Here is a 57,671-nt window from a genome sequence, read left to right as displayed (position 1 = left end):
TTTTACATTTATCAGCTACATATCTTATATCATTTTCGTCTTTTAATATAATTTTAGATTTCTTATTCTTCTTTTTATCTAAACTATCATTACTTCCTATTTTCATCAAAAGCCTTAACATTTCTCTAATAATCTTATTTATATCTGTGGATTCTATATAAAGGACTTGTTCTAAATATTTGCTTATTTCACCTTCTTCAAAGCCTAAATCTAAAAGCCTTATTGTAATCTCTTTTTTAACATCAAAAATTTGAGAATTTACTTTTTCTTCTCTTGCTTTTTTAAAATGGTCAATTTTACTATTCAGTAAAATCTGATTTTGCTCATTATTTATAAAGTTAGAAACATCTAATACAATTATATCGTTGTAAAGAGGTAGGCTTTTTGTATTTCCAGTCTTTATTGCTTGAAGCATAGGTCTTACTAACTTTAAATTTTCCTCTGCTACTTTTCTTATTAATAATGGTGTAATTGTTTCTTTTTTTGAAGAAATTGCTCTTATCTGTGACATAAAAAATAATTTAATGCAAACATCAATTATTCCTTGTGATTCATCATAAATTACATCTAATAATTCTTGAGTTAATGGCTGTGGCTTTTTAACCCACTGGTACTCCCATAACCCTTCAATCAATAACGTCCACTGTTCATCTTTTTTCAACCTATCCCATACCATATTTCCACCTTGGCCACTTCCTCTACGAGCTTGTCTAAATTCATTTTGTAATATTGGCATAGCTTTAGGAGTTCCAACTGTAATTATTGGAAGTGATAATGTATTACTCATTGTCACAAAGTAGTTTAACATTTTTTCACATCCTCCACTTTTGGCTAAACTCAAATGTTGAATTTCATCTATCACCAATAAACCTAATCCCACGATTCTTGATATTTGATTTATTATTGGAAGCATTGCATTTGCAGAAAGCCTTGCCATACTATATTTGTCAAAATAGTTAGTTGATAAAATCCTATCTACTGCTGAAAAGTATTCGAGACAAAGTGCTTTTATCGAACCATCAAATGGACAATCCAGTTTTAAATATGTTAATTGAGTCATAGAAAATGGTTTTTTTTTATATTTTGAATGTACGATGACTTGAGGCATTGTGTTTAGTATTTTTGATAATACTGTTGTTTTACCCATACCACTAACCCCTATAAGTGAAAAACCATTAGATGTTGTCATAAAGTTTTTTGTATTATCTACTGTAATTTGTTTATTTATTATATCTTTGTAACCATTATTTAATTTCCTTACATAAGCTGAATTAACTGGATTTCTTCCTATATACCCCAATCTAATACTTCGTGAAATTCTACTTTCCAATTCTAAATGTATTGGCAATGGTTGGAAATATTGAAAAACTCTTTGTATTAAATGCAGTCTAATATGAGCTTCATATTCTCTTTCCTTTATGTCAAATTTTGGATAATACGAAAGTTTGTTTATGACATCTGATTTGTTCAATATTTCTGGAAGGGCTTCTATAAATGGATTTCCTTGATATTCTGCAATTAATTGTTTAGAGTAATTAGCTTCCATCCCCAAATTATTGTTCATTAGATTCCCCTCCTTTTTGCTTTCTCTTGAGCAATAACATATCATCTTCACTTTCTTCCGATTCTAATACTGGATATTGCAAAACTATTCCTGAACTTGCCATTTCATCTTTTCCAAGAACAAAAGCTTCTTTCTTCCTATTTATAAGTTTCTCAGCTTGTCGATTAGCCCTTATTCCCTTAATACTTGAATTAACTAACTTAATATGCTTTGATTCTTCATTTGCTTCCATAACAATTTCCTCTATCTGATTTATTAAATTTATTCTTTTTTCAACTTCATCTATTTCAATATTTTTTACCTTTAACATTTCTTTTTGTTTAAGATACTCAATTTCTTCAAGAGTCTTATCTAAATATCTATACTCTTTATTTAATAAAAAACATTTCTCATATTTTGTTCCACTTTTATCTATCCAATAAATATTGTTTAGATTACGTGGTTCATATGCAATATCTATTTTAAAATTACCTTTTGACCGTGCAGTTTCAAATAACTTATCACTTATAGCTGTTACTGAACTATAATAAATACCTTTAAATCGAATTCCACTTTCTGTAATAGTTGCTTGGTCTCTGGGCATTAGACTTAACTTTATCAGCTCTTCTGGTGCGGTTCTTAATATTCCACTCTTATTCTTTATCCCCCAATTCCATAATTTTATTGGAATTGCCTCTATTTCATCTTCTATCATCCCTTTTTCTCTTTTGTATCCCTTTAATATGTGATGATTATTGTGAAATAGAATTGATAATATTAAAATCTTAGTAAATTGTTTAATATTCAATTTAGAATCCAACCTATAATCCTTTGCACCACGCTCTCTAAAATCTGGATTAATTGCTCCTGGAATTAAAGCCTTGGTTTTTATATTTAAAAGCCTAAATTGTTGTTCTACAATAGGTTTCCATTCTGGTCGAAATGGTGGAGTATTGGACACCTTAATTCCAAGGTTATTTACTAAATTGTCAGCGTTAAATCCCTCTAATTCTCCCCTATCTCCCAATATGGAATATGGTATGTGGTGTACTGGCCATTCTTCCTCACTAATTTCAATATCATACTCCTTGCAAAATTTAACTTTATCGGACATTGCATTAGCTAAAGCACTCATTGCTCCAACCCATGAAGGACCTTCTAAAGTAACAGCTACTCCAGAAACCAAACGAGTATAACAATCAACCACTATATAGATAACTGGTCTTCCAATAATCCATTCCCTTTGAAATTGAGATACTAAATATACATCTCCCACAGTTGCGTCTATTTGGTACTCCATCCCAGGTGCAGTAACTAAATCATTAACTGAATTTAGAATAGCTCTATGTTTTTGATAGAATATCCTTGCTCCACTTCTACTTGTAAATTCTTTTTTTATATCTCTTTCCTTATTAACCCAATACCTAAATTGTACTAAGGAAGGAATCTGATGTTTATCCTTTAGTATCAACTCTGCTTTTCCTTCAACATTTATAACTTTTTTGCTAAAATATTCTTTTAGCATTAAATGATATGCTGTTACCAATGAATTTTTTTTCTGATTATAATAGAATTTATTTATTGAAGTTTTAAAAATCTTTTTTATATCTTCATCAATATTAATACCACTATTAATATCATTTAATTTAGGACGACCTCTTTTAATTTGCCCAACTCCCTTCTCCTTATCTCTACCACCGCAACGATATGTGTCAGGTAAAAGCGAGTTACGGTTCATACCTCTCTTCCAATACCTCTTAATATAATCCTCAATAGTTCTCCTACTAAACCCATACTTTTTTATAATATAAGAAATATACTTATTCCTCTCTTTAGTTATAAAAATGTTTGGTTCACCTATATTTTTATAAAATTCCAAAACAACTTCATATGCTTTATTCCTCTTAGCAATATCTTTTTCACTTAATCCATTGTCGTCAACTAATCTATAATATATTTCATCTGAAACAGTCTCAATTTTATTTTCACGTAATAATGCAGTTAAGTCAGATACATTGGCACTGTATGGCCATGAAGTATCATAAATATTAATTAAAAAAACAAAATCAAGTTCTTCTGAAATCCATAAGACCCTTTCTATTGAATTTTCATCCTCTTTTTTCTTTAATAAACTATTTAACATTAAGCTATAGGACATTCTTAGTCACCTCCTGATATCTCACATGAAAATTATCTGAGGATAGCCCAATATCGATTGGTTTATATAAATCAGCAAGAATCTCTTCATTAATAATCATTTTCTTGAATACAACTAATGAGGTACCAATAGGAAGTAAAAGTTCATTATCGGTATTACTTAGTAATTCTTTTACAGAATACTTTTTTTTGGCAATCTTGCTGAGTATAACTTCTTTAACATACCGCTCTTTTTCATATTCAATATCAACATCTCCCATATATAGCCACTTTATATTATTAACCTTTGCCATTGGTATATCTTTATTAGTAATAATAGTCCAATTAATTTCTTTCGTTTGCCAGTATCTCCTTTCTACTTCAAGCTTCTCTAATAGCAAATCCCTATATAATTCTGTTTCATTTCTAACAGAAAGAGCTAAATATTTCTCCTCTGATATACCTTTTAATCTAACAACAAATGTTGTTGTAAATATATACTGTTCACCAGTTTTTTTATCTTTAAATTTATCTAACCTAATATTACTTAAATCTGATACTACCTCCTCTAAATCCAATAAAGGATAGTGTTCTTTTATATCTGTTACTTTATCTTCAAAATCAAGAAGATAAAATAAATTTGTTTCTAAATCACTTATTAAGTGATGAATTCTATTAGTAGTTTTGCCTTTAATTCTTGATACCCTGCCCTTTGTTGAAAAATCTTGTATTTTTATGCCTGGGGTATAGTTTTCATCTTTTACTTTATAGTAATCACCTACATTAAACATCTTAAATTGCTCCCTTCTCTAAATAACAAAAGGTATTGACTTTTGGCAACCATAATTGTTTTTTTTATGGTTACTTAAATCAATACCTTTTTAAAATATTATTTTGTTTTTCGAATTAAATTATCAACCTTATTCTACTCATCAACAAGCTGAAAGTTATTGTTCTTAGAGTTATTTACTTACGTGATAATATTCAGCTCTTTTCTCTAATGTTCTCATTACCCAATCTTCTAAAGCAGTTGAATAACTAATAAATTTAATATTTTGGGGTAATCTTGAAGGATGTCTTGGATAACCTAATATACTTAAATCATTGCAACATAGTACCTCAATGTTAATCTTCGCTAATATCGAAAGAACATCATTTTCTCGTTGTCTGTACCATTTTTGTTTACCGTCACCCCAAGCTATTATTACTTCATTTACATTTTCACAGCTCTGTCTAATTAAATCATCATTGTTGTATAAATCATTGTTACTAATTCCTGCTACAACCTCATAACCATACTCTTTCATATAATCCTTTAACTTTTTTGAATCCTTTTCAAATACCGAGAATAAGTTTAATATTGTTATATACTTAACTTTTTTCTTTTGAATATGAATTTCTTTTATTATTCTGTTTACAGTATCATCTGATAACTCTTTATTTGCCTTACTTGGGTTCATCATTATTATAACTATCTTTTCATAATTTTTTAAATTATTAGTTCTATTCAACTCGATTTCAAGAGAATATCTTTTCAGTGGCTCTATACTATTATCTTCTTTTATATCTAAAACTGTTTTAAAAAAATTATTATCATACGGTACATACTTATCCATATTATCCCCCCTTCTAAAATTTCCTGTTAATTTACCTCTTTAATATTTATCATAAATTCAAATTCATATATACATCATCTAAATCATCCTGAGTAATTCCTAAATATTTTCTGGTATTTGAAATACTACTATGATTTAAAGCTTCCATTATAAGTGCCAATGATACTCCTGATTTGTATGCCCAATATCCCCAAGTTTTTCTCATAGAATGAGTTGAAATTGCTTCTTTTATGCCAACATAATCTCCTGCATGACTTAAAATGAACGCGGCCTGTTGCCTGGTAATGGGTTTGTTTTTTCCTTTTCTTGATTGAAACACATAATCATCTTGCTCAAGGTTATATTCTTTCATAAACTGAAGAATTGCCTTATTTAAATTTTTAGTTATAGGAAATCTTTTAGCTTTACCAGTCTTTTTTTCATTTAGCATTATAAATTCCTGTGGCTTTTTTCTATCCCAAATATCTTTTACTCTTAATGCTAAAATATCAGATATTCTCAATGCACTGGATATTCCAACCATAAACATTAGATAATCTCTAACATCTTTTCCTTTTAAGAAGCTCTTCATAGCTTCTAACTGTTTCCTTTCCCTTATAGGGTTTACTGTATTTATAGATACTCCCCCAAATCTTACTTAATTTTATTTTTTTATACAATATGTCATATTCAAAGTTTAACTTTTTTATTAAATCTCTATAAACCTTTAAAATAGCCATTTTGAATCTTACAAAATGCTTTTGTGTAAAATTCAAAAATTTTAATAAATAATGCAGATACCACTTGAAGTAGTCTGCATTTATCTCAGTTATATATGTAAATTATACCATTTTAAATTTATTACATTCAATGTAAAATCCTAAATACATTGTTGAAGTTAGGCAACACAAGGACCTAAATAATCATACTTAACTTAATCGCTTATAATTTAACTCGGTAAACCATAAATTATTGCTATGAAGAACGATACTTTATTCAAATATTACTGTATTCTACCATTAATTTTTACCTTGTATATAGTATCAACTTACTCTTCATTCAATTCTTGCACCTTTCAAAAATATTTAAATTTTCTCCCTCAGTTCTCTTATAGAAGACATTTAGAAACTACTTCTATAGTTATAATTTTTATAACATCTCCAACGCTCATTACTTAATTATCTAAAATAGTATAATGTTTACTATATAACATTAATAAAAAAACTGTACTGTAGCCCAATCAAAGTTAGCTAATAGTACAGCCTATATCTGGATTTAATTTAATTCTACATTGGGACAACATTTCTGCAACTCCTTCCCTTTTAAATCTTTGCTTAATTGTTTCTTACATTTTCCCATATATGTTAAGTTACGCTCAATGATTATGTTTATGAAAACAAAAGAGCTAACATCGCCACCCCAATGTCAATGATTCGCTACGCCAAACGCTAAATTTGTACTGATAAAAACTCTCCAAAGTTCTTTGCCAAAACCTCGGTATTTGAAATTGCCAGTCACACAATTTAAATATATTGCAAAAAGAGACTAAAACAATCAAAAATTGTGCATTAATCTTTTAGCTTTATCGTCATTCTAATCTTAATTTACTAATAAATTTTAATGCAAATGGATATATACTCTTTACATGCTCTTTAAATTTCTCCTCATCTCTATTATTCTTGGCATAATTACAAGTGACGCAAGTGACCTGAATATTACTTGTATAATAATCAACATTAGAATTAATTCTATCTAAAGAGTTAATCTTTATACTCTTCTTAGTACTCCCATCAATAATTTCTCTACTATACTCTCTACCACAATACTTGCATGGCTTTACTATTAGAATTTTATATTTTTCAAAGGAAACTTTAAAAGACCTTCCCATTTTTTTTGTGTCTTGCTTCAGTTTATTATAAGCGTTTTTATACAACATATTCTCTCTATCTTTTTTACGTATCTTTCCCTTTGTGTTTGGTCTGACAGTTGTTTGTAATGGACTAAATCTTTCATTAATATCAATTTTTTTATGTAAAATCATGTAATTATATGTCCTGTATATCCAGTTTGCAAAATAGCTAATATTGCTTTCATGTTTGCTGTAATTACACCACTTACAACAACTTACAACATTTTTAGTTATATAACCCAAGTTATTATCCATACGGTCAATCCCGTTTATTAAGATTTCTGTATTGGAATATTTATCTTTTCTAATTTTGCTTCCTTTTTCCTCACAGTAGTAGCACTCTTTATCTACAATATTAGAAAATTCTTCAAAACTAATAATATTATCTTCTTGTGAATTTAGTTTTTTGCTACGCCTTATAATAGATTGATAATATTCTTCTTTCTTTAGTACCTCTACACGGTCCATTTGTAATTCAGGACCTTCTGGTTTATGTGTATCCCCGCCACAATGCTTATTTACCTTAATTGAATCAGACCTCATTACTTTTTTATTGCCACAATCACACTCAACTTCATAATAAAACCTTCCCTTATCTTTTTTAACAAATTTTACAACTGAAAGCATATTAAACTTCTTGCCAGATAAATTCTCAGAAGGTTTATCCTGTGGTTTTCTCGCCATATTAATACCTCATTTAAATTTTACATAAGTTTACAAATTCTATTATGATATTAGTATGTTTGATAATTTATAAGTTATACCCTCTTTAACTTACTATTAAATGTAGTAATAAATTTCTAATAGAGTCAATGCCAAAAATATTGACTGTAGATAATAAAATAAATTACTCCTATATCCATGTCCCTACTTTTCTCACTTTGTCGCACTTTATTAAACACTTTTAGTGCTACAGAGTAGTTATAAGTCGCCCCCTTAGTGCTTATTATATAAAAACATTAAATTTAAGAAAATTTGGAGGAAATAAAATGAAAGATATTTTAATAGCTGTAGATACTGGAAAACATAGTACTAAAGCACTTATAAACTTAGGACAAAGAATAGAAAAAGTGGTATTTAGAACTAAGGTTCAAGAAGTACATAACCTTGGGGTAGATATTACTCCTAACTCATATTTGGTTGATTTTAATGGTAAATCATACTTAATAGGAAATATGGTCAGTGAGAGCCAAAGTGATTATAGTATAAGTAAAAGTTCAATAACACATCAGCTTTCTATATATGTGGCAATAGCTAAACTTATAGATAAGGCTGACGTAATGAAATTTGGATTACCAAATGTTCATTTAGCAATAAACCTTCCTATAAATATATATAAAAATAATACATTAAAAATTCAGTATCAAAATATGATACAAAAAGATAAAGAAGTAATTACATTAAAAATAAATGGAATCATCTATTGTTTTAGGATTACCAATATAGTGTTAATGCCTGAAGCTGTAGGAAGCACCTACTACAGACCAACAGAATTTAGAGATACTAAAGCTACCGTTATAGACATTGGTTCATTAAACACTACATTCTGTACCTATAAAAATCTAATCCCAGAATTAGAAAGCATGGTAGTAGCAAACTCTGGAATAAGTATTCTAAGAGCAAAGTTAGCAGAAACATTAAAATCTAAGTACGGAATTCACATTGACGATAATGACACAGAAGAAATCTTAAAGGATGGTTGTTTATATATAAATGGGAATCGAGTACATGAGAGTATAGAAATTATTAATGAGTTAATAAATAATCATGTATTGGAGATATTCAATTTTGCCAAGAGCAGAAATATTACATTTAATAACTCTAAGCTGGTTTTTGTTGGTGGAGGTTCAATCCTTCTACAAGATTATATCCTAACACATTATCCTTCAGCAATAATAGAAGAAAACAGTCAGCTGTCAAACGCATTGAGCTACCTCAAAGTACTGGAAATTAAACATAATGGCAAAAAATAAAATTTCAATAAGCTTTTCAGAAAAAAAACTACATATATATAATTACCTTAAAACCAAGGATAACATTAGCAGTTATATATGTGGATTAGTAGAAAATGATGTAAGCAATGGATACGATAGCCTGAATTTAGATAATAGGATTAGACATATGATTAATGAAATATTGAAGGATAAACAAATTATTGATTCTTCAGTATCCTCCAATGGTATTAGAACTAAGGATAGCGAAATTACAGACGAAGACATAGATACTATATTAAACCTATTTTAGATAGAAAAATAAGTAAAGAGGGAATTACCAACCAGTATTCCCTCTTAAAACTTTTTAATCTTATAATTTGCTTTGAGAAGTATATATACATATAAGTATCCTAAATCCTACCTTTATCCCTTTATTACTATACAAGACTGACTTAACAAATTAATATCATGTGATATACCTGCTCTTAATATTGCGGCCGCTACTAAGTTATATGGATTGTCTACCTTAATAGCATTTGCCTTTACTAAATCAGTATATTTTTCGATAAATGCTCTAATAGCCACTTCTGCGTCTCCATGGTGGGTCGTAGATTTAGAATTTTTAGATACAAAAGCCTCCCAGATGAATAGGTTTAAGGGCTTATTAGTGAATTCATTCCACTCGAACGTTACCTTAATATCTATCCTCGTCAATTCCTTAATTCTACTCAGTATCCATGCACATTCAGATAGTCCAGTAGCTAAAGCACCACAACCTGCCCCTGCACTCCAAGGTCTATCTCCTTCACCCTCTCTTGCACTGGTTAGATTTAATGGGTTATCGGATATAGGAACAAATAGAGGACATTCAAAACCTAAAGCAACTTTATCTCCATTTGATAAATCCTCTGCAATACCAACAACAAAATCTTCAATACTGATACCAACTCTAAATCTTTCATTTGTTCCTAATACGGCTCTGCACCATCCAAATCTTTTATTTTTAATTGAGCCAATGTCTGCACACCATACAATAATGTTTTTCAATTAACAACATCCTTTTATAGTTAATATGTGTATATGGTAAATATTAAGCAACTTTTGTAAATTCAATATGTTTCCCCATCCTTAGCTCTGTTATCTTCCATCCACTTTCTATCCATGCCCTTGTTACTGTATGAGTTTTACTTTCTCTCCAATAAGCATTATATTCATAAGCTGATTTCGGAAGTTTAAATCCAATTATATTTTCAATATCATCATAAGTTAAAACTACCTTATTATCTTCTATTGTCTGAAAATACTTCATTAATGCTTCATATTTATAATCCCCTAACATAGTACACCATCTCCCTGTTCAATGTTTACAAATCCATTCTAACACCATAATTTTTTAGCCATTCTTTTCTAATCTCATAGTCTGGTAACACCGAAGCTAATAAATCCCAGAAGTTTTTAGAATGGTCTTTATGATACATATGGCACATTTCATGTACAATAATGTAATCTAAGGCATTTGATTTAGCCATTATACATCTCCAATTAAACAAAAGTTCATTCTTTGATGTACAACTTCCCCATCTCTTCTTCTGCTCTTTAATCTTAATACCTTTTGGAGCTACATTGAAAAATCTTTGGTAATAACTAACTCTCTGCTCTATTATTTCCTTAGCCTTGTCTCTGTACCATTCTTCCATAGACCTCTTTATTATTTCTTCATCCTTATCTTTTGATTTTACTACAAACTTCCCTCTATAAAGCTTGACTTCTGACTTCCTAATACTTGAATCTACTTCTATCTGTAAAGAATAGGTTCTTCCTAAATACATAAAGGACTCTCCATTAACAAATTCTCTGTTAATCTGCTTACAGTTCATATGCTTAAAGGAATAGAGTTTTTGAATAATCCAACTTCCTTTGCTTTGTACTTTCTCAAGTATCAGCTCCTTATTAGTACCCACTGGTGCAGTAACAGTTACAACATCTGGAGGTTCTACTGCAATCTCCATAGTTTTTCTATTCTTAAAAACTACACTAAAAGCTATATTTGTTGTTCCATACTTAAACTCCATTTTCATATTATAAACCTCAATTCTGTTGCATTGACTTTGTATAAAACTACACCTATTCCTTATAAGTTTTAATTTTTCTCTAATACTGCAAAATGCTTTTTAGCTAAATTTAATAGAGGATTAACCATACTTTTTCTTATATTTAGCTTTATCTGCTTAAAATAATTTTTATTTAACATCATAAATATGGCTCTTTCAATGTCACCTGTTTTACTTTGATTATTAATCCAATCAACTGCATAATCATCTTCAACTGCTTTACGCACGTCCAAAGCGATACTCTTAGATAACTCTACAACGTCATTACTTATATAACTTTCACTTTCTTCCTTAATTCTATCATCTTCTACCGCTTCATCTACTATATACTTTTTAACAACTTCGAAGAAAGCAAATTCCTTTTCATCTAATCCCAGGATTTCCGATTCTGTTTTTGTACCTTGTTCTACTTCCCTTTCAATAAACTCTTCAAGCTTCTTTTTTCTTTCAATCCAATTATTCTTAGTTTCATCAAGTAGTTTTTGAAGTTTTTCTAATAAACTTGTAAAAAATACTGGATTGTCATCCATTTTCACACTTATTGCATGTTTTACTGCATGTTCCATAGCAGAAGCCTGAGCTTCATCTGACTTCAATGTACTAATTTTACCTTTGAAATCATCCTCAAACAGTGTAATAGGCTCTATCCATTGAATAACTCCAAGAGACTTTAGATGTTCTTCAATTATTTCCCTAACCTTTTCACCACAATCACTTATATCTAACTCTTCCTCTGGGCTATACTTTGCCTTAGCTCCTGCTCTAATATACCCAAGCCACTTTAAATCATTCAAAATATCTGTACCCACATGCGAAGGAAGTAAAGCTTCCACCGCACCTAAAAAACGCTTATATCCAATCTCAAATTCGGCTCTTTTATCCTGTGGTTCTAAAATCTTAATTAATTCATCAAGGTTATTTTTATCCTTACCTTTGAACATGCTTATTACAGCTTCCCTATATGAAAGCATTTCTTTATATAAATCATTAATAGGTTGCATAGGTTGCCCTAAGTCTTCTTTATCAAATATAGCCAGTGCTTCTTCTAAATAATCAGACACACCATAGTAATCTACAACATAGCCACATTGTTTTACAATATTATCTTTCTTAACTTTGTAACTATCTCCCTTACGATTAACCTCCATTGTGCAAGTTCTATTAACTCTTGCTATTGCCTGTAATAAATTGTGCTCTTTTAAAGGTCTATCAAGGTACATTACTTGTTCAATAGGTGCGTCAAAGCCAGTTAAAAGCATATCCTTTACAATAATAAAGCATAACTTATCCTTGTTAATAGGTTGCTTGAATCTATTAATTATACCTTCTTGCTCTGCCTTAGTGGTAAAATGTTCCTTCAAATACGTTGGGTCATTCAAGTCACCAGAGAATATTACCTTCGCCTCTAATTCTTCTCCAATAACTTCTTTCATATTTCCCCTTAGAGCATTATAGTATTTTACACAAGCCTCCCTGCTTACACATACTATTTGTGCCTTAAATCCGTTTGGAAGTATATTGTCTCTATAGTGTTTAAGCATATCAATAGTAATGTCATTAATCCTATTTTCAGCTTCTACAATAGCCTTTTTATTTGCATACTTCTGCTTTATAGCTTCCTTCTCTTCATCACTTCTATCAGCAAAAGCTTCATCAAATAATTCGTCTAAACTTTCAGCTTTTATATGAAGCTGAGGCATTCTTCCTTCATAAACTATTTTTACAGTTGCACCGTCATCAACTGCTTCCTTTATGCCATATTTATCTATGTAGCCTCCAAAAGTCCTTTGCGTTGACTTGTCATCTTTATCTATTGGAGTACCTGTAAATCCTATAAAGGTTGCATTTGGCAGAGCTGTCCTCATATTTAAAGCAGTATCCTTATATTGACTTCTATGAGCTTCATCTGAAAGTACAATAACGTTAGACTTTGTGGTTAAGACTTCATACGGAAGAATGAATTTCTTCTTTACCTTCTTCCCATTCTCTATAACTTCTCTTTCCTCAGTCTCACTTTCAAACTTTTGAATAGTTGTCATTATAATCTTAGGCTGGGCCGCAGATAAGAGTTCTTTCATCTTTGAGATTTTATCTGCTCTTTCTGGTGTTGTAATCTTAGATAAGGTCCTTAAAAATGTGCCATAAATCTGTTTATCCAAATCAATCCTATCAGTTACAACAACAATTGTAGCCTCTGATAGTCCAGAAGTTCTTTTTATCTTCCTTGCTAACATTACCATAGTTAAGGATTTGCCTGACCCCTGTGTATGCCAAACAACTCCTCCTCTTGATAAGGTATCTTTACCTTCTTTTAGTCTTTTTATGGCTTTATTAACAGCTCTAAACTGCTGGTATCTGCATATCTTCTTTATAGTAATGCCATTATCCACTTCAAATAATAGGAAGTTTCTCATAACATCAACAAGATTTTTCTTTTCTAAAAGTCCTTGGATAAAAATATTCTGTCCAAAGTCCTCTACTTCTTGAACCTTGTCCCTTTTTATTGGATAAGGGTCCTTCCATTCCAAGTAATGATTGTACTTTGAACTGATAGTTCCTACATAAGCATGATATTTATTTAGGATACCAGTTAAGAAGTTTGTATAAAAAAGCCTTGGGTTTCCTTCTATAAGGTTTCCGTCCCTCTCATTCATATATCTTCTGAGTTGTTCAAAGGCTTCCTTTTTACCTGTATTTTCATTCTTGGATTTCTCTAAGAATGGTGACTTACATTCTAAAACAACAACAGGAATACCATTTACAAACAAAACTATATCTGGATAAATAGATTTACCTAACTGAGTCTTTACTTCAAATTGTCTTGTAACTAAGAAGTCATTATTTTCTACATTATTCCAATCCATAAAATGTACCGTCTGTGGCTTCTTTTGCCCATTACCATATATGTCTTGGTCAACAGTATATTTCAAATCTACAATATCCTCGTATAACTTTTCATTAATCTCCAGGAGGCTTGTCCCTAAATTCTCAGGTCTGCTTAAATGTCTGATAGTCCTATTAATATTCCCTTCATCCATCCATGGATTTAGTCTTTTCAAAGCTTTTTCGAGCCTTCTAACTAAAATAACTTCAGTAAGGGAATCTCTTGCTCCCTGTTCTGGAGTTAAATCTTTACCATGAACAAATTCATAATCTAATATATCTTTTATATAATCTATAGCTGGAAGCTCTACAAGAGTTGCTTCATTCCCAAGGTAAGACACTTTATCACCCCTAAATCAATAATTAATTTCTCTCCAATGTTATTTCATTATCTTTTATGACCATCTTGTAATCATTTAACATTGCTACTATGCCAACAATGCCAACAGTTATAATTAGTGTTATTGCAACTGCAACCGAAATTCCTGCTATTGTACTCATAAAACCTGCGGCCGCAGTTGTAGACATATTTTCATCAATATTTATCTTCTTATCTGATTTCTTTAGTAATGATAATGGTTTAATTTTTTTAGCAAGTTTGCCTTTTACTAAAATTGTATTCTCTTTATTTTTCAATGCTGTCTTTAATTCTTCTTTAGTTGTTACTGTAACTACCAATTAATTCTCTCCTATTTCTATAATTTATTATTTTATTAATAATCACTGTAATTACACTCAAATTCAGTCCTTAATTCTGCTTCATAATCCAGCATACTATCCACATCTGGTGTCATACTTCTTAAATCTAATAGTAATGTACAGTAGAATTTTAATGAACGTAAAAGTCTATCCCATTCTCCAATATCTCTTTTTTTAAACGAATGAACACAATTCCTGTACTCTCTAATTACTTCAAGTTCTTCTGTATATTCGTTCTTCCACCATACATTAGACTTATAAAACCTTATTAAATTTTGTAGATTTAGCTGTTGCAAATCAGTAGTTTCTTGTCTTGTTTTGAGATATTCTTTTATATTCTTTTTAAGTGATTTCTTCTTATCCTTAGCTAAGTCCTTTTCGTCTATGCTATCCAACGTTTTATATATCTCGCCTTTTACATTTTCATAATTAAATTCTTCCCACTTACCCCATCCTGAATCCTTATAATTTAATAAATGAATAGCAAGAAATATTTGTAATGCACTTTCTACAGACGAACCCAATGTTATCCACGACTGCATTTGTCTTGCTAATTCTTCTATTTCATTAGAAATCCCAAGCAACTCACTAAATTCATAGTCATAATCTTTTAACGGAAAACCAATTGCTGTTGTAATTGCAGAAAATCTCTCTAAACTATCTTCTGAAAGTAACTCTTGTATTTCATCATTACAAGAACAATATGCACATTTTAAAGCTTCGTTAACGTAGTTGCAAGCTTCTTTTTTTAAAATTTCTAATACCTCTTTCATATCAGCTTCTTGTATCTGCAACGGAATTCTCAATTTAATCACCCTCTTATACAAAATTACACTAAATCTGATTAATTACACCTTAGCCCTAATCTTCCCTGTCAAAAGCTTCTGCATAAGTCCTTTTTTAAGTTCTTGAAGTTTCTCTTTTTTTAATTCATATTTGTCTACATGTTCATATGCTGAAGATAGAATGGAGGCTATCTGGTGTTGCTCCTTTAAAGGTGGTAATGGTATTTTAAATTTTGTTAAGGTCTCCTTTGTTATCGTCTTTATTACTCCGCCGTCGGCTTTATTTTTTTCTAAATCAAACAAAGCATTTATAGCATACATAAAGTATAATTTATTAATAGGCATTAAATATTCAGTAAATAATAGCAGAGTTCTATCTATATAAGCATCGTATTGCGTAATCGCAGTTCTTCCAAGTGTTCCTTGAAGTGTTATAATTACTGTCCCTTTTTCAGCAAAAACACTTGCTTCTGTAGCCACTTTTGATATTTTTCTTTTTGTGATTTCTTTCAACCTAAAATTTGAATCCACATCAAAAACTTGAACAAAAGGCATTCCATTTAACTCATCATACCATTCTGGTAAATGATAGGGTTGTGGGAAGCTTCCACGTCTATATCTTGTTATCTCTCCTAAGCTCTTAAATTCCCATTCCTCTGGTATACTTCCTATCTCTGTCTCCTTAAACCTACTATGTCCAATTCCTTTTGTAAGAAGCTTCTTCATAAGTCCTTTTTTAAGCTCCTTTGTCTTTTCTATAAGAATATCAGTATTTTCAATTTGGTCATCTACTACTGAAAGAATATCAGCTATTTTTCGTTGTTCTTTAATAGGTGGCAGTATTATACTCAATGATTTAAAAAATGGCACTCCTATGGTCTTTATTGTGCTACCTGCGCCAATTCTTTCAAATAATGGCTTCCTATTATAAAAATCATAATATAAATAAAAATTGTACAAATTTTCACCACATACATAATTAATAAAATGTTGGCTTGTTGCCATTTTTTTAGCAGTAATTCCAACCTTACCTACTGTAGCGTCTCTTGATAAAACTACCGTACCTTTAGGTAACATAACTGCTGATGAATTGCTTATTCCTTCCTCAGTAGTATAATCTGTTGTTTCACTTATATAACGTTTATCCAACCTTTTAGTATCTTTAAGTGAAATCCATGGAATATTTCCACTCCAATATTCAGCTATTTTTTTATCTGGAGTATGACCTGATAACCGTTCAGCAATATTTTCTAAATATTCTACATTCCAATCAATGGGTATTTCTCCAAACTCCGTTATCTTGTACCCTTCTCTAACTTCATTCACTATTCTGTCACCTCAGCTTCATATAATTTTCATTACAAACCAAACAAAGAAAGTATTGATTAAATAATAAAGTATTTTTCCACCTCTATGTCTAAAACTTTAAATCATCTATTGTCCAAAACACTTTAAAAAATTCAACAAATCCACTTATTATTGATTAATAAATAATTTTGCTAATCTCTGTACTATCCATATATTCTTTTCCTTAACCTAAATAGTATCAAAACCTAATTCCTCAAGATATTGGTTTAATTGCTCATCCGAATCTACCATTTTTAATTTCAGTTCTCTAATATCCTGTAAAACTAATTCTATATCTACATTTTCCTCTTCTTCTGTAGTATCAACATATCTACTTATATTAAGGTTAAAGTCATTTGCCTTTATAGTTTCTAAATCTACAACAGTAGCATACTTCTCAACATCTTTATATTCATCATAAGTTCTTACTATCCTATGAATGTCTTCTTCTCTTAGCTTATTCTTATTTCCATCCTTAATGAAATTATTACTTCCATCAATAAATAAGACCTTATTCCTTTTTCCGTCCTCTTTATTCTTATTAAAAACGAGAATGGTCGCAGGGATACCAGTACCATAGAATATATTTTGTGGAATTCCAATTACAGCTTCAATCAAATCATCTTTAAGAAAGCCTTCTCTGATTTTACCTTCTGCTCCACCTCTAAATAAAACTCCATGAGGCACAACACTTGCCATCTTACCTTTAGAATTTAAACTTGCTACCATATGAGATACAAATGCTAAATCTCCATAAGACTTTGGAGGTATTCCATAAGGAAATCTATGGTACTGGTCAGCACTTGCTTCTTCTAATCCCCAGTTACTCAATGAAAAGGGTGGGTTAGCAAGTACCTTATCATATGTCTTTAATACTCCACCTTCTGTATGTTTAGGTTCTCTTATGGTATCACCTTTTTGAATATCTGCTCCTTTAGCACCATGAAGAAGCATATTCATTTTACATATTGCCCAAGTAGATAAGTTTATTTCCTGACCGTATATAGATATATTCTTATGATTTCCTCCATGTTCTTTTATATATTGAATACTTTGTATAAGCATACCACCTGAACCACAGGTTGGGTCATATATACGCTCCCCCTCTTGTGGCTTTAATAAATTTACCATTACCTTAACAACTTCTGTAGGTGTATAGAATTCTCCACCCTTTTTACCGCCTTGGTCAGCAAACTGCTTTATAAGGTATTGATAAGCGTCTCCTAAAATATCCTCTGATTCAAGATATTCATTGGATAAATTCATACTATCAAATATAAGTAACAACTGACTTAATTTCTTATCTGGAACTCTTTCTTTGTCATTATAATTTACAGTAGTTAGAACTCCTATAAGTTCGCTGTTTTTAGGTTCATCTTCAATAGCCTTAAAAGCTTTATCAAGTTCAGGGCCTATATTTAAATTCAAATTCTTTAATTTATCCCATCTTGCTTGTTCTGGAACATAGAATGTCTCGTAAATTGAAGAGTCATTAAGTAGCTCCTCTATCTCTTCTTCTACCATTCCTTGCTCTTTAAATTCCTTATATCTAACCTCTCTTTCAGCATTAAATTCATTATTCATTCTCTTTAAAAAGAGCATACCAAATATATAATCCATATATTGAGTTGCAGAAAGCTCTCCTCTAAGTACATCTGCACACTCCCATAACTTTGATTCTAATTGTTGTAGTGTTAATTTTTCCATTATTCTTTCTCCTCTTGTAGATAATTAAAATCTCTTAACACTATTTTAACATACTTTTAAGAATCACATTATTTTTTATAAAAATACTAATTATAAAAATAAAGCATTATATATACTTTTCAATTTCTAATGCCATAACTTATTAAATTGGTCCTGTGCCTAATTCCCATTCATAGTTTTTGTGGATAATTATATCACCATCCCTGTCATATGATATATGGTATACTGTGTTAGGGATGAATACATTAAAATACAAATCATATTGGTCTTCGCCCAAAAATATAACTTTCTTTTCAATTATATTTTCTAACCATCCATCATGATTTTTTTCTTCATAAATCATAGTTACGCTTCTCTTTTCATCATTAAATTTAATTATTTACTTAACAAGTTAATAGTCACCCATATACTTTCTATACACTCTCCATGAACTTTATTAAAATATCTTTCTAAATATAATCCACTTATTTGATTTAGTGATATTACGTCTATTATTTTACTAATTTATTAAATTCTAACCTTGAACTAAATTACTTTGGTGTCTGCAGTCTCTATACTTTTTTCTAAGACATTTATTATTTTAGTTGCTTGAGCTTTGCTAATGTAACTTTGTCCTTCATATGATGTTATAAAATCTAACACACATTCTACTTTCATTAGATTTAATGTTGTATTTTCTAATCCTGATAATCTGCAATATTTATGAGCCATTGCAAGAATACTTACTATCTCAAACTTATCTCCAACTATCTCTTTCAGTATTTCTTCATGTCTTTGTATCTGACCTTTAGGGTTTTCCAGTAATTCATACTTATATTTAGTTGTTTTGCTCCAATTTTCATTTCTATCAACATATATCTCCCCTGAATAGTTTTTCGTCTCTATATGAAATAGACCATTGGGACCTATAACTAAATGGTCTATTTGTTGATACCTTCCATTTGATTTTACGGCGATATTATTGTAGACCTTGTACTTGTTGTAGTTAAGAAAACTTAGATAATGCGATACTTTCTTTTCACCAATCGTTCCTGCATTTATAATTTCAGTTTCAGAAGTATGGGAATATTGTTTATCCTCACTCGAAAAGCTCTTATTACAAAGCACTTCTCTTTCAATAATTATTTTGTCAATCTCTGCCCATACATCTGCTATTTTTAATACTGCAAAGTATTTTAAAATAGTTATGTAACTTGGTAATCTTTCATTTTTTTCAATTTCGAGCTTTGTTAAATGTCTCTTCAATTTGTAATATTCCTCTATAAGAGTTTCTGTAATGATTTCCTTGCTGTACTTTGGCTTATTACCGCCATGTGCTTCTTCAAATCCTGCTATCTTCCTAAGATTGTTCATTCCCCCAAATCTCAATGAAAATACAGTTGCACTATATACCCCCTCAAAAGAATTTAATTCGTCTTCTGAGGCAGGTTTTCCAATTTTATTACTAATATCTTTATATATTTTAAGCAATTCCTTTTTGCTTTCATTCACTTTTGACTGATATTTATTAGGTTCTAATCCACATTCTCTCATGGCATTATTATATGAACCAAATATCTTTGATAAAATAGCTGTACTATATCCATTCGCTATAAACTCTTGTGCAGATGGAGTATGTCCTAACTTTTTATATAAATTTTTAATTATTTTTGTATATTCCTCTTTATCTCTTCTGACAAAGTTTAGTTCCTTTTCATTTATACCTGCCTTTAGTAATATCTTATTAAACGGCACTCCAAACCTTTTCTTTAAATATGGTAGTGAAGGAGACCTTTTCCTCCTGCTAAAAAAATCCCAACACCCCTTTGGTTTTAACTCCTCATATTCTTCTTTTAAAATTTTAAGCATTTCATCATCGGATAATAGATTCGGGTTTATTTTATTTTCCATAATCAAATTCCTCCTTTTCATCATTAGTTACTTATAGAAGTGCCTCATGTCTTCTTAATTAGCCTATACTAATAAATCCATTCATATAGTTACTACTCATTCCTTTAAAGTTCATGCCACTATCATCATCCTGCCTATCTCCGCTAATTTAGCAACCTTACCAGGTAAGACATCGTTGGCTAATACTAAAGACTTGTCTAAATCTATGTATATATTAACTTCTTGCTTTTCCCTTTCATCTTGGCTCTAATTTATGTCATATTCTATTAAATTCACCTGAACCTTACCATACAAAAGTCGTAATTTATAGCCTCGACAAAGCAGTTCTCTCCGTCTAATCTATTTTTTGTTTTTCATCTTTAGTTTTTTAGTTTTCCTCCTTATTTAATTTCATCTTATGTAATCATTTTTACCATTCCTCGTACATTTCTTTAGCAAATTCAGATTCTGGATTTGTTAAGTTAAAGAATGTTTTCATCTCACATATATGAATGTTATATACCTTTTCTTTATTGTCTAAATCTATTGGCAATTCTTCCATAAGCCTATTGAACTCTTCTTCATTTACCCCTATAACAAAGAAATCATTTTTATGCTTAATAATATGCCCTATCCAATCCATAGATTGATATTCGACCCCGTCAAAAATATCAGTTACTGCTTCATATATGCACCAACTCATCCAATCTGATGAGTTTTTATCGTCTTCCAACAATGATAATTCTCTTCTTAAAATTGAATCATTGTCTTCGATTCCTATTCCCATGAAATATCCTATTTTGCTATTCTTAAATCTCTCATTACTTATTTTTTCACTATTAGTCATTTTCATATTAGTTAACTCCTCCATCTTTCTTTAGCATTATTCCTCTTTATCATTTATTAGTATCTAACACTCAAGCTACTGCAATATAGAGATTTTTGTAAGGACAATATCGCTTAATGCTATTTACATCTATTATGCTTTCATCATATACAAGAGCATGGTCCCTCCAAAACTTTAAACAGTCTAATAGCTCTTCCTTAGAACTGATATTTATGTCTTCTGGTTCTTTAAAGTTTTGTTTACCTGGAAACATAGTAATTAAGTAGTATTCACCAATTCTGTTTTTGCTTCTATTTAAAATAAAAATTATAGAATTCGTGGTCTCAGCTTTAGCATTTCTTATAAATCTTGTATATATTTCTCTTCCAATTCTCTTAGCATATACAATATCATCATTGGGTTTTGTTTGGATAAGATTACAATTTCCTACTATAAACGGAAACTCTATTGTGATTATTTCAAACGGCTTATGTAAATTATCAAACTTACCGTTTGCTTCACACTTTCTTATAAACTCATCCCAATTAAATACAAAATGCTTTTTATGTGCCTCCATATGCTGTCTACATTTATTACTGACTATAATTTTCATTTTTATCTAAGGTAATATTTATTATTTATCCCACCCTGCCGCCCATTTGCCTTTATTCAGATAATCTATATCATGAATTGGAATATTTCTTATCTGCTTTTCTAAGCTTCATCTATTTCACAAGAAAAATACTCTTCTATAGCGTCTATTTCATTATGTCTTTCTAACCAATCATAAGCTTCATCATGACTAAGAGGTATTATTGTGGAAATACCCCAGGTTTGGTTTCCACTTGATTCTGAATACCGAGTTAAGGGACCACCAGAACCATACAAGAAAAAACTTCCTTTTTTTGTTCTATACAAAGTTTCTTCAAAATACCCGAAGTCGTTTCTCCCTAAGCCATTCCAGTATTCTGCAATTATCAATGCTGTTTCAGTATCATATACACGTCTTTCAATTACCTTTCTCATATTTATTCCTCCTGATTTCATTTAGATTTTAAAAAAACAAGCAATTTATTAAGGAAGAACACGCTTAAAACATACCCCAACTAAATCCAAAGGAAAATGTAAGGATTACACTTATCCCTTGTATGGGCTTGGTTTTAAGTATGCAGTTCTTCGATAATAAATTGCTTGTCTCAATAAAAAAATATCTATTTTAAAAATCATCTAATCATAAAAAAATAAAAAAAATAAAAAAAATAACTGAATGTTCATCATTCGTTTATACGTCAGGCAACTTTTCATTTGTTGTTGCCTTATGTCATAATAATATCATCTTTATTCACCATCGTCAACACCTTTTTTAAAATTTTTATCTTATTTCATTCTACTTACCAAGTTCATCTGTTTTATCAAAATATATTATTTGTTCAAAAGTCTTAGCTCTCATTTTCCTATACTGGTCTAAACCACTTAAAATATAGTTTATCTGCATTACTAATTCACCATCTGGTATTACTCCAATTGTAAATATATCATTAATCAATCGAAGTAATACTTCTTTTTCTTGGGCTGTAAGGTTTGATTTGTAGGATACCCATTCTTTTAAAGGAGAAATAGGAGCAACAATATCACTAAACCTTATAATCTGCTCTATACCAGTATATCTATATTTTTCTTCAATAAGGTTTTTGTATCCAAAGCTCATAAGAACTTCATTAAGATTTAATTCAAGGACCTCTGTGATATCACATACTAACCTAAACGATGGCGTTAACCGTTCGTTCCTCTCAATTCTACTCAAGTAACTTTTACTAACATCTTCATTCTTTTCATCCTTTAGCTTATCTGCTAAACCTTGTAACGAAAGGCTCTTCTTTGTTCTGGCATTTGCCATCAACTCTCCAAAGGTAATATTATTTTCTATCGCTTCGCTCATATCAATGTCAACTCCTTATATTGTCATAATTATACTACCCAAATTAAACTTTAGTCAACAATAATCCTATAACCTCTATATTAGTCAACAGATTTATTTGCTAATATATTATTCTGTTGTTGAATTGTACACTTTATTTATATTTTTATTATTTCTTGAAAAATGATTTATGCCTTTTAGCTGAGTATCCAAGCCATTTTTATTAAAGTTATAACTTCATCTTTATGGTATCTAATGTAGTAAATATAAGGGCTTTTAATAAGCCCCTTTATTCTCTTTAGCTATATTTTTAAGGTATGTAATGATTAACTTTTTTACTTCAGAATTCCTATTTATTAAATCTGTATATTCATTCTCACCAATATACCCTCTGTCCTTACTCTTCGACAACCAATGCTCAGTTTCTGCACAGCTCCCAAGAGCATTATTTAAAAACGAAAAATATTTCTTTGGGTATAATTGTGACCCTCCCTCACATATATTGGCTGAAACGCTGGTTGAACAACGTATAAGCTGGTCGCACATTCGGTATTTTTCTTCATTAGGAAACCTTTTACAAAGTTTATATATAATATCTTCCACTTCAACACTCTTTTTGTATGCTAATAACTGTCTATAATCCTTTATGTATATTTTTTCTGGACTTACTACTAAATCGTCTTTGCTCATTATTTTTTCTCCTTTGATTACCTTAATCTCTTATTATATTTTATATCTTTTATACATCTTTTAATATGGTTTTAATGCTCTATAAAGTTTGACTCCATCATTATTAATTAAGGATTGGACTGCAAGTATATTTACCTAACTATACCCCTTGTTACAATTGATTTATTAATATCTTTCAGCCTCTGCATTAAAAGCGAGTTTCTCATATTACTCTTATTTCTTACTCCTATATTGAAAGTTTCCTTGTCTCCTATCAGAATTACCCTCTTAGCACCTCTGGTAATCGCTACGTATAACAGTTCTCTGGTTAACATCTTGCTTTGTTCCTTATCCACCACAATCACCACTATTGGTGATTCGCTCCCCTGCATTTTATGTACTGTAGAAGCATAGGCAACTTCTATAGCATCCAATTCATTGTTCTGGAAAGTTACCTCTTTTCCATTAAAATCTACTACCACAGCTTCTGTTCTACTCATATTCCTTTCCACTCTTATAGCCATACCTCTTTGGCCATTAAACACTTCTTTTTTAGAGTTGTTCCTTACTACTATTATAGGGTCCAATACTCCAAACTTATAAACTTCTCTTCCTGAAACATAATTAAATTTATCAGCTATATCTCGGTTCAATTCTTCTACCCCGTTATCTCCACCTTTAATTGGAGATATAACTTGTATATCATAAATGCTTTCTCCTTTGCCTAACAGCTTGTCTATTGCACTTATAACTTTCTCCTTAATTTTTTCACTATCCGCTTCTATAAACTCAAACTCACCTTGCTTTAACCTTAGTCCAGCATTACTTCCATCTAATGTAATACCTCTTAAAACCTTATTAGAATTAGCTATAATCAAACTATCCTTTTCCTGTCTAACCGTCTCAGTCATTCTAACTACGGGTATTACACTACTCTGTATCAGGTCTTTAAATACATTACCAGGAGCAATAGAGGGCAGTTGATTCTGGTCTCCAACAAGCACAAGCTTTATATCTTTGTTTTCCTTAACACTTTGAATAAGCATATTAAATAGTTCCAGCCCTAACATTCCTACCTCGTCTACTATAATGACATCAGCTTTAATCCTATCAACCTTTTTTCTACCATCTTCCCTTAATCCTAAAAGCCTATGTATTGTTGTCGCCTGTATACCTGTAATAGCACTGGCTCTCTCTACAGCCTTACCCGTAAATGATAGGAGTTTGATGTTAGATTGCCCAAAGTACATGAATGCGTCACATATAGCCTTTATCACCGTAGTTTTTCCATTACCAGCCCCACCACAAACAATACTTATAGACCTTGAAACAGCTAATCTTACAGCTTCCTGTTGTCCATCATTCAAAGTAATGTCCCCACATTTGTAATTTTTCAAAAATATATTAGCTTTTTCTAAATCCTTGTTATCTGCTTTATCGCTCTCCACCAAGTAGCTTACCAGATTGGCAACTTGAACTTCCGCTTTATATAAATTACCAGGATAAATACATACTTTTCCTACTGTATCTTTATCTATAACAATTTCTCCTTGAAGCTCTAAATGCTCTAACACACCGTCGATTAGTTCATCAGTAGCTATTTCATCATTTTTCTTAGCCCTAACCACTAATTCTTCTCTGTAGATAAATGCATGTCCTTCTATAGCTGTTACGGTCTCCAAAACATGAATTATTGTGGCCGCAACTATATTCTTACTACTTTCTTCTTTGCACTTGCACCCTTTATTCTTCTCAATGATTTCTTTAATTAACTCAAGGTCATACATGTAATGGCATAGCACATAAGGTTTATCTTCTATTACTTTCAATACATCATTTCCAAAATCTCTTAGCATCTTTCCTACTATTTCTTCATTAACCTTAAACGCTATCAGCTTTTCCTTAATCCTTAACTCTTCATACTTAATCTCTTTAATCATTAGTTTTCTCTCCTGTTTTCCTTTGTTTTAACTTATTATTGCATATAGTCAATACAGTTTATATAGTTTAAGAGTTCTACCCTGTTCGAGCTTTAAACCCGCTAAAAAAGACAAGGGCTTTAACTTGCCCTTGCCTTAACCACTTTATCTTTAAATGTTTTATTTGCTGTTTCTTTACCAAATTTCTCTATGCAATGACCGTAAGAAAATTTACTTGCAGTAATCCGTTTTCCTTGATAGAGCATTATTTTTGCTAATTGTTCCGATTTTGCAAATAGTTCTTGATTATACTCTGGTATATAAAAGTGCGTTATATCATTATTGTTACCTCTATTAAATACTCCAGTGTTTACATCAGCTTTTTCTACCAAACCAAGAAGTACAAACGTATTTATAATTGGGCTTATAGTGCTTTTACCCTTCTCCATAATTTCTCCAAGATGGTCCATAGACGCAGAGAATACATTATTCTTATTATAGTTAATATGATAATATAGTTTGTTGATAGCTTCTTCTAACAGTATATCCAACTTATTTATATGCTTACCTACAAGCTCCCTCAATACTGGAAAGCTATCAGACTTTAAGTTCTCTCTCAAAAACTTCTTATTTCTTTCATATTTGTTTCTTATTTCTTCAATCTCACTTATTCTAATATTCAATAAATCGGCAAGTTCCTTGAAGGAGGTCTTAATATCACATTTAAAAAAAATTTGGAATAAATTAAATATATCAAGCTTAGTAATAGCATAATATTCATTGTCTATACTACCTACTATATAAAGATACTTTCGCTTTTTCTTATCATATTCTATCCATGCCTTAATTCTCTCCCCATTTATCCTAATCTCCCTTACAAACATCCCAAATCTTTCATAGCACCCGTGCTCATTTATTTCTGCACCATGGTTATTATAAAGTTCTTCTTCTACTCGTCTATCTGCCTCTTCTTTGCTTTTACATACGAAGGATATTTCCTTCCCATTACATATAAGGTCGCAATCAAATACTTCTTTTAAACCCACGTCCAAGCCAAATACATAGCGAAAGTCTACTTGTTTAATAAGTTCCATAGCTTCTTCCACTGTTTCTACTTGTCTATTAAGTCCTACCTGCTTTCTTACAAGTTCTTTGTTTTTCTCCAGGTAACTCTTGTAATCATTCTCTCTTTCCATATTATCCTTAATCCTACTAACCATATCATTTATTGATATATTTATTGATTTATTAGCTTTTATTACCGCTTTATTGTCATTACTCTCTAAAGCTTCTTGTTTCTGTGCTACCAATTCCTTAATACTATTTATTCTATCCATATTTATCTCCTCCACAAATCAAAAACGAACGATTACTTATTTACAAATTACTTTTCATTTTTATCTTCAAAAATTTAATCTTTCAGACCTTATATTTTGAATCTCATTCGTCTTGACTTGAATATACAAAAAAGGATTAAGTTTTTCAATGCTTATGATGTTCTATAATGTTCTACAGTTTTACTTGGTAAAAGTTTATTCTAATTTATAAAAAGTTGAATTATTCCATGGCCTTTTAATAAGGCCATTATTCATATTACTTGTTTACCCTGCGGGGCTGAATTATATCATCAAAAGGGTATACATTTTGTTTTTATTTAAACCTTTAGTAATGGTAATGTTATTAATAGAGAGTTTTTGGCTTCTAATATACTTAACAATAAGTCCAAAATGTATATTTAATATTTATATGCTTAGTCTTTTAATACCAAGGCTATACGGTTAACTCATTTCATAATATGCCTTACTACTTTTAAGAATAGTACTATAATATACTATATTGACTATTAGTATAAAAACAAAAAAGAAAAGAGCTATTAAAGCTCTTTATATTAAAGTATTCTGTTTACTATCCTTATCATGGCATTTCTTATATTTTCAATCTTGCTTTTGGAAACAACTTCCTCTACAGTGCCGTCACTATATTGTATATTAAGTTTCCTATGCAGTGAACCCTTTTTAACTATAATCACTGGACTGTTTTCCATACATAAAGTATATGCAAAGTCACCATAATTATTTTTACTGCAAATCACCCTTATAACCAAAACCTTGCCTTTTCCTGCGAAAAGAAAATCAGAAACTATTTCTCCAGAACAATCATCATGTAAAAGCACATAATGGTTTTTATTTCTATTCTCGCTTATTACCCTATTCCAACCCTCTAACTTTTTAACTTGTACTTCTATATGCTCCTCAGAGAATCCTCTCTTTTTAAGGTTTTCTATTGTCTCATTTATACTGTATATATCTTTGTGCTGATTTTTAGAACTACAATCCGTACACCTTTGATTATTAATCTGTTCCTTTATCAAGTTTAATTCAACTATAAGTCCATTAAGTCTTGTTCTAATTCCTTCCTTTATCCTCATATCTTCTTCAAGAACTTTCAATCTATCCTCTTCATATATGCAACTGTCAGGAGAAAAAAAGCTATAATAACGTTCTTTGAGCATTCCCTCTTCTATAAGCTGTTTTGTTAACTCTATGTCTCCCTTATACTTATCATATATTTCCTCAAACAACTTATAATTTTTTCCAGTGATACATATACATTCATCCCGTATTTTCATTAATGATGCTCTAAGTGTGGCTGGATTACTTTTATCAATTCTATACATTTCCTGCTTCATATACCTATAACTAAACTTCTGAATTATATCATCCTCACAAATATATTCAAAATTACAGTAAAGCGTTAGACCTTTTATTAAATATGAGCTCATTTCTTTTTCCTTTTGAATTAAAGACTCATATCTAATTAAGAAGTCATATAAGTTCTCTATGCTATTAAAAGATTTATAACTCTCAAAACCCGTTAGTAATTTGATTTCATCAAATGTCAATGAATTAAGCGTAGGCTTAGAAAGAGTAATCATGTTACCAGAATTTATACTGTATGTCGGTCTAATGCACTGTTCCATCATATTCTTCTTAACTCCATCAAGTGATTGCTCTTTAAAATTTAACCTTCTTAATTCCAAAAGCTTTTCATATATCACATTCTCACTTTCCTCAAGTTTATCAATTAGAAGCTTATTACTCATACTTTGAAGCTTTAACTTTTCCTTTACCATCACTTCATTATATTCATCTATATTTAGCTCTTTGGTAATATAATCTTCCAGCTCCTCTATCCTGGCTATAGTATCTACTGTAAGTTTATGATAATATCCTTTGTTAATCTTTATATTACTTTGTTTGTTTATTTCTTTTATTAAAATACTTAATTCCATTGCATTATCAGTTTCCTTAATCTTTTATACTTTATAATCATATTTTATACTGCATTTTTAATTATTGCTACGCCTCCAATGTCTTAGCTTGTTTTACAAATATAATTTATAACTCAATTAATAATTATAAATACTTATATACTTACAACTTTTTTATAGATACTTATTAAAGCTAATATTATTTTTCTAATATCCTATTTAATTATTGATATATGTATTCCTATAAGTTCTTGAAACACTTCATTTCAGTTGTTTTTTATACAACCAATAAATAATTTAATTAACATTTAATCCAATTTTTTTAACTACATATAGGATTATGTTTCAGGGAAGGTGGTGAATATTCTGACAATTTATACATTCAGATATTTTTCATTTACATTTTCTACTCCACGCCCTTTAATCTATGTACATCCTGCACACTCAGTCCTGTTGCATCGGCTACTCGTTCTGCATCAAGTAAATTTAGCTCCAATAATTCTTGTGCTATCTTTATTTTCTCTCCAAATACTGCAAGACCACATTCTCTGTCTATAATCCTATAACATTTATCACATAAAATCCTATTTTCTATATTTATATCTTTATTCTTAATTCCATCCATATGCTCTTATTCCTCCTTAACTCACTATTATGATTACTATACCAGATTTTCCTTATTAACTTTGCTATTTTGACTATCTTATACGCACTTTCTGTCATTTGTTTATCGTCAATTACTCGAACCATATAGAACTGTTTTATAGTATTAATCTCTTACACCTACTGTATAATTAACTTATAGAGATACAAAGTTAAAAGGAGTGCATTATCATTGAAGATATACTACAAAAGATAAATTTAGAGCTTAATAAGAACTATACGTGATTATATATATCAAGTTTGGATAGGCACAGTTACTATATGCTTATCAGTAATATATTGGCTATATAACAAATTCTATTAACGGCGTATATTTAGATATGATGGTGGATATAGTCAGCTACCTTACACACAGCTATATCAATATGCAAAGCACTAATATCGTAAATTGTTTTAGCGGCCACTTAAACATATATCACTCTAAGTAACGGTGTTATTACAACTATAAAGTCTTCTATATTACTACAAATAAAAAATAGGATGTAAGCATTATATCTTCCCTCTACACTTATATCCTACCTTTATTTCCATATATCATATTGGGTTAATAAAGAGCTTTTTCTCTTTCTATAATACAAGTGTTATATTTTTAATACTTGTATTAAGATTTTGACATTTATAATATACTCCTGATACTTTTATTGTAAATTAATCCCTTTAACTTTTAAAAACTCCAAGTATTATATGCTTGGTCGTCTAAAAACTTAACTATTTTATCTATCTTTTCGTTTGCATTAAATTGTTCAAAAGTCAAATAATACTTTTCTTTATCATTTTTAATAATGATAATTAGAGGAAGGCCATTTCCTAAAAAATACAGTTAACCAGCTTTCTTCCTACTCTACCATTTCCGTCAACAAAAAGTGTATACCTTCATACATCAGCAATAAAAGTAGTAATGTTTGCGATATGCTTGTCTTGTTTCTGCTGAACATTAGATACCTCAAATTCCTTTTCCCACTTACGCATGTTCTTTGATGATTTAATGGACTATTAAGTGTAATTATTAATCGTCCATGAATTCCCAAAACTTTGTCTTTATACGTCATTATAATGATATTTTTTCACAATTAAATAGAGTTTAATAAGAGCTGTATTCAATACCCATTATTACAAAAATAGAAAAGCCAGTTCAAGACACTGGCTTTCATATATTTTATATATTATTTTTTCTATCTTCTATTGCCTCTTTTATATGCTTATCAAACACATAAATATATTTTTTTGTAATTCTTGCAATCAACTTTGTTGCACTTTCCCTATCTCTGTAACTGTTTGGGTTAATGTATGTAGCTATCTTATGGTAACTACTATCCCATAAAGTTACTAAGTAATCTAATTCATCCTCAATTTCATTCTTTTTATTTAATAAGTGAAAGAATACTTCTCTACTTTTACTATGGCTAAATATCAGCTCTACTCCCACCATTTTTTTTCTATTGTAAATTATACGAAAGTTAATATCTTCATATCCTGAACCCAATGTAAAATAATTATTATCTACCGACTTGTACTGATATATATTGGCAAAGAACTTACAATCCTTTCGTAACTCTTTTAGTATATCTAAAAGAAATTCTTGCTTATAAGTATAACTATTATTCATATGTTCTGCCTTTGTATAAATTACAGGTCTCCCGTTATAAGACCTAATCCCCTCTACTAATGTAAGATGCTGTTGTATAGTCCTTAAATTCTTTAATGCATCTACCTGTTTATATGAATCTAATGAATTTATAACTTCCAACTTATTCACAACTTCTTCATCTATAGCCAATGCTATAAACTCAATATTTTTTCCACTATATGTAATACTATGCTTAGTCTCAATCAAATCACGTTCCCTAAATTTAGTTGCTACCCATACTATCAAAGTATTTACCTCATCACTTCTACATATTAATTCTTGTACCTGCCTAAAATGATTATCATTACTCGGAGATAGTTGGACTTCTATCATGCACGTTCTACCATCCGAGACATAAGTACTTATGTCAACTTTTCTCTTACCATATTTTCTTTCCAAAGCTATGTCTATCAACTGAGATGATGTAATCCTTTCAAGTTCTTGAGGATATAGTTTTAGGTATACAAGATATAAATACTCCTTACGAGAGCCATCAATTGACACTTCTACCCCTCCTTAATAAATAAGTCTGCGTTATGCAGACTTATTTACCTTAATTCTTAATCTATCCACTTCCTGAAGCAAATTTGCCTCCATAGTTCTTGTAGTTTGTTCAGAAGCAATATTGTCTTCCAGAATCCAAACTATCTTCTGTAAACTCAACTTCACATCAATTGTTGCTTTTATATTCGCAAAGTAAACTTCATTCTTCAATATCAGTTTATCCAATGACACACAGTCATTTGCTTCACCTTTATATGCTCCTGGGAACAAGTCCTGGATTATAGTGATGGGTATGCCAAAGTACCTGGATAATCTGGAAACATATTCCATACTGGGGTTTTCTCTATTTTCCCTCTCTATTCTGTTTATGTAAGAGGCAGAAATTCCAGTTTCACGCTCGACATCGTACAACGAAACCTCCCTCTGTTTCCTTAAATCTCTAATTAATTCTCCGAAGCTTTTAATATTACTGTTTTTCTCCATAGTTATCATCCTTTCCTGTAGCAAATCAGTTGTGTAACACACAACCCCTTTTGTTTTTAGTTCTCTTTTCTTATATGCAGTTTGTAAGACTTTTATAATTCTTAGAGCTTGTGTATCTTTTAGGATTACCAGATACTTAAATCACAAAAGTAGTTTCTAATCTCTAAGGAAAAGCGACAAGTGAAAAAACACTGGATTGACTATTTGCAATAAAAAAGGATGGAATAGTTTTTTTAAGCAGTACTGCCTTTTAAATATTAAATTTGGCATTGTCTTATTAATGTAACTTAACTCATAGCAGTTGAAATAGAAGTTCATTTAATTTCATAGCATTAACCTTAAAATTCCCTTCGGACAATCTCATTCTTCTTTTTACCATTTTTTAATCGCCCTCTCCGAACAGAAATCTTTTAAAATACTTTAAGAATACTAATGCAGAAATACCTGCAATAAACATACTTATAGAAAATATTAATACACTTATATCCCTGTCTCTAATGGCACTTTGCACCAGAAAGCAACATAGAGACAGCACTATATTAAATATTACATTCGCAAATGTAATCAATTTTTTCAAGATTTTCTTTAACAGCTCAACATCCATCTTTTCCTCCCACGCTTACTTTACACCAAATACCATTTTTGACACTTTCTATAATTTTCTTTTTAACTACATAAGTTATCTTTAAAGTAAATTATTCTTTATCATGTCCAATAACGGTTCTTGCCTCATAAAGTAATTCATTTTACAATTTTTTTACTACATAACTCATATATAATGTTTACTATACAACTTCAATATAAAAAACAAAGAGGCTTTTCCCAGTTAGCATTTTATTTTTTACTAACGGTACAGCCTCTTTTTCTTTGTATATAATTTTTCTGTTTGTGCTATAAATACATTTTTTCCTTTTCTCCAACATGGCTTCCTCATTCCTTCTTTTTATTTATTATACTCTATTTTTTTAATCTAAAACATTTTCACCTAACTTTATCTTGTTCTTTCCTTACTTTTAAAATAGTCTAAAAAGGCAGTATAAATCTCTAAATATTAATGGGTCTATAGCAACTATATTTACATAGCTATCAGTAGTATCATCCTCAAAATAATACTTACCATTCTTCTTATTTCTTTGTAAATAGATTGCTCTACCCTCTATTATCTCTCTTAAAACTCCCTGGTCTTTTTCATTTAAAACTTCTGCTGTATACATTTGAAGCTGTCTTACTTTATAGTTTTCATTAAGTCGACTTGAAAGAATATGCTTAATTTCATTAATATTCACGTTTGAAGAAATTACTATCATTTTTGTCCCCATATAACCTATCAATTCATAGTAGCCTAAAGAACAACATCTGTCTATTTTACTATTCATCACTATGTCTATCCCTATTAGCTTCTCGTAATCCTCTTCTGAATCTATTTCTATTTCATAAATATTTCTTTGAAGCATGTTACCAGTTCCCCTCTTAATTAATACTAATATTATAATATATGAAGCCTGATTATTTCTATAAATTTGCCTATTGTCTATGCAATCACCTATTTTCAACAGAAACATCTATGTATTCTCTTTGTAATCACTATCTCCTAAGGAACTCATTAAGTTTCATATTAACTATGTACACAATAAAAATTGTTTTTAACTGCCCTACTCCAAATCTTATACAAATCCCTTATTTCCTATTGTTACTCCTAACCCTACAGCCTCAATCTTAGTTAAGTTTATCCACTTATGATTTTAATTGTAGGTTTAATAAACAAAAACATCCACATTAGAGCTATTAAATAGTTTTAATGTGGATGTTCGTATCCAGAACTTTACGTATATTATCAAAAGTTACTTATAACCTTTTGATATTGCTAAATTGCTCTTACCTCTTACAAAAAGTAATCTTCTAACACCCTATTATTTTATATAAATCTTCTAAGAAGTTTCAATACCAATTCATTCAGTTTTTGTGCTTTTGTTTTAAACTTTCCCACTGGAAGTATGGTTCTTTTTTTCTCCATAGTATAATCCCCTTTATTGCAACTTTTAACATAACTCATATTTAACACTCCTACTTCATATATATCTTTACGTAGTATACTCTAACCCACATTATATTCTTAATATAGTTATACAATTTATTGGTTTTAATTTCTACAAAATAAAAGTAATATCTCACCTTATAACATTAAAAATACTATGAAAATATATTCCGTATATCCTGAAAAATTCTTCTATTTAACTTAATAGTATACTCACTAATTACAATCATTACTAACTTGCTTATATATAGCTATTCATGCTAAGAACACCCTTGTGCAAAATAATTCTTATTTTCTTATCTTTTTCAGCATAATAAGTTAATTGTATCTTTGATAATGCCTCAATAGAATTCAGTTTACCATAGTTTATATAACAGATTTCTTTAATACTTCTATCTCTTTTGGCTTTATGTTCACTACTTCCATTTTATCCACCCAATACTCATAATTGCTATATCTCTTTGTGTCTTCATTGTTAGGAATTGTTGAAAACACCTCATTTTTCCCTCTATAGAACTTAATACAAAAATTCCTCATTATTTTTGGTGTATCACTTTTATTATATACTTACAACGTATAAGAGAATCTACAATGATAAGACTCTGAGCTTTCCTTATCATTCATATAAAATCCAACGTCCTCAAATGTTTCATAAATTCCTTTATAAGTAAGAAAATATTATCCAATCAATCACCCACATAAATTATTGTGATACTTATTAAAATTAATTATTCTTTTTTGCTCGTACTTCTGTCTGGCTTTATTGAATGAGTTAAGTGTTCATTAATTACTTTAGTTATTGTTTAACAAGTTTGGCAAGTAAACATCCACTAAACTGTAAAACTATACAATATATTACTATATTATTAATCAAACTCTTATTTCAATAATAGCTTAAAACCGATTTTCATTAAATATGAAATGATTAGATATATCCTTAAAAATCCTTATTTCATTAACTTTAATTTCACTTAATAAGGTTATCATTTTATTAGCAAAAGGTTCTCTGTCTACATATATAGGTTCTTTATCATTGACTCTTTTTATATCATCACCTTTTACATTACCAAATCTAAATTCTTTAAACTTATCAAAATATTCTTTCTTATCAATTATCTTGAGTAGATTAAATGATGTTATAGGGTTGAAATAAGAAAACATGAACCACTTTATATAATTCTCAAATTGTATTTTTTCTATATCTGACGATTCATCATTAACACTCATACATATCTGTTTAGACAATACAAGTATATTAACTACTTTTTTGACTTCCCTTGGAGTTATGTGCCTAATCCTATTTATATAGTCAAGTACATTATTAATTATATTCATTTCATTCACATCAAAAACGAACTTTTCTTCTTGAACTATCCTTGACATATCCGAATCAGCTCTTTCACTCTTTACTTTTGTATTATCCATCTTGCTCTTTTCAAAAAATAACTTACTAACATATTGTTCATACTTACCTTCATAATTTAAAAATACTGGAATATTAATATACTTTTCCAGGTAGTTCAAAGCAAACATTATTTTATCTGATTCCTTGACGTTATCCTTATTTAGATGTTCAAACCTATTTGTTAAGGCATCGCAAACTGACCTAAAATTAACAGCTATTACAATTACAATTTGTTTCATTGACAAAAATATTTGCAATGAATCTAATAATTCCAATATTCCTTGTTCTGATGCCCTGTCCAATTCATCAACAAATATTACAAGTCTCTCGTTATATCCTTTACTATCCTTACTCTTTTTTAGCCACACCTCTAAAAGGTCTGTTAAATCTTCCTTAATATTTTCTCTTATTCCTAAATCTTTTGTATAGCTTGGCAAGTTGATATTTGTTTCTACCATCTCTGCTAATGGTTTTGCAATTTTAATTTGGCTTTTTATAAAAGGAACTATTATGTTTATAACTCCCATCGCTAATGGAATTATTCCTATATAACTGTATACGAAAACTTTTTTAAACTCTTGCATACTTACTATGTTCTTATTGAATATAAATCCCCACACAATTATTAAAATAACTGTGATAATCATTATTAAATACTTCAATGAATTTCTCTTGATTTTTTTAGTAAAACGTTTAGAAGAAAATAATATTTTCGCCCAAATTCCCTTCTCTTCTTCAAATTTATAAAATAATTTTTTTAAAATACATGACCAAATTTTATTCTGCTCACTATATTCTGAAGCATCATATCTAATTATGTGTGTTTTATAATTTTCACCGAATTCTTGTTTATTGTCCACATTTCTTATTTCCTGCTCAATAAGTTTCAAGAATGTTGATTTACCTTCACCCCACTCACCAAATATACCAACATTAAATGGGGTATCTGTTTTTCTACTTACTATGTATTCAGCTAATATTTGAGAATATACCTTCCTTGACAGAAGGTCATCTTCTGTTTCATTGTCTGAAACAAGTATACCTTTTTTGTATCTTTGCTTCTTATGCTGAAACTTCATATTACTCTCTTCAATCTCAGCATCGGCCTCTAACTTTAATAATTCCTTCTCCTTCCTTTTCCTTTCTCTCTCTAATTCATCAAGTATATATTGAGGATTATTAGACCTTTGCTCATATTCTTCGTCTGAGTCTTCATCCTCGTCGAATCCTCCATGAATATCATAAACAACATTTTCAATTTCTTTTTTTAACTCTTCAATATCTTCTTTCGTTCGTTTTATTTCTTCTTGTATAGAGTTCGTTTCATCAGTCATGTTCCATTACTCATCCTTTCGTTGTATAACCTATGTTAAACATGCATCCTTAAATAAATAATACACTTGTCTATTTGCAAATTATCATACTAAGCTACTTTCACCTTTGCTATCCAAAATGTAATTCCCTATGATAATTTGGGCAAACAGCCATGGTATTCTCTATGGTATCTTTTCCACCATCAGCCAATCTAACAATATGGTGCACTTCCAGATATGGAGTTCCGTCAGAGTCTCTTTTAAATAGAGCTGGCTGTCCACATTTTTCACAGTTTCATTTAGCTCTAATAAGTACCTCTACAACTACATCAGGGCACTTCTAAAATTGATGGTTACTCCTTGAACTCTTTCAGAAATAGCATCTTTTTTGTTATTTAATCTTTCCCTTCACTCTTTATTGCTCAGCCTTAATGAAGCACTAACAGCTTCATCAAATTGTTTATCGTAATTAGATGGCATATTTTCTTTTTCAAGCATTTTCTTCATTGTGTAAAAATATTTCTTATCTAATTGAAAAAGTATTCCCCTGTGAAAAACTACGACATTGCAATTTTCTACCTCTTTATCATTCTTCATTTTATCTAACGATAAGAATTTATCAAAATCTATACTCTTCTTAAACTCAACAATTATTTCTTCATTTATATACTGTTTATCTACTATATTACATATAGAAGTAATTGCACTTGTCTTACCAGTTTCATATGCAACTATCTTATCTCCTACTTTTATATTCTAAAACAATTTTGATTCTTACTCTAAACACCATCTTCTCTTAGATTTGAATAGGTTTCACTTCTTCCAACTTTTAAATCAGAAAATGACCATTCATATCTCTCTGTATCAATGTTTAACCAGTAAAAGCCTTCCTACTCTCTATATTCATCAAGAAGAGTTCATGTTCGCCCTTACCAACACGTCTAAAATATTTTTTATATATTGTACTATGCTATTTTCTGTAGAGTTAGGTAAAATAACTTTAATATGATTTTGTGTACAATGATATTTTTTTGTCCAAGGCATAGTAATAAATATATAAAACCAACAAATAACTCTATGTTTTTTAATGTATACAATTAATACTCTTTACAAGACTACTTATTCTATTTTCTAAATCAAGTAATGACTTAGATTGCTCACTTTGCAATTTTTCTTCATTTCTTAAAGAACTAATACGATTGCTTATATTTTCTAACTCCTTATCATGTATATTGGAAAGTAGCTCTTGCTTTTTCTCTAAAGCATTATCTCTAATCTCATTTGCCCATGTCCTAAAATTATCCCTTGTTGCCGTTCTTGCATCCATTAAATGTTTTTCATTTTGTCCTTCCTGATACTCCTCATAAACAGCAATAAGTGGGGACGCTATTCCTGCAACTATAGCTATCTTTGGCCCAATTTTTGATACTACCTCTCCTACCTTACCCAATTTATCAACTATCTTCAGAGCCTCATATGGCTTAAATTTCTTTCCAAAGAAGTGTCCTACATCTAAGACAAACTTATGTGCATCACTCCCTGCAAGGGCTTTTAAACCTTTGCCAACATTTTCTGCATTTACACACCAGTTTTTAAAGCCATCTCCTGCTATGCCTAAAAATTTTCCAACGTCTTTTAACGCATCAGGAGCTTTTCTTAGCTTTTGTAAGTCCTGTTTCTCTTTTAAGTTTACATTAAAATCAATATCTTTACTAAAATCATTTAGTAATTCCTTATATATTGGTGAATCCTCTAAATCATTTATCTTTTTAATTAGGTCATCTAATTCTAAGTCAACAATATCTTCTATCTTAATACCTGTGTCACCACATAATCTATCCACTTTATCCTTTGTATCCTCAAATTCATCAGCTATGTCTTTTGAATTATTACTACTTGTTATCTTTGAAATAAACTCATTTGAGATATTTATAATTCCTGTATGTAGATTTTGAACTTCTCTCTCAATTTTTCTATCCATATTCTTTCGACTTCCTTCTACAAGGAATCTTTTTCGCATTAATAGCTCTTGTATTTTCCTTCTATCATCATCAGTAGATATTTCATTAAGTATCCTATTTAGATAGGTGTCAATTATATTTATTTCAGATATAAGCTTTCCCGCTATCCCTTTTTCTTTTATAAAGTTATTTAATCTTAGCACAAAGTCACTAAAATTACTTAAGACTATTAACTCTCTCTCATCATCTTCATCTGTTTCTTCCAATGCTTCTATATATTCTTTCGCATCAATAAAAGTCACTCTTAATTCATCCAATGTTTTAGGGTAGATAACTCTTTTAACATCATTTTCCCAGTTTACTTTGTTACTTATAGACTCTAAAGATATCTTATTGACTACTAACATCATCTTTGAAGACATATTCCTTTCAAAAGCTATCTTTTTAAAATCTTTAGCTATTAAGTCATCAAATCCCTGTGTAGTAACTACATAGACTAACAAATCAGCTAAATCCATGTGTCTATAAGCTAATTCATCATGCTCTTTATGGTCAGTTCCTATACCTGGAGTATCTACTAATAACACGTCACTCCACTTATATTCTGTAACCTTATCAGTTGTTATATTTTGCCCAACTTTTATATTCATATTTTCTGTTAATGCTGTAATAATAGAAGATTTTCCTGCTGAATACTGTCCAATAAATGCAATTTTAAAAACGTCATTCTTATTTTGCTCAGCAAGGTCATTTTTGTAATCTCTTATTAAGACTTTACAATTATTACTTTGAATTTTGTTAGTAATAATATCCAAATCCTTTTTTAACTCCTCAATATTCTTTTTATGCCTTATAAATTCTACCTGTTCCATAAATTATATCTCCTCAACACTAATATTAAAATCTTCAAATAATCTGTTTGTTAATCTAATGTTTCTTCCCTTCTTACCTATAATCTGTTTTACTTTCTCTTTTCCTGCCTTAATGGTTATATTAGGCATATTAACCTCAAACTCAACCTTATCTGTGTTAGCAGGGAATAAAGCCCTTTTTAGCAATTCGCTTGGTTCATTTATAAATTCTATATAAATAATTCTTTCTCCATTATATATACTCTCTAATAACTTTCTACTATCTTTTTCTTTCAGTGTTTCATCCTCATTCGTTAATATCTTCAACATTGCCCCTTGTTCTCTTGCGATTCTTATCATCAGACAGCCAAAGTTCTTCTTGTATGTTAGCTTATATAATACCTTAAATAGGTTAATATTTTCCTTATTAACTTCATCTCTGATATTTATTGTAGACTTTCTAATCATATTTAAGTATTTATACAATAAATCAATATTTTTGCTTAATTCAATGTTTATTTGCTTATATAAATTATCTACAATATTCTTTTCAAAAGCATGGCGTAATTTCTTACTTGTATCATTCTCCATTTTTTTAATATTTTTTTTCATATCATTCTTTATGTCTGATTTCTTTTTATCGTATCTACTATTATCATCCCCCCATAGCCATGAGAAAAGTGTAATGGCAGCCCCACCAACTCCTATTAAAGCCGAAACCCATCCTGCTGGATTCCAAAAATTTGTTAGAGTGACGAAGAATGCAAGGTCAAGTGCAACCCCACCCCAACGGGCTACTCTTCCTACTATCCCCTTCTTTAAATCACCAACATCACTAATATCACTATTAAAATTAAGATTATTAGTTTCAAATGTAATCTGCCTTGCAAATTCGTCTAAATATCTTTTAGCATCATCGAATAATTCGCTATATATGTCATTAACCTTTCTTTCAATATTATGGGATTCAAGCTTTCTTTTCCATATATCTTCTGCATCATTGTTACCTGCATAAGCATCGACAAATGAATCTACCTCTGATGATATCTGTGTGAAAATTTTTGAAATCTCACTTTCAATACTGGGTAAACCCTTTGACTTAAAATCAACGAACCAATTTCTAATCTCTGAATGCTTATCTCTGATATATTTGAGCCTTGGTTTCATTTCTTTGTAACTGCTCCAATATATGCTTTCTAAGCTATTTAAATAATATATAAAATCGTCTCTAAAACTAAGTATTCTTTTCTGTTTTCCTTGATTTACTATCAATTCTCTAAGCATGAACTTAACTCTATTCATATTTGATGCATTATACAGTTCTCTTTTTAAATCATCATCATCAACTCTTGTGCTTTCAAATGCAGATAATGCATGGATAGGAATTATTTGAAGATTATTGCTTCCTAAATACTTTTTTGAGTATTCATTTATCCTATCAATATTGCCAGCTTGGCCCTCATAGCTAACTATCTCCCTGCTTTTCTTCAAAAATCTTTTCCTATGCAATTCATTTTCTATGTCCATTTTAACATTTAATAGTATAATGATTGGCTTGTTTTGTGACTTAAGCTGTACCAATTTCTCGAATTCCGTCTCTTGTATGCTATCGTTTGTTACTAAGAACAATATTAAATCTGATTCATCTATTATACTCTCTGCAACCTTCACATCCTCTTCACCTTCATAAGCAGATATACCAGGAGTATCTATAATTCTTAGGTTATTCCAATAATATTCTTTAATATCTCGTGTAGTTCTTTGTCCACCTTTTCCAATGCTTTCACCATTTCCATTAGTTAATGCTTCCCTAATTGTGCTTTTTCCCGCCTTTGTCCTACCAAATAGAGTTACTGTAAATGTACTTAGATACTCACCTTTTTTCTCAATAGAATTTTCTATATTGGTTATGCCATTATTAAGATGCATCAATATTGTTTTATTTAAGTTTCCTAACAGTGAAATCAATTTTTCATCATTAGCTTCACCTAAAGATTGTGCCTGTTTGATAAAATCATTCAAGTTGTCATAACTATTATTCAATACATGTTTCAAATCAACAATCCTTTCTGTTAGGTATGCAACTTCTTTCTCTGCCGTGTCCTTGCATTCTTGTAATGCTTGTAAATATTCATCATAATTCACTTTGTGGTTCTTATCACTTCTTAGTATTCTAAACATCTTTATCATCCTCAGTAATAAATTTAATTGCATAATCTACGACTTACTGGTGCACAATAGACTTCTTTCAACTAATATTGTTATTTCTACAATACTTTACTAAACTCCTCTTTAAGTTAAAAAAGTCATGCGTAAAAGTAACTTAGGAGGGCACTATCCACATACCATCCCTAATCTATAATTATATTTGCTTAGCCTGTACTTTTTGAATTCATTTTTCAATAGTCCATACATTCTTCATACTATTGTATTGAAACAAAAGGTCTTATTTCACTCCTCTCTCAATTTCAAAGAATAGAGTTGTTCAAAGCAGAATTAAAATCTGAGGCTTTACGAGGTTATGGATTCCTGCTACGTCTCAATCTTTTTCTCTGATTTACTGGTAAAATAGAGAAACCAGGCAGGAAGCAGGAGTGAAAGCTCCCATTTCTGCCTGGTTTTATTGAACTACTTTAATCCTTATTAAATGACTTTAGTGCCGATTGGATGAGTTTATTAGTACATACAGTATCCATATCATTGGATTCTACTCATCGTTAAATGAACAACAAAGTTATTTTCTAACTTTGTTTCCCATTTTCCAACTTTTTTTCCGACAACAAAAAAATGTAGGCATACAATAAAGTCGTTCAAAACGCTGAGTAGGATTTAGAGATATAAGTCAAGAATCTACCGCTTATTCCATAACAACTATCTTTCTCCGCACCCTAACGTCTTGACTCTATCAAATAGTCGTAGCCCTTGGTATTACTGCACTTGCTCTACATTCTATCTTTATTTCTATCAAAAAACTATCTTTTCTCTATCGCAATCTCTATCCTTAATTCCATTATATATCAAAAAACAGAGAGAATCGAGCCTGAATTCGCTCTTTTCTCCTTGTTATTTTTGAATAACTTTATTAGATTTTGAATGAGTTTTTTAAACGTTGAATTAGATTGTTGACTACATACATAGTATAGGGTTAAGAATACAAAAATAAACTACTATTTAATAAAATACTTATATATTATTTTTATACTCTTCGAGTGATTTAATTCTTTGAATTAACTCTTCTTTTGCATATTTATGATTTAGCTTTTTTACAATATATAATGTCATCTCCAAAGCTTGAATAGTAGTATCTATACCTACCACTTTAGCAGAATATAAATCTGCTTCAATTTCATTATTTATATCTCTCTCATTTGTGCTATGCTTTAAATGGATATGCCCAATTTCATGTTCAAGTAATGCATTAAACTCTTGTGTAGGAAAATCATAGCACATTTTACCATTGTATAAAATGGCTCTTTTGTTCTCTTTTTTTATTGTAATTATAGACATTGGGGATTGACAATCTGGCGACTCATATACATCCAAACCTTTGTATTTATCTATAAATCTAATATTAATATCCATCTGCTAACCTCCAAAATAAACTTTATTTATCTTATTATAAGTCTTTATATCAATTTACTTCTGAGATTAAAGGAGATACCCCTCATATTTCAAATCTTCCGAACGCACTTTCTCACCATTTATAATGAAATAAAAGGTATTTCTTTTAAAAGCATCTTGGCCTATAAACTCACCTTCCACTGTATTGCCATTAATATTCACTTCATAATACTTATTTTTGACAAAAATAAGCTTCATCCAATTAGCATAAAACTTTGTATTATTTAGCTTTTTATTCTCAATACTTATTATATCTTGTTCTATATCAGCGAGTGTATCCTCTTGGTAGCATTCACATTGACTTTTAATACCATTCTTCTTATTTTCAAATTTAACAATTGAAAATAATACTGCTTCTCCGTAATTTTCTCCACCTTTTGTCTTAAATTTAAACTTATTTTCACAGTACAATGGGTCTTTTATAATAAAATTGCCCAAGTGCTTAAATTGAATTTCATATACTTTATACTTCTTAGTTTCTTTAATTAGTTTCATAGCTCTACTCCCTCCAAATAATAGTTATTGTATATATATTTTAATCTGAGAGAGTAGATATTACAGCTATTAACCAATTCTAAAAAGTGGGGGTAGAACACTAAACTATTTCAATAAATCTTCTCCATACCTTTTAGTGTTTTCATTAGCACTTTAAAAATTTCACTATAGATATTTATAAATGTTCTTCTTACAAATACTAAATCAGTATTATCATAAATTTTAAGTGTAATTTTATATAACTCTTTTTGTATGTAATTCTTTAACTTGTATACCTCAATCAAACCATCTTCCCTAAAAAAACCTCTACTTAACTTTTCTCTTATAAATAATGATTCTTTTATAGAGGTAAATTTAGGTGCTTCATTTGTTTTTAGCAAATTTCTAACTATGGTATTAGCACTTTTATTATTATACTTTATTTTACTTTCAATTACTTCTCTATACACAACCTTAATATGTTGCAGATAGTCCTCATATAATTCTCTTCCCGCATTGTTTCTTAAAAATTCAATTACTTTATTGCATCTTTGTAATTTCTCATTAAATCTTTCTATTTTTTCTTCTTTACCCTCAAGTATAATATTCATTAGTTCTTTTTTTGTTTTAATCTCTTTAATCCATCTTTGGTTACACATATATTCTTTATTAACATCTTTAAATTTTTCTTGGTCTTCATTCATCTCTTGTTCTAATACTTCTATTATATCAATATAGTTTTTGAGTTCATTTCTTCTATTTAACTTGAATAAATAAACAGCAAAAGAATTAAATATACCAAAATTTTCTTTATCACATTTAAATTCTTCATTATTATTTATATTTTTAATCAACTCATATATATCTAACATAGACTTTTTCTTCTGTATGCTATCTAAAACATTGTTTTTGATAATGAGGTAAATTATCCCTTGTAGAAATAAATAAGAGCAAGTATCCTCAATTAAATATGTAACGAGCATTTCTTGTTTTAAATTTTCTAATCCATTTCCCTTAAACAAATTTAATTCTTCATCTGCACTATTAGCATATTCTATTATTGGTTCATAAGCTTCCTGGAGGCTTTTTTCACAGTTATCTATTGAATGTCGTAAATGATGCCTAATCATGCTTTTATTTTCATAAGAAGCATAATATATTCCTTTTATTGAAGGTAAATTCGGTGTAAAATAAGGACTTTTATGTTCAGTTTTAATAAAGCTATCAATTAAGATTTCTAATTCTAAATCCATATCTTCTTTTTTCAAATTTCCAAGAATATTTCTGTTAGGAACTTTTTTAGCATTTTCTGTATTAAAGAAATCCTTCTGCGAATCCATAATTTTAAGCAATTCTGCTAAAAATAATGTTTGCTCATATTCACTAAATTTCTCTATTTTAAATTCAAAAATATCATCATTAATCAGATTATTATACAGATACTTAATTTTATTATATGTCTTATCTATATCACTTTTATCTTTATTTCCATCGTTTATTTTCTTTGCCAAATCATAGAGGTTAACTTCATTCATAACTCTTTCTCCTATTTATTGAATAAGAACAGTATATTAGAATAAATCTTCATATTATGTTATTGCCTTTATTCTGTTTATCATCCTGAATCTTTAATAATGTTCTTAAATTATTAAAGATTATTTTTCTAAAATCTTTTATACCAAGCAAATTTTCAAAACAATTATATATATCATCTAAATCTTTAGGCAAAACTTGTTTGTTGTTAAATTTTCCATATGGTGCATCAGTTTCAATAAGCATTCTCTCAATAGGTATCCTATTTATAGTTTTTCTACCTTTCTCATTTCTAAGCATAGAGCTATTAACTGAAAAATAGTATCCCTCTTCAACAATTTTATCAATTAAATTTAAATCACCTGTATACCAATGGAAAACTGCAAATCTAATATCGTTATTCCTAAGTATTTCTAATACCTCTTCTTCTGCATTCCTCGAATGAATTGATAAAATTTTATTAGTCCCAGTAGATTTCTTACAGATATAATCAAAAATTTCTATTTGTAAGTTTTTGTGAGAAATATAATTCTTAGAAAAATCTAATCCTACTTCTCCAATATACTTTGTTGTATACAAATACTTGTTAAACAAACGTTTATCAAACTTTTCCTCTCCTGCAAGTTGTGGGTTAAAACCCAAAGCAAACTTCACATACTTTGAATCGCTAAATGTAGATAAGCACCTCTCATATATACCAGGAAGGTTGGTAACAAATAAAGCATATATATTGTTTTCATCAAACCAATTATAAACTTTGAGATAATCTTTAAAATGGTCTATATGAATATGGAAGTCTATAAGGTTATTCATTTTCTCTTTCCTTTTCACTTCCCAAATAATCAAGTATTCCCCCATTATTCTTTCTATCTTCATCGGCAAACATTTCTAATAACTCTTCCATTGATTTTATATAAACCTCTTCATACTTATAAAGTTCTTCTATAGAAAGCTTACCATGCTTTAATAATAGATGTTTAATATAATTCTTATCATTTTTATGAATTAAATATCTTTTAAAAGTTAACAATAAAGCTTTTAAATCACTTGCTTTACCATTAACTGCATTAAACTCTTCTATAAAAGCTTTACTTAATTTATATTTAGGGTTATATTCTTTATTATTGTATCCAAAAGAATTTAAAGACGCCTTTCTAATTAAGCACGGATAGCAGTATCCACAATTTTTAGGTGGCTTATATCCATCATATCTTGACAAACAAGGATGTGAACATGATATAGTTAGCGATGCAAATTGCTTGAACACTTCATTATCCTTGTGTTCTTCAACTATTTCACCTTTAGTTTTAAAGGCATAGAAATTACTTATCTTATTGCCTATGCCTAATTTATCAAGTATAGCATTGAAAGATTTTATAAAATATACATGAGTTGTTCTTGTACTGCAACTTCCGTTCCTACTATCTGTTAAAGGTACATTTATCCCTATAAATCCGTTCTCTGGTATATAAACAGGTATCTCAGGTCCTATCATAGATGCAACTAAAATTGCACCTGATAAGAATAAAAATGACCTACTCCTGCTTGTACTCTCTATCTTTCCACATATAGGATTTCCGTCAATACTAAGTGGTGGCAAAGGTGTAACACTAAATAGCTTAACTATTTTATTTATATTTGAGTAGTAACTATCTATTGCATTAAACAATTCCGTCTGTCTTTGAGATATTAGGTTGTACTCTCTAAAGCCTACAAAGCACGTTCTTGTTTTATCCTCCATCAACTTTAAAGCTCCACAGAACGAGTCTAATCCTCCAGAAAACAACGAAACAGCATCAAAATTTTTTATATTTTCATTATTTAGCTTCTTATTATTAGTCCTAAACCTCTCATTGCTTTTTCTAAATACTAAACTCCAAATATCTCCACTAAGAAAACCTAACATCACCTCAAGTTCATTTTGGACACTATTCCATTTTTCTAATTCAATAACAGGAATGTTCATTTCAATATGTCTTGTCCAACTATCCTCGAATTTACCTCTAAGAACCCTCTTGTCGGCACAAAATAAGCTAATTGCTATTAATAACAAATCCTCATGTAACTTAGATACGTTCTCTATCCCAAATTGTTGCCATAACTCTTCAACATCAGTTTTTACATTTGATTTATTACTCTTATCCAATAAGTTAAATACAAAGGCATTTTCATAATACTTAGGAGGTGTATCTTCGCTTTGTTTATTAATCCATATTTTCATCTAAATCCTCCTTCCACATCTTAAATATTTCAAAAGCTTCCCTACATTTTCTATCTATGAAGTCCCTACCCTGATGACTCTTCCACTCTATCTTACTTAAATCTTCAAATGTATATTTTCTTTCAATTTCCACCCTGATAAAATCTTTTATTATATTCTCAGCCTTAATATATTCATTTAAGTTTTTGCATAGCCCTTCAATTTTTTCAGAGAAATTAGTTAAAAAGCTCTTTTGTGTAAATGCTGTTATGAAATCTACTATAAATTTATTCATATCCATATTCTGAATAATATCATCAAAGCTTTGTTCGTCAGTTACACCCAACATATTTTCCATTAATAGTTCTGACATGCTGTCTCTTACAATATTCTTATCTAAGCTACTTCCATCACCTGCAAAATAGTCTAAAAGCCCCATATATACTTCTTCATTGCTTTTACCAACCAAATCTTGCAAACCAGCTCTATTTAGGGCTTCATTAAATCCATATAACTTTGAATTACTAAAAAACTCTATTGACCTTGAACCTGCCCTTGATAAAGTGCTAAACGCTCCACCAGTTCCACTGTTTGATGACATCATGGCATTTGAAAACTTGCCCATAGCCTTTCCAATGGAACTTCTTTGAAAATTATTTTTCACCATCCCTGTAACTGCTCTTTTAGTTTCACTCCATGCCTGACCAGTTGGTGGCAGGTATCCTTTTGACGTACCCATTTTATACCCCCTATTTGTCTAAAAGCCTATCCCATAAAGCTTCATTTATTATTTTCTTTTCGATATAGTATTTTTTTAATTCATCAATTTGTTCTGAATTTATTTTGTATATATACTGAAGTAATTTTATAAAAGGTGGTGTTAATTCACCTTTTTTAACATTCTTAAATGCATCAAGTATTTTATCTCTATATTCATCATGAAGCTCATAGATATTGATTAATACTTCAAAATATTCTACATGGTCTTGATTAAATTTAGAGATAATACCTTTTATTATTTCATCTTTTTTATTTGGAGCGTATTCTTTTATTTCTTTTACTTTTCTCCTTCTTGTTGTATTATCTAATCCCTTCTTACAAATTTCATTTATTTTTCTTCTCTCTTCAAGCCCCAAATCTAACATTGAGATATTCTTATCTTTTACTGATTCCCTTGCTAAGTAAAAATATTGCCTTAGGTCATAAGTATATAATCCAGTTGGCTCTGCAAACATCCACCTTTTTATAACATCTTTTTCCCATGAACTATATTCAGACTTGGTAATTTTTTCGCCATTTAAAATAGCAGTTTCGATTTCGCTTAATTCATTAGCTATTCCACCATTCTCGAATTGCCATTTATATAATTGTTTAAAAAGACTTAAATCAACATATTCCAGCACCATTAACTTCGCTAATATTGCTAAATTTAAATCTAATTTTTGAATATCAGATAGCTTCTTTCTAACATAAAATGTATTTAAAAACCTTTTAGCTTGTCTCGGATTTCCTTTTAAAGTAACTGAGATAATATCGCCTATTTTGCTGAAAATATCAAGTTGATTATTAAAATCATCTAATTTTTGCCCTTCTTTTATGCATTCATCATATGTATCATTTATTTCTCTTAATTTATCTTTTATATCTACAGAACTTATTATCTCCCCTTTAGTAAACAAACCTTCAGATTTTAAATCTTCAAGTAAAGTAGTTAAGCTTTCCTTTTTCAAATACATCTCACATATTAATAGCATCATATAGTTTTTTATATCTATATCAGAAAGTTCTGGTAGCTTGATTGGTAATTGCACAATTTTCTCTATATAGTCTTTAGAGACATCTATTTCATCTCCTTGAGCTAATTGAGGATATTTCTTTTTAACAGAATATCTAATTACATCTTCATCCATTGCAATAATAAATGTAGTCTTCTTTACTGATAAAAATAGTTTTACTGCTTCTAATGTCTCTAATATTCTTTCAGGACTACATCTATCTAAATCATCAATTATGATAATTAGGTTATCTATATTGGATTTCTCGTCTGTTATTAATTCTTCAAATTCTTTTCTAAATGTCCTTATATTTTCCACTATACTTTCTTTATCTTCATCATCACTATCTTTTAGAAACTTTTTAAGCTTAGATATATTTCCCCCTATCTTTTCAATATCTTCTTCTTTAGTAAAGTCAACATTTTTAATACCTTCAATAGAACTTAGTATTGTAGGGATAGGATTTCCTGTTGCTAAGCTTAGTGCCAGAGGAAGCCCTTTCTTCGCTAAAGCACTTCCTACTCTAATCCAATCTACCTTTTTAATTAATTTCCCTAAGCCCTCTTTACATTCTTCTGATACCTTTTTATTATCCTCTATAGCTCTTAAAATTGAATCCATTAAGGCTGTTTTTGCGTCATCATATCCTTCAAATACCCATGCATTAACCATTAAAGAAACAACCTTTTTATCTGTAACCTTTTCAATTTTATCATTTAGTAAGTTGAGGAGAGTAGATTTACCACTCCCCCAGCTTCCTAACAAACCTATAGTTAAAGGATTCATTCTTCCACTTACAGCTATATCATATACTAATTGTGCATACGGTTCATATGAAAGCATATCTATTTCTGAAACATTATCTGACCACATCTTGCCTCCCACCTTTCGTTTATTACCAATTTAATTATATTCTTCTAAAGTAAATATTAAATTTTGTATATACTTACTTATTTTTGAACTATACTTGTCATTTATCCCTGCCTTTCTCATCACCTTCCATTCTTTAACCTCTTCCACTTCTTTCTCAAGTTCATCAATAGCCCCCTTGAGTCTCTTGTTTTGAAAATCCGTTATACTTTCTACATATATTTGTAGATATTCCTTTGTATTAGGTAGTTTGTCCAAGTGTTTTTCAAGCAATGAAATCTTACCTATTTTTTCCAATCTTGCTTATGGCAACTCTTTCTGGTTTTCCTTCACCATTTAATAAACATTCAACTATATCCCTAACTTGATTAAGAATTTCACTATCTCTTTTTTTTAATCTATCTTACTAACTATTTTACACTTTTTAGCATTTTAATGGTATGTTTGTCGAACCATTTTTTATCAATTCTATATAGCCAATTATATTCTCCGCTACTTTAAATCTCTTTCAATTTGTCTCATATGTAACTTTTAAACTATTCGATTGTTCATTATCTCTGTCCATACTTCCCCAAAGTTTTTAATCTTTTTATTCTATATATATTATTTTTGTCTACATCCATACTACTTTAGCTATATACAAATCCACAAGAACATGTGAATATTCCAATAAATTTCTTTTATAATCATACCTCACCCGTAAATCATAAATAGAATTATAAATAATGCTCTGCTCCTATATTCAACCGTGTCCGTGGTGTTTCTGTAGCCTTACAATAAATTTCTTCAAAACCCCAGTACTCACTCTCCCTTACTCCATTTTATTTTCACACCATTTTCCTATTTCATATGATTTAATAAAGTCGTTCAAATTAGAGCTAAAGACCAAAGTTTCAATGAGATGAAAAAGCTCTTGGTATTCCCACCTTTTTTCTCTTTCCTCAATTTTTATTCCTATCTTTTCCTGTGCCTACTTTCCCCATATCTAAAACCCACTTAATCCTACTTACCATATCTCTAATAAAAAGAAACAGAGAGAACCGAGTGTATCTTCACCCTTTTCCCTCTGTATTTTTTGAATGAATTTATTGGATTTTCAATGAATTTATATAGTACAAACATTATATATGGCTAAGGATTAAGGATTAATTATTAAAGATAAAGAATATCGTATAAGTTAAAAAGGATAACTTATACTCATAAATAGAATGTACAAGTTATCTTGTAATATAAAAAATATAAATAGTAAGATTATATTGTATTATAAATATACTTCTTGTAATGAGTTTATATATTGCCTTATTATTTATATCCTCATATCTTATACTCTTTTCCCTTTAAAATAATTCCTTAGAATTATTTTCCTATCTATGTTCCCTTATAAAAAATCTCCCCAAAATCTCCCACCCACGCTCAAGCCGCAAGCCACCTTACTTTCCACCTATTTACGCACGTTTTCATCATAATAAAGTCCACCACGAAAATCACGCATTTTTCTCAACTTACCCACAGATTAGGATTAAGGGTCAATGGTAAAATCATAATAAACTCCCCCAAAAATATCATGAAAAAAAAGCCCTGTATTTAGCCATTTAAGACCAAATACAAGGCTTGTGTTTTAAGTGTTTTTCCCGAACTTTGTTATGAGTTTGGGGAGTTTTTTTATTAGTTGGGGATTTTTATTAGTTGGATACAGTAAGTTATAATATTATCTCATTGCCTCTTCAATAGCAACAGCTACAGCAACTGATGCACCAACCATTGGATTATTACCCATACCGATTAGTCCCATCATTTCTACGTGTGCTGGTACTGAAGATGATCCTGCAAATTGTGCATCAGAGTGCATTCTTCCCATGGTATCTGTCATACCATAAGAAGCTGGACCTGCTGCCATGTTGTCAGGATGAAGTGTTCTTCCTGTACCACCACCGGATGCTACTGAGAAGAATTTCTTACCCATTTCAATACATTCTTTTTTGTATGTTCCTGCTACTGGATGTTGGAATCTCGTTGGGTTAGTTGAGTTTCCCGTTATGGACACATCAACACCTTCATGATGCATGATTGCTACCCCTTCTCTAACATCATCAGCTCCAAAGCATCTAACCTTTGCTCTTTCACCTTTTGAATAAGAAGTCTCATTAGTTATTTCTAATTTTCCAGAATAATAATCGAATTTAGTTTGAACGTAAGTAAACCCATTAATTCTTGAAATTATCATTGCAGCATCTTTTCCAAGTCCATTTAAAATAACTCTTAAAGGTTCTTTTCTTACTCTATTTGCTGATCTTGCAAGTCCGATGGCTCCTTCTGCAGCTGCGAAAGATTCATGACCTGCTAAGAATGCAAAGCATTTAGTTTCTTCTCTAAGAAGCATCGCTGCAAGTCTTCCGTGGCCAATACCAACTTTTCTGTCATCAGCAACGGAACCAGGAATACAAAATGCTTGTAATCCTTCACCTAAAACCTCTGCAGCTTCAGCAGCGTTTGTACATCCTTTTTTAATTGCTATTGCGGCTCCTACTATGTATGCCCAGCATGCATTTTCAAAAGCAATAGGCTGTATTCCTTTTACTAAATTGTAAACATCTATGCCTTTTTCATCACAAATACTTTTAGCTTCTTCTAAAGATCCTATTCCATACTGATTAAGTACAGGTAAAATCTGATTTATTCTTCTTTCAAAACTTTCAAATAATGCCATATTACCTTCCTCCATTCCTTATTCATGTCTTGGATCTATGATCTTATGAGCTTCCTCAAATCTACCATATGTTCCAGTGGCTTTTTTCATAGCCTCGTTTGCATCTATTCCCCTTTTTATCATGTCCATCATTTTTCCAAGATGAATAAATTCGTATCCAATTACTTGGCTTTCTTCATCAAGAGCTATTCTATTAACATAACCCTCAGCCATTTCTAAATATCTAGTTCCTTTATCTTTTGTTCCAAACATTGTACCTACTTGGCTTCTTAAGCCTTTTCCTAAGTCTTCTAATGAAGCACCTATAGGTAGTCCACCTTCTGAGAAAGCTGTTTGTGTTCTTCCGTATACTATTTGCAAAAATAGTTCTCTCATAGCTGTATTTATAGCATCACAAACTAAGTCTGTGTTAAGGGCTTCTAGAATTGTTTTTCCTGGTAATATCTCAGATGCCATTGCAGCTGAATGTGTCATTCCAGAACATCCTAGAGTTTCAACTAAAGCCTCTTCGATAATTCCATCTTTAACATTTAATGTTAACTTAGTAGCTCCTTGTTGTGGTGCACACCAACCTACACCATGAGTTAACCCAGATATATCTTTGACTTCTTTAGCTTGTACCCATTTTCCTTCTTGTGGTATTGGTGCTGATCCATGATTTGGTCCTTTTGCGACACACATCATTTGCTGAACTTCATGTGAATAAATCATAATAATCTCCTTCCTCTTGCTGAAATATATAACCTTAAATTTGTAATTCCACCTAATTAAAGCTTTTGTACTTAGGAATTTTTATAGGTTATAAAATGTTTATGGGACAAAATTTATCCCACACTGGGCAAAATTAGTAAAATGACTAACTCATTTTACCAAATATATTTACAATTAACAATAGCTTGTAAGTATATTTGGTAACTTTAATCCAAATTTCATACGTTTTTTTATTTTTTGAAGATGTTAATTCAAAAATATATCAGTATTTCAATTTATTTGCTCCTTCTGTTAAATAAAAAATTCTTAATTTTAGATTTCTTACCTAAAATTAAGAATTGTTTTGGAGCACTTTTAAGGAAGTGAATTCCAGATTTAAACACTTTAAATTATCCAATTTACATTATAATTCTTGTAATTCCTTTGAAATTAAATTGTAATACATATCCCATTTATCTTTATTAACACCAATTTCAACAATATTTCCGCTATCATCAATATAAGTTAAAGTTTCATCACTTAACTTTTCTGGATTTACTCTTGTTAAATATTGATACATTCTCTTTATATCTTTTATTACCTTTTTTGAAAGGTGATCTAGTGCCTTAAATACTGCGTTTTCATATGAAAAACTTTGTTCTTGATTAACTATAGATAATATAGTGTCTACAGCATTAAAAAATCTATCCTCATCTTGTATTGCCCAGTTATCAAAGTTAGAGATATAACAGTCATAAATAATAGCCGCGAAAATTTGGTTGTGATAATTGAAAGTTTTATCATTCTCATAAAGTTCAGTATGTGAATAAAAGTCTTTACAAACTCTTAGAGCTTTTTCATTATTACTACACATTCTTAAACATCTGATATAATCCATATAATCATCTCTTGTAAAAACCGTTTCTTTTCTCTCATAAATTGACTCGTAAATTTGCAGAGCTTCTTCATATTGTAAGCAATCTAGTAAATCCTTGGCATGAGATTTTACCATCATTTTACTCTCCCCTTTTTGCTTTTTACATTATTAGATAATTGCAATATAATAAATAATATTATTCATATAATATTATATGCTACAATTTGTGTTAATGTATACTGCATTTTGTGATTTAAAATAATTATTTTATTGCAATTTAATAAACATAACTTGCATATGTTACTATCTTCACAATTAAAAAAATTAAAATCTGTATTGAAAAAGATTTTTCTGTACTATAACAACAGAATCTTGTGGTGAAATACTTTATCACTTACTTAATTTTTTTCTAATTACATAAAAATAGTATATTTTATCACTAATAATCCTTCTAAATGCTAATTTATTCTAGAATTTATTATAGTGTTATTTATAAACTTAGGGCCTAGTATGTATAAATTCCTTCATCTAGTTAATATTTTCTCAATATTAATTTATATAAATAAGTTTATTGATATTTAAAATCCTTTAAAATTTTCTATGCAAATGTTTTATTACATGTTTTGCTTAGTATTTGTTCCATAATATGGTATAGGAAATTTTATAAAAATAAGACAGTGTCAACATTATTTTAGTTTTCACACTGTCTTGTAATTACAATTTATTTATTATTTATTTTATTTAGACATATATTCTTAAAGTTGTAAGCTTCATCATAATGATCATCAATGTCTAAGGCTTTATTACAAGCTTCAATTGCCTCATTATAATCACCGTTTTTAAAATAAATTTTACCTTTCAAAAGATAGTACCTTTCATCCTTAGTTATTTCTACTGCATTATTGATAAACACAAGAGATTTTTTAAAGTCAAATTCACTAATAGAATAAAAGTAATACGCTATTAAATAATAGATTTTATCTTGTCTTGAATGAATGTCAAACATACCCATTAAAAAATTTAGTATTTCCTTTTTAGGTAAAAATGTTTTTCTGACTCTTCCCAAATTAGTATCTTTTAACGATAGTTTTAGTAAACTATCAATAGCTTCGGTATACTTATGACTTCTAATAAGGACAAATATTTTATTGATATTGATAAAAATCTCACTATTATCTAAAACTAGTGCCTTATCAATATACATAAGTGCTTTATCATACTCCTCAATTTCAAAATGCGTTCGGGCAAACAAATTAAAATACTTTGCATCGGTATCATTTAAACTAATGGCTTTATTTAAGTTATTAATAACCTCAGAATATGCGTAACAATCCAGTTCATGCACTCCTTTGGCATCCTTTATAGTAGATTGAGAACTGTTCAATATTCGAAGTACCAATACTATTGCTCTACCCTTTCGATAATACCCTCTATCACAATGAGGGTTAAACTCTATTAGTCTATCATAAATTCTTATAGCTTTATTATAATTCTCAATAATTTGAAATATAGTGTAATTAACTTTTATTACTTCGTATTCTTCACCTAGATATAAGCAAATCTCTTCAGTTCTTAAAGTCCAATATTCCTTATCTAGATTAAGTTCTAAGGCTTTGTCGCAATATTGAAGTACAATATTACTCTTATCATCAAGATTTAAATCATCTCTATTAAGTATAAGTAAAACCTGGTGTTGAAGATACATACTGAAATTTTCCTTGTAAAATTTCAGATTTTCTACTTCAAAGGACTTTTCTAGTGTGAAAATCAAACATTCATAGGCCTGAATTTTAATTTTAGCCTTAACATTAATTTCATCAATTATTGTTTTTAATACCTCTAGTCCTTCATTATACATTCCTTCTCTTAGAAGTATAGATCCTTTATAATATAAATAGTTGTGATAATCCTTATTTTTTACATTTATAACCCTATCTAATATTTCTAATATAATCTCATATTTATTTTGGTGTCGCGATTTTTTTACTTTTTCATCAACTAGTTCCTTTATTTTTTTGTCTATGTATTCTTTGTTTATAGCTCCTAGTTCCCTAAACTCAGAATTAGCTTCAACTTCATAGAATCTTATATAAATATTTATTAACTCTATATAATATCCATTTGCTTTTAATATATCTTTTCCGTTTTCAATAGCACTTAAATAATTTATATGATTACTATTTACAGCATTATGATATTCATCATTTTCTTCTTCCTTAATGATAACATCTAATAGTTTCATATAAGTATTATAAAGTTTTGCATATTCTTTAATATTTATATAATCAGTACAAAGATTTAAATAGAATTCCTTTAAAAACTCTCCAACTCTTGCAACATTTTCTCCAAAAATCTCCAAATCTCCATAACTTTTATTGTTTCTTATTAAAAATTTAAGTCCTTGATAGTAAGAATCAAATGCACCTTCATAATCTTTTAACTTTTCCAATAACTTACCCTTATGATTAAAAATAAATTCATCAGTTGAGTATTCAGAACTTAGCTGGATATAATGAAGCGCTTCCCTAAAATCTTCTACCTCATAGTAAGCAAAAGATAACAAGTCATAAGCTTCCTCACTTATCTTGAATTTTATAGCACTTTTAAGACATTCTATAGCTTCATTAAACCTGTCTAATTTAAGATACATCTTACCCTTAAGTATTAATACATCATAATTATTATTAGATTCTAAATCCTTACTTAATTTATCAATTATTTTTTCAGCTTCAATTTTGGTAATGTTTCTATAATTATCATACTTCTCTTCTATATTAAACTTATTGTAATCCATATTCTGCTCCTTAGAAATAAAATTTAAATAGAATTTAAAAGAGTTCCTATACCACTTTAATAAATAATATAGATATCTTTAAAATTATTAATCATTATAATTCTACCATATTATTAAGAACATAAGGGATAATTATCACATAATCTTATTGGTATTATTAGGTTGGC

Annotated in this window: 48 protein-coding genes (1 of these 48 running past the window's edge); 2 read left to right on the top strand and 46 right to left on the bottom strand. The window is 29.7% G+C overall.

Annotated elements, in window-relative coordinates; translation table 11 throughout:
- From RR409_RS13695 to RR409_RS13670, 6 genes are all read right to left on the bottom strand, one after another.
- On the bottom strand, positions 1–1,564 hold the 5' portion of the coding sequence (locus RR409_RS13695) for an AAA family ATPase (RefSeq protein ID WP_332558329.1). Its footprint begins 83 nt before the window's first position; only the first 1,564 of its 1,647 coding nucleotides appear in the window; it begins with the start codon at positions 1,562–1,564; the stop codon falls past the left edge of the window.
- A complete protein-coding gene (locus RR409_RS13690) occupies positions 1,554–3,701 on the bottom strand; it encodes a Mu transposase C-terminal domain-containing protein (RefSeq protein WP_332558328.1) in 2,148 nt (715 codons plus the stop codon). Before RR409_RS13690 ends, RR409_RS13695 begins: the two co-directional genes overlap by 11 nt.
- Positions 3,691–4,470 carry a TnsA endonuclease C-terminal domain-containing protein gene (locus RR409_RS13685; RefSeq protein WP_332558327.1) on the bottom strand — a complete coding sequence of 260 codons (780 nt, stop codon included), beginning with the start codon at positions 4,468–4,470 and terminating at the stop codon, positions 3,691–3,693. Before RR409_RS13685 ends, RR409_RS13690 begins: the two co-directional genes overlap by 11 nt.
- Before the next feature lie 171 nt (positions 4,471–4,641).
- Entirely contained in the window at positions 4,642–5,295 is a 654-nt protein-coding gene (locus tag RR409_RS13680) for a DUF1643 domain-containing protein (protein WP_332558326.1), read from the bottom strand.
- Positions 5,296–5,344: 49 nt separating this feature from the next.
- The gene (locus RR409_RS13675) at positions 5,345–5,893 is read right to left on the bottom strand and encodes a site-specific integrase (protein ID WP_332558334.1); all 549 of its coding nucleotides are present in this window, start codon (positions 5,891–5,893) and stop codon (positions 5,345–5,347) included.
- A gap of 969 nt (positions 5,894–6,862) precedes the next feature.
- Positions 6,863–7,867, bottom strand: a complete 1,005-nt coding sequence (locus tag RR409_RS13670; RefSeq protein ID WP_332558325.1) for a hypothetical protein — start codon at positions 7,865–7,867, stop codon at positions 6,863–6,865.
- Positions 7,868–8,172: 305 nt separating this feature from the next.
- On the opposite strand from RR409_RS13670, the gene RR409_RS13665 reads away from it, so the two are divergent.
- A complete protein-coding gene (locus RR409_RS13665; protein WP_332558324.1) occupies positions 8,173–9,156 on the top strand; it encodes a ParM/StbA family protein in 984 nt (327 codons plus the stop codon).
- Positions 9,143–9,427, top strand: a complete 285-nt coding sequence (locus RR409_RS13660; protein ID WP_332558323.1) for a hypothetical protein — start codon at positions 9,143–9,145, stop codon at positions 9,425–9,427. The genes RR409_RS13665 and RR409_RS13660 overlap by 14 nt, the downstream gene beginning before the upstream one ends.
- Before the next feature lie 113 nt (positions 9,428–9,540).
- Here the strand turns inward: RR409_RS13660 and RR409_RS13655 are convergent, their stop codons facing one another.
- From RR409_RS13655 to RR409_RS13455, 40 genes are all read right to left on the bottom strand, one after another.
- Positions 9,541–10,164: a hypothetical protein gene (locus tag RR409_RS13655; protein WP_332558322.1), complete on the bottom strand. Its 624-nt coding sequence runs from the start codon at positions 10,162–10,164 to the stop codon at positions 9,541–9,543.
- 43 nt (positions 10,165–10,207) lie between these two features.
- Positions 10,208–10,456 (bottom strand): hypothetical protein, encoded by a 249-nt coding sequence (locus RR409_RS13650; protein ID WP_332558321.1) that lies wholly within the window; start codon positions 10,454–10,456, stop codon positions 10,208–10,210.
- Between the two features lie 25 nt (positions 10,457–10,481).
- A complete protein-coding gene (locus RR409_RS13645) occupies positions 10,482–11,195 on the bottom strand; it encodes a SprT family zinc-dependent metalloprotease (RefSeq protein ID WP_332558320.1) in 714 nt (237 codons plus the stop codon).
- A gap of 62 nt (positions 11,196–11,257) precedes the next feature.
- On the bottom strand, positions 11,258–14,452 hold the full coding sequence (locus RR409_RS13640) for a type I restriction endonuclease subunit R (RefSeq protein WP_332558319.1): 3,195 nt from the start codon (positions 14,450–14,452) through the stop codon (positions 11,258–11,260).
- Between the two features lie 22 nt (positions 14,453–14,474).
- Positions 14,475–14,789 (bottom strand): hypothetical protein, encoded by a 315-nt coding sequence (locus RR409_RS13635; RefSeq protein WP_332558318.1) that lies wholly within the window; start codon positions 14,787–14,789, stop codon positions 14,475–14,477.
- A gap of 35 nt (positions 14,790–14,824) precedes the next feature.
- Positions 14,825–15,616, bottom strand: coding sequence for a hypothetical protein (locus RR409_RS13630; protein ID WP_332558317.1), 792 nt, complete (start codon positions 15,614–15,616; stop codon positions 14,825–14,827).
- A 42-nt stretch (positions 15,617–15,658) separates the two neighbouring features.
- A complete protein-coding gene (locus RR409_RS13625; RefSeq protein ID WP_332558316.1) occupies positions 15,659–16,921 on the bottom strand; it encodes a restriction endonuclease subunit S in 1,263 nt (420 codons plus the stop codon).
- 210 nt (positions 16,922–17,131) lie between these two features.
- A complete protein-coding gene (locus RR409_RS13620) occupies positions 17,132–18,649 on the bottom strand; it encodes a type I restriction-modification system subunit M (RefSeq protein WP_332558315.1) in 1,518 nt (505 codons plus the stop codon).
- 142 nt (positions 18,650–18,791) lie between these two features.
- On the bottom strand, positions 18,792–18,992 hold the full coding sequence (locus RR409_RS13615; RefSeq protein WP_332558314.1) for a hypothetical protein: 201 nt from the start codon (positions 18,990–18,992) through the stop codon (positions 18,792–18,794).
- Between the two features lie 182 nt (positions 18,993–19,174).
- Positions 19,175–20,539, bottom strand: a complete 1,365-nt coding sequence (locus tag RR409_RS13610; protein ID WP_332558313.1) for an NERD domain-containing protein — start codon at positions 20,537–20,539, stop codon at positions 19,175–19,177.
- Positions 20,540–20,948: 409 nt separating this feature from the next.
- Positions 20,949–21,371, bottom strand: coding sequence for a hypothetical protein (locus RR409_RS13605; protein ID WP_332558312.1), 423 nt, complete (start codon positions 21,369–21,371; stop codon positions 20,949–20,951).
- 64 nt (positions 21,372–21,435) lie between these two features.
- Entirely contained in the window at positions 21,436–21,921 is a 486-nt protein-coding gene (locus tag RR409_RS13600; RefSeq protein ID WP_332558311.1) for a hypothetical protein, read from the bottom strand.
- A 137-nt stretch (positions 21,922–22,058) separates the two neighbouring features.
- Positions 22,059–22,370, bottom strand: a complete 312-nt coding sequence (locus RR409_RS13595; protein ID WP_332558310.1) for a hypothetical protein — start codon at positions 22,368–22,370, stop codon at positions 22,059–22,061.
- A 361-nt stretch (positions 22,371–22,731) separates the two neighbouring features.
- Positions 22,732–23,283 carry a helix-turn-helix transcriptional regulator gene (locus tag RR409_RS13590; RefSeq protein WP_332558309.1) on the bottom strand — a complete coding sequence of 184 codons (552 nt, stop codon included), beginning with the start codon at positions 23,281–23,283 and terminating at the stop codon, positions 22,732–22,734.
- A gap of 255 nt (positions 23,284–23,538) precedes the next feature.
- The gene (locus RR409_RS13585; RefSeq protein WP_332558308.1) at positions 23,539–23,952 is read right to left on the bottom strand and encodes a four helix bundle protein; all 414 of its coding nucleotides are present in this window, start codon (positions 23,950–23,952) and stop codon (positions 23,539–23,541) included.
- Positions 23,953–24,083: 131 nt separating this feature from the next.
- Complete coding sequence (locus RR409_RS13580) at positions 24,084–25,871, bottom strand: AAA family ATPase (RefSeq protein WP_332558307.1); 1,788 nt, start codon at positions 25,869–25,871, stop codon at positions 24,084–24,086.
- Positions 25,872–25,990: 119 nt separating this feature from the next.
- Positions 25,991–27,187, bottom strand: a complete 1,197-nt coding sequence (locus tag RR409_RS13575) for a hypothetical protein (RefSeq protein ID WP_332558306.1) — start codon at positions 27,185–27,187, stop codon at positions 25,991–25,993.
- A 551-nt stretch (positions 27,188–27,738) separates the two neighbouring features.
- Positions 27,739–29,142 carry a hypothetical protein gene (locus RR409_RS13570; protein WP_332558305.1) on the bottom strand — a complete coding sequence of 468 codons (1,404 nt, stop codon included), beginning with the start codon at positions 29,140–29,142 and terminating at the stop codon, positions 27,739–27,741.
- Between the two features lie 385 nt (positions 29,143–29,527).
- Entirely contained in the window at positions 29,528–29,746 is a 219-nt protein-coding gene (locus RR409_RS13565) for a hypothetical protein (protein WP_332558304.1), read from the bottom strand.
- Between the two features lie 1,194 nt (positions 29,747–30,940).
- The gene (locus tag RR409_RS13560) at positions 30,941–31,915 is read right to left on the bottom strand and encodes a DUF4268 domain-containing protein (RefSeq protein WP_332558303.1); all 975 of its coding nucleotides are present in this window, start codon (positions 31,913–31,915) and stop codon (positions 30,941–30,943) included.
- A 30-nt stretch (positions 31,916–31,945) separates the two neighbouring features.
- Positions 31,946–32,398 (bottom strand): helix-turn-helix transcriptional regulator, encoded by a 453-nt coding sequence (locus RR409_RS13555; RefSeq protein WP_332558302.1) that lies wholly within the window; start codon positions 32,396–32,398, stop codon positions 31,946–31,948.
- Between the two features lie 382 nt (positions 32,399–32,780).
- Positions 32,781–33,002 carry a hypothetical protein gene (locus RR409_RS13550; protein WP_332558301.1) on the bottom strand — a complete coding sequence of 74 codons (222 nt, stop codon included), beginning with the start codon at positions 33,000–33,002 and terminating at the stop codon, positions 32,781–32,783.
- A 409-nt stretch (positions 33,003–33,411) separates the two neighbouring features.
- Entirely contained in the window at positions 33,412–33,960 is a 549-nt protein-coding gene (locus RR409_RS13545; protein ID WP_332558300.1) for a hypothetical protein, read from the bottom strand.
- A 353-nt stretch (positions 33,961–34,313) separates the two neighbouring features.
- Complete coding sequence (locus RR409_RS13540; protein WP_332558299.1) at positions 34,314–34,451, bottom strand: hypothetical protein; 138 nt, start codon at positions 34,449–34,451, stop codon at positions 34,314–34,316.
- A gap of 348 nt (positions 34,452–34,799) precedes the next feature.
- Positions 34,800–34,928 (bottom strand): hypothetical protein, encoded by a 129-nt coding sequence (locus tag RR409_RS13535; protein ID WP_332558298.1) that lies wholly within the window; start codon positions 34,926–34,928, stop codon positions 34,800–34,802.
- 399 nt (positions 34,929–35,327) lie between these two features.
- On the bottom strand, positions 35,328–37,172 hold the full coding sequence (locus RR409_RS13530; protein ID WP_332558297.1) for a P-loop NTPase fold protein: 1,845 nt from the start codon (positions 37,170–37,172) through the stop codon (positions 35,328–35,330).
- A gap of 1,063 nt (positions 37,173–38,235) precedes the next feature.
- Positions 38,236–39,984 (bottom strand): GTPase, encoded by a 1,749-nt coding sequence (locus RR409_RS13520; RefSeq protein ID WP_332558296.1) that lies wholly within the window; start codon positions 39,982–39,984, stop codon positions 38,236–38,238.
- Positions 39,985–39,987: 3 nt separating this feature from the next.
- Complete coding sequence (locus RR409_RS13515; RefSeq protein ID WP_332558295.1) at positions 39,988–42,144, bottom strand: GTPase; 2,157 nt, start codon at positions 42,142–42,144, stop codon at positions 39,988–39,990.
- Positions 42,145–43,146: 1,002 nt separating this feature from the next.
- On the bottom strand, positions 43,147–43,545 hold the full coding sequence (locus RR409_RS13510) for a hypothetical protein (RefSeq protein WP_332558294.1): 399 nt from the start codon (positions 43,543–43,545) through the stop codon (positions 43,147–43,149).
- 66 nt (positions 43,546–43,611) lie between these two features.
- On the bottom strand, positions 43,612–44,079 hold the full coding sequence (locus RR409_RS13505) for a hypothetical protein (RefSeq protein ID WP_332558293.1): 468 nt from the start codon (positions 44,077–44,079) through the stop codon (positions 43,612–43,614).
- Positions 44,080–44,189: 110 nt separating this feature from the next.
- Positions 44,190–45,593: a hypothetical protein gene (locus tag RR409_RS13500; protein ID WP_332558292.1), complete on the bottom strand. Its 1,404-nt coding sequence runs from the start codon at positions 45,591–45,593 to the stop codon at positions 44,190–44,192.
- Positions 45,594–45,642: 49 nt separating this feature from the next.
- Complete coding sequence (locus tag RR409_RS13495; protein WP_332558291.1) at positions 45,643–46,404, bottom strand: TatD family hydrolase; 762 nt, start codon at positions 46,402–46,404, stop codon at positions 45,643–45,645.
- Positions 46,397–47,812, bottom strand: coding sequence for a Qat anti-phage system QueC-like protein QatC (qatC, locus tag RR409_RS13490; protein WP_332558290.1), 1,416 nt, complete (start codon positions 47,810–47,812; stop codon positions 46,397–46,399). The genes RR409_RS13495 and qatC overlap by 8 nt, the downstream gene beginning before the upstream one ends.
- Entirely contained in the window at positions 47,796–48,530 is a 735-nt protein-coding gene (locus tag RR409_RS13485) for a hypothetical protein (RefSeq protein WP_332558289.1), read from the bottom strand. Before RR409_RS13485 ends, qatC begins: the two co-directional genes overlap by 17 nt.
- Positions 48,531–48,540: 10 nt before the next feature.
- Positions 48,541–50,439, bottom strand: coding sequence for a P-loop NTPase fold protein (locus RR409_RS13480; protein ID WP_332558288.1), 1,899 nt, complete (start codon positions 50,437–50,439; stop codon positions 48,541–48,543).
- A gap of 30 nt (positions 50,440–50,469) precedes the next feature.
- Entirely contained in the window at positions 50,470–50,733 is a 264-nt protein-coding gene (locus RR409_RS13475; RefSeq protein WP_332558287.1) for a hypothetical protein, read from the bottom strand.
- Positions 50,734–52,144: 1,411 nt separating this feature from the next.
- Entirely contained in the window at positions 52,145–53,143 is a 999-nt protein-coding gene (locus RR409_RS13470; protein ID WP_332558286.1) for a GGGtGRT protein, read from the bottom strand.
- Between the two features lie 18 nt (positions 53,144–53,161).
- On the bottom strand, positions 53,162–53,854 hold the full coding sequence (locus tag RR409_RS13465) for a hypothetical protein (protein ID WP_332558285.1): 693 nt from the start codon (positions 53,852–53,854) through the stop codon (positions 53,162–53,164).
- Positions 53,855–54,257: 403 nt separating this feature from the next.
- Entirely contained in the window at positions 54,258–54,848 is a 591-nt protein-coding gene (locus tag RR409_RS13460) for a hypothetical protein (protein WP_332558284.1), read from the bottom strand.
- 583 nt (positions 54,849–55,431) lie between these two features.
- Complete coding sequence (locus RR409_RS13455) at positions 55,432–57,504, bottom strand: tetratricopeptide repeat protein (protein WP_332558283.1); 2,073 nt, start codon at positions 57,502–57,504, stop codon at positions 55,432–55,434.
- Positions 57,505–57,671: the final 167 nt, after the last annotated feature.

It is taken from the genome of Clostridium sp. (genome assembly GCF_036642255.1).
Taxonomy (GTDB): Bacteria; Bacillota; Clostridia; order Clostridiales; family Clostridiaceae; genus Clostridium_J.
Note: the sequence above shows the minus strand (reverse complement) of the source record. Positions and strands in the feature narration are given on the sequence as shown.

Bases quoted from the DNA above. Each gene is read 5' to 3' on its own strand.
- RR409_RS13660 (WP_332558323.1), top strand. From the start codon at position 9,143: ATGGCAAAAAATAAAATTTCAATAAGCTTTTCAGAAAAAAAACTACAT.
- RR409_RS13500 (WP_332558292.1), bottom strand. From the start codon at position 45,593: ATGAATGAAGTTAACCTCTATGATTTGGCAAAGAAAATAAACGATGGA.
- RR409_RS13540 (WP_332558299.1), bottom strand. From the start codon at position 34,451: ATGAGTTATGTTAAAAGTTGCAATAAAGGGGATTATACTATGGAGAAA.
- RR409_RS13685 (WP_332558327.1), bottom strand. From the start codon at position 4,470: ATGTTTAATGTAGGTGATTACTATAAAGTAAAAGATGAAAACTATACC.
- RR409_RS13550 (WP_332558301.1), bottom strand. From the start codon at position 33,002: ATGGATGTTGAGCTGTTAAAGAAAATCTTGAAAAAATTGATTACATTT.
- RR409_RS13485 (WP_332558289.1), bottom strand. From the start codon at position 48,530: ATGGGTACGTCAAAAGGATACCTGCCACCAACTGGTCAGGCATGGAGT.
- RR409_RS13665 (WP_332558324.1), top strand. From the start codon at position 8,173: ATGAAAGATATTTTAATAGCTGTAGATACTGGAAAACATAGTACTAAA.
- RR409_RS13555 (WP_332558302.1), bottom strand. From the start codon at position 32,398: ATGGAGAAAAACAGTAATATTAAAAGCTTCGGAGAATTAATTAGAGAT.
- RR409_RS13510 (WP_332558294.1), bottom strand. From the start codon at position 43,545: ATGGATATTAATATTAGATTTATAGATAAATACAAAGGTTTGGATGTA.
- RR409_RS13610 (WP_332558313.1), bottom strand. From the start codon at position 20,539: ATGGAAAATAAAATAAACCCGAATCTATTATCCGATGATGAAATGCTT.
- RR409_RS13620 (WP_332558315.1), bottom strand. From the start codon at position 18,649: ATGGAAAAATTAACACTACAACAATTAGAATCAAAGTTATGGGAGTGT.
- RR409_RS13505 (WP_332558293.1), bottom strand. From the start codon at position 44,079: ATGAAACTAATTAAAGAAACTAAGAAGTATAAAGTATATGAAATTCAA.
- RR409_RS13670 (WP_332558325.1), bottom strand. From the start codon at position 7,867: ATGGCGAGAAAACCACAGGATAAACCTTCTGAGAATTTATCTGGCAAG.
- RR409_RS13460 (WP_332558284.1), bottom strand. From the start codon at position 54,848: ATGATGGTAAAATCTCATGCCAAGGATTTACTAGATTGCTTACAATAT.
- RR409_RS13495 (WP_332558291.1), bottom strand. From the start codon at position 46,404: ATGAATAACCTTATAGACTTCCATATTCATATAGACCATTTTAAAGAT.
- RR409_RS13515 (WP_332558295.1), bottom strand. From the start codon at position 42,144: ATGTTTAGAATACTAAGAAGTGATAAGAACCACAAAGTGAATTATGAT.
- RR409_RS13570 (WP_332558305.1), bottom strand. From the start codon at position 29,142: ATGGAATTAAGTATTTTAATAAAAGAAATAAACAAACAAAGTAATATA.
- RR409_RS13480 (WP_332558288.1), bottom strand. From the start codon at position 50,439: ATGTGGTCAGATAATGTTTCAGAAATAGATATGCTTTCATATGAACCG.
- RR409_RS13575 (WP_332558306.1), bottom strand. From the start codon at position 27,187: ATGGATAGAATAAATAGTATTAAGGAATTGGTAGCACAGAAACAAGAA.
- RR409_RS13595 (WP_332558310.1), bottom strand. From the start codon at position 22,370: ATGAGAAAGGTAATTGAAAGACGTGTATATGATACTGAAACAGCATTG.
- RR409_RS13470 (WP_332558286.1), bottom strand. From the start codon at position 53,143: ATGGCATTATTTGAAAGTTTTGAAAGAAGAATAAATCAGATTTTACCT.
- RR409_RS13680 (WP_332558326.1), bottom strand. From the start codon at position 5,295: ATGGATAAGTATGTACCGTATGATAATAATTTTTTTAAAACAGTTTTA.
- RR409_RS13690 (WP_332558328.1), bottom strand. From the start codon at position 3,701: ATGTCCTATAGCTTAATGTTAAATAGTTTATTAAAGAAAAAAGAGGAT.
- RR409_RS13465 (WP_332558285.1), bottom strand. From the start codon at position 53,854: ATGATTTATTCACATGAAGTTCAGCAAATGATGTGTGTCGCAAAAGGA.
- RR409_RS13545 (WP_332558300.1), bottom strand. From the start codon at position 33,960: ATGTTTCTGTTGAAAATAGGTGATTGCATAGACAATAGGCAAATTTAT.
- qatC (WP_332558290.1), bottom strand. From the start codon at position 47,812: ATGAAAATATGGATTAATAAACAAAGCGAAGATACACCTCCTAAGTAT.
- RR409_RS13455 (WP_332558283.1), bottom strand. From the start codon at position 57,504: ATGGATTACAATAAGTTTAATATAGAAGAGAAGTATGATAATTATAGA.
- RR409_RS13650 (WP_332558321.1), bottom strand. From the start codon at position 10,456: ATGTTAGGGGATTATAAATATGAAGCATTAATGAAGTATTTTCAGACA.
- RR409_RS13645 (WP_332558320.1), bottom strand. From the start codon at position 11,195: ATGAAAATGGAGTTTAAGTATGGAACAACAAATATAGCTTTTAGTGTA.
- RR409_RS13565 (WP_332558304.1), bottom strand. From the start codon at position 29,746: ATGGATGGAATTAAGAATAAAGATATAAATATAGAAAATAGGATTTTA.
- RR409_RS13605 (WP_332558312.1), bottom strand. From the start codon at position 21,371: ATGAAAATGACTAATAGTGAAAAAATAAGTAATGAGAGATTTAAGAAT.
- RR409_RS13600 (WP_332558311.1), bottom strand. From the start codon at position 21,921: ATGGAGGCACATAAAAAGCATTTTGTATTTAATTGGGATGAGTTTATA.
- RR409_RS13520 (WP_332558296.1), bottom strand. From the start codon at position 39,984: ATGGAACAGGTAGAATTTATAAGGCATAAAAAGAATATTGAGGAGTTA.
- RR409_RS13590 (WP_332558309.1), bottom strand. From the start codon at position 23,283: ATGAGCGAAGCGATAGAAAATAATATTACCTTTGGAGAGTTGATGGCA.
- RR409_RS13580 (WP_332558307.1), bottom strand. From the start codon at position 25,871: ATGATTAAAGAGATTAAGTATGAAGAGTTAAGGATTAAGGAAAAGCTG.
- RR409_RS13615 (WP_332558314.1), bottom strand. From the start codon at position 18,992: ATGATTTATGAAGAAAAAAATCATGATGGATGGTTAGAAAATATAATT.
- RR409_RS13530 (WP_332558297.1), bottom strand. From the start codon at position 37,172: ATGACTGATGAAACGAACTCTATACAAGAAGAAATAAAACGAACGAAA.
- RR409_RS13585 (WP_332558308.1), bottom strand. From the start codon at position 23,952: ATGAGCAAAGACGATTTAGTAGTAAGTCCAGAAAAAATATACATAAAG.